At 46.0% G+C, this 57,671-nt stretch carries 55 protein-coding genes (2 of these 55 cut by a window edge); 11 read left to right on the top strand and 44 right to left on the bottom strand.

Going from position 1 to position 57,671, the window contains the following annotated elements; all coding sequences use genetic code 11:
* From fliQ to flgB, 17 genes are all read right to left on the bottom strand, one after another.
* Positions 1-144, bottom strand: partial view of a flagellar biosynthesis protein FliQ gene (gene fliQ, locus IGI77_RS00540; RefSeq protein ID WP_005226613.1) — the 5' portion only. 120 nt of this gene lie to the left of the window's left edge; 144 of the gene's 264 nt are visible here — the first part of the coding sequence; its start codon is at positions 142-144; the stop codon falls past the left edge of the window.
* 25 nt (positions 145-169) lie between these two features.
* Positions 170-934, bottom strand: a complete 765-nt coding sequence (gene fliP / locus IGI77_RS00535; protein ID WP_005232783.1) for a flagellar type III secretion system pore protein FliP — start codon at positions 932-934, stop codon at positions 170-172.
* A complete protein-coding gene (locus IGI77_RS00530; protein ID WP_015508734.1) occupies positions 931-1,296 on the bottom strand; it encodes a flagellar biosynthetic protein FliO in 366 nt (121 codons plus the stop codon). Before IGI77_RS00530 ends, fliP begins: the two co-directional genes overlap by 4 nt.
* A 14-nt stretch (positions 1,297-1,310) precedes the next feature.
* Positions 1,311-1,814 (bottom strand): flagellar basal body-associated FliL family protein, encoded by a 504-nt coding sequence (locus tag IGI77_RS00525; RefSeq protein WP_005472968.1) that lies wholly within the window; start codon positions 1,812-1,814, stop codon positions 1,311-1,313.
* A gap of 11 nt (positions 1,815-1,825) precedes the next feature.
* The gene (locus IGI77_RS00520) at positions 1,826-2,023 is read right to left on the bottom strand and encodes a flagellar FlbD family protein (protein WP_005226609.1); all 198 of its coding nucleotides are present in this window, start codon (positions 2,021-2,023) and stop codon (positions 1,826-1,828) included.
* Positions 2,024-2,058: 35 nt separating this feature from the next.
* A complete protein-coding gene (locus IGI77_RS00515; RefSeq protein ID WP_010748537.1) occupies positions 2,059-2,955 on the bottom strand; it encodes a flagellar hook-basal body complex protein in 897 nt (298 codons plus the stop codon).
* Positions 2,956-3,033: 78 nt separating this feature from the next.
* A complete protein-coding gene (locus IGI77_RS00510) occupies positions 3,034-3,396 on the bottom strand; it encodes a flagellar protein (RefSeq protein WP_015508733.1) in 363 nt (120 codons plus the stop codon).
* Positions 3,393-3,824 (bottom strand): flagellar hook capping FlgD N-terminal domain-containing protein, encoded by a 432-nt coding sequence (locus IGI77_RS00505; RefSeq protein ID WP_003129052.1) that lies wholly within the window; start codon positions 3,822-3,824, stop codon positions 3,393-3,395. The genes IGI77_RS00510 and IGI77_RS00505 overlap by 4 nt, the downstream gene beginning before the upstream one ends.
* A gap of 12 nt (positions 3,825-3,836) precedes the next feature.
* On the bottom strand, positions 3,837-5,210 hold the full coding sequence (locus IGI77_RS00500) for a flagellar hook-length control protein FliK (RefSeq protein WP_438769202.1): 1,374 nt from the start codon (positions 5,208-5,210) through the stop codon (positions 3,837-3,839).
* 65 nt (positions 5,211-5,275) lie between these two features.
* A complete protein-coding gene (gene fliJ / locus IGI77_RS00495) occupies positions 5,276-5,695 on the bottom strand; it encodes a flagellar export protein FliJ (protein WP_438769201.1) in 420 nt (139 codons plus the stop codon).
* Between the two features lie 22 nt (positions 5,696-5,717).
* Positions 5,718-7,070, bottom strand: coding sequence for a flagellar protein export ATPase FliI (gene fliI / locus IGI77_RS00490; RefSeq protein ID WP_005226590.1), 1,353 nt, complete (start codon positions 7,068-7,070; stop codon positions 5,718-5,720).
* Complete coding sequence (locus IGI77_RS00485; protein ID WP_438769199.1) at positions 7,067-7,825, bottom strand: hypothetical protein; 759 nt, start codon at positions 7,823-7,825, stop codon at positions 7,067-7,069. The genes fliI and IGI77_RS00485 overlap by 4 nt, the downstream gene beginning before the upstream one ends.
* Entirely contained in the window at positions 7,809-8,813 is a 1,005-nt protein-coding gene (gene fliG, locus IGI77_RS00480) for a flagellar motor switch protein FliG (RefSeq protein ID WP_005226586.1), read from the bottom strand. The genes IGI77_RS00485 and fliG overlap by 17 nt, the downstream gene beginning before the upstream one ends.
* Before the next feature lie 10 nt (positions 8,814-8,823).
* A complete protein-coding gene (gene fliF / locus IGI77_RS00475; protein ID WP_438770481.1) occupies positions 8,824-10,446 on the bottom strand; it encodes a flagellar basal-body MS-ring/collar protein FliF in 1,623 nt (540 codons plus the stop codon).
* A gap of 27 nt (positions 10,447-10,473) precedes the next feature.
* Positions 10,474-10,797 (bottom strand): flagellar hook-basal body complex protein FliE, encoded by a 324-nt coding sequence (gene fliE / locus IGI77_RS00470; protein ID WP_016608997.1) that lies wholly within the window; start codon positions 10,795-10,797, stop codon positions 10,474-10,476.
* A 7-nt stretch (positions 10,798-10,804) separates the two neighbouring features.
* Complete coding sequence (gene flgC / locus IGI77_RS00465; RefSeq protein ID WP_003129038.1) at positions 10,805-11,221, bottom strand: flagellar basal body rod protein FlgC; 417 nt, start codon at positions 11,219-11,221, stop codon at positions 10,805-10,807.
* A gap of 21 nt (positions 11,222-11,242) precedes the next feature.
* Positions 11,243-11,602 carry a flagellar basal body rod protein FlgB gene (gene flgB / locus IGI77_RS00460; protein ID WP_017144455.1) on the bottom strand — a complete coding sequence of 120 codons (360 nt, stop codon included), beginning with the start codon at positions 11,600-11,602 and terminating at the stop codon, positions 11,243-11,245.
* A 620-nt stretch (positions 11,603-12,222) separates the two neighbouring features.
* On the opposite strand from flgB, the gene motA reads away from it, so the two are divergent.
* Both motA and IGI77_RS00450 read left to right on the top strand, forming a co-directional pair.
* Positions 12,223-12,987, top strand: a complete 765-nt coding sequence (gene motA / locus IGI77_RS00455) for a flagellar motor stator protein MotA (protein WP_005232810.1) — start codon at positions 12,223-12,225, stop codon at positions 12,985-12,987.
* Positions 12,988-13,000: 13 nt separating this feature from the next.
* Positions 13,001-13,771, top strand: a complete 771-nt coding sequence (locus tag IGI77_RS00450; RefSeq protein ID WP_005226573.1) for an OmpA/MotB family protein — start codon at positions 13,001-13,003, stop codon at positions 13,769-13,771.
* Positions 13,772-13,804: 33 nt separating this feature from the next.
* On the opposite strand, the gene IGI77_RS00445 is transcribed toward IGI77_RS00450, so the two are convergent.
* The 3 genes from IGI77_RS00445 to IGI77_RS00435 all read right to left on the bottom strand — a co-directional run bounded on the left by IGI77_RS00445 (position 13,805) and on the right by IGI77_RS00435 (position 17,426).
* Positions 13,805-14,014, bottom strand: coding sequence for a hypothetical protein (locus tag IGI77_RS00445; protein ID WP_438769197.1), 210 nt, complete (start codon positions 14,012-14,014; stop codon positions 13,805-13,807).
* A gap of 271 nt (positions 14,015-14,285) precedes the next feature.
* Positions 14,286-16,331, bottom strand: coding sequence for a methyl-accepting chemotaxis protein (locus tag IGI77_RS00440; RefSeq protein ID WP_005226571.1), 2,046 nt, complete (start codon positions 16,329-16,331; stop codon positions 14,286-14,288).
* Between the two features lie 285 nt (positions 16,332-16,616).
* On the bottom strand, positions 16,617-17,426 hold the full coding sequence (locus IGI77_RS00435) for an aldo/keto reductase family protein (RefSeq protein WP_005226570.1): 810 nt from the start codon (positions 17,424-17,426) through the stop codon (positions 16,617-16,619).
* A 172-nt stretch (positions 17,427-17,598) separates the two neighbouring features.
* On the opposite strand from IGI77_RS00435, the gene IGI77_RS00430 reads away from it, so the two are divergent.
* Positions 17,599-17,991 (top strand): YbaN family protein, encoded by a 393-nt coding sequence (locus tag IGI77_RS00430; RefSeq protein ID WP_005226569.1) that lies wholly within the window; start codon positions 17,599-17,601, stop codon positions 17,989-17,991.
* Between the two features lie 81 nt (positions 17,992-18,072).
* Here the strand turns inward: IGI77_RS00430 and ppdK are convergent, their stop codons facing one another.
* Complete coding sequence (gene ppdK / locus IGI77_RS00425; RefSeq protein WP_438769195.1) at positions 18,073-20,706, bottom strand: pyruvate, phosphate dikinase; 2,634 nt, start codon at positions 20,704-20,706, stop codon at positions 18,073-18,075.
* A 190-nt stretch (positions 20,707-20,896) separates the two neighbouring features.
* Between ppdK and IGI77_RS00420 the strand changes: the two genes are divergently transcribed.
* From IGI77_RS00420 to IGI77_RS00410, 3 genes are read left to right on the top strand one after another with little or no spacing between them, the layout of a single operon-like run.
* Positions 20,897-21,532 carry a helix-turn-helix transcriptional regulator gene (locus IGI77_RS00420; RefSeq protein ID WP_005232817.1) on the top strand — a complete coding sequence of 212 codons (636 nt, stop codon included), beginning with the start codon at positions 20,897-20,899 and terminating at the stop codon, positions 21,530-21,532.
* Between the two features lie 12 nt (positions 21,533-21,544).
* The gene (locus IGI77_RS00415; RefSeq protein ID WP_005226564.1) at positions 21,545-22,363 is read left to right on the top strand and encodes a pyruvate, water dikinase regulatory protein; all 819 of its coding nucleotides are present in this window, start codon (positions 21,545-21,547) and stop codon (positions 22,361-22,363) included.
* A complete protein-coding gene (locus tag IGI77_RS00410) occupies positions 22,353-24,224 on the top strand; it encodes a fructose-1,6-bisphosphatase (protein WP_438769193.1) in 1,872 nt (623 codons plus the stop codon). The genes IGI77_RS00415 and IGI77_RS00410 overlap by 11 nt, the downstream gene beginning before the upstream one ends.
* Before the next feature lie 33 nt (positions 24,225-24,257).
* Here IGI77_RS00410 and IGI77_RS00405 read toward each other — a convergent pair whose 3' ends face one another.
* From IGI77_RS00405 to IGI77_RS00375, 7 genes are all read right to left on the bottom strand, one after another.
* Entirely contained in the window at positions 24,258-24,671 is a 414-nt protein-coding gene (locus IGI77_RS00405) for a phosphate-starvation-inducible PsiE family protein (RefSeq protein ID WP_010748527.1), read from the bottom strand.
* 290 nt (positions 24,672-24,961) lie between these two features.
* Positions 24,962-25,528 carry a hypothetical protein gene (locus tag IGI77_RS00400; protein ID WP_015508723.1) on the bottom strand — a complete coding sequence of 189 codons (567 nt, stop codon included), beginning with the start codon at positions 25,526-25,528 and terminating at the stop codon, positions 24,962-24,964.
* A 268-nt stretch (positions 25,529-25,796) separates the two neighbouring features.
* Positions 25,797-26,300 (bottom strand): general stress protein, encoded by a 504-nt coding sequence (locus IGI77_RS00395; protein ID WP_438769192.1) that lies wholly within the window; start codon positions 26,298-26,300, stop codon positions 25,797-25,799.
* Positions 26,301-26,541: 241 nt separating this feature from the next.
* Positions 26,542-28,644 carry an SH3 domain-containing protein gene (locus IGI77_RS00390; protein ID WP_438769191.1) on the bottom strand — a complete coding sequence of 701 codons (2,103 nt, stop codon included), beginning with the start codon at positions 28,642-28,644 and terminating at the stop codon, positions 26,542-26,544.
* A gap of 221 nt (positions 28,645-28,865) precedes the next feature.
* Complete coding sequence (locus IGI77_RS00385) at positions 28,866-30,095, bottom strand: L-lactate MFS transporter (RefSeq protein ID WP_010748523.1); 1,230 nt, start codon at positions 30,093-30,095, stop codon at positions 28,866-28,868.
* A 90-nt stretch (positions 30,096-30,185) separates the two neighbouring features.
* A complete protein-coding gene (locus IGI77_RS00380) occupies positions 30,186-32,612 on the bottom strand; it encodes a flavocytochrome c (protein ID WP_086338876.1) in 2,427 nt (808 codons plus the stop codon).
* Positions 32,613-32,630: 18 nt separating this feature from the next.
* Positions 32,631-33,236, bottom strand: coding sequence for an NADPH-dependent FMN reductase (locus IGI77_RS00375; RefSeq protein WP_194193646.1), 606 nt, complete (start codon positions 33,234-33,236; stop codon positions 32,631-32,633).
* Between the two features lie 263 nt (positions 33,237-33,499).
* On the opposite strand from IGI77_RS00375, the gene IGI77_RS00370 reads away from it, so the two are divergent.
* Positions 33,500-34,414 (top strand): LysR family transcriptional regulator, encoded by a 915-nt coding sequence (locus tag IGI77_RS00370; RefSeq protein WP_010748521.1) that lies wholly within the window; start codon positions 33,500-33,502, stop codon positions 34,412-34,414.
* Between the two features lie 62 nt (positions 34,415-34,476).
* Here IGI77_RS00370 and IGI77_RS00365 read toward each other — a convergent pair whose 3' ends face one another.
* From IGI77_RS00365 to IGI77_RS00355, 3 genes are all read right to left on the bottom strand, one after another.
* Positions 34,477-35,418, bottom strand: coding sequence for an FAD:protein FMN transferase (locus tag IGI77_RS00365; protein WP_081116678.1), 942 nt, complete (start codon positions 35,416-35,418; stop codon positions 34,477-34,479).
* A 136-nt stretch (positions 35,419-35,554) separates the two neighbouring features.
* Entirely contained in the window at positions 35,555-36,763 is a 1,209-nt protein-coding gene (locus IGI77_RS00360) for an NAD(P)/FAD-dependent oxidoreductase (protein WP_015508719.1), read from the bottom strand.
* Between the two features lie 31 nt (positions 36,764-36,794).
* Positions 36,795-37,697, bottom strand: coding sequence for a prenyltransferase (locus IGI77_RS00355; RefSeq protein ID WP_005226546.1), 903 nt, complete (start codon positions 37,695-37,697; stop codon positions 36,795-36,797).
* Positions 37,698-37,790: 93 nt separating this feature from the next.
* On the opposite strand from IGI77_RS00355, the gene IGI77_RS00350 reads away from it, so the two are divergent.
* Positions 37,791-38,771: a polyprenyl synthetase family protein gene (locus IGI77_RS00350; protein WP_005226544.1), complete on the top strand. Its 981-nt coding sequence runs from the start codon at positions 37,791-37,793 to the stop codon at positions 38,769-38,771.
* A 54-nt stretch (positions 38,772-38,825) separates the two neighbouring features.
* On the opposite strand, the gene cydC is transcribed toward IGI77_RS00350, so the two are convergent.
* The 5 genes from cydC to IGI77_RS00325 all read right to left on the bottom strand — a co-directional run bounded on the left by cydC (position 38,826) and on the right by IGI77_RS00325 (position 45,887).
* On the bottom strand, positions 38,826-40,583 hold the full coding sequence (gene cydC, locus IGI77_RS00345) for a thiol reductant ABC exporter subunit CydC (protein ID WP_010748518.1): 1,758 nt from the start codon (positions 40,581-40,583) through the stop codon (positions 38,826-38,828).
* Positions 40,576-42,297, bottom strand: a complete 1,722-nt coding sequence (gene cydD / locus IGI77_RS00340) for a thiol reductant ABC exporter subunit CydD (protein ID WP_015508716.1) — start codon at positions 42,295-42,297, stop codon at positions 40,576-40,578. Before cydD ends, cydC begins: the two co-directional genes overlap by 8 nt.
* Positions 42,294-43,313 (bottom strand): cytochrome d ubiquinol oxidase subunit II, encoded by a 1,020-nt coding sequence (gene cydB, locus IGI77_RS00335; RefSeq protein ID WP_005226530.1) that lies wholly within the window; start codon positions 43,311-43,313, stop codon positions 42,294-42,296. Before cydB ends, cydD begins: the two co-directional genes overlap by 4 nt.
* Complete coding sequence (locus IGI77_RS00330) at positions 43,310-44,740, bottom strand: cytochrome ubiquinol oxidase subunit I (RefSeq protein WP_015508715.1); 1,431 nt, start codon at positions 44,738-44,740, stop codon at positions 43,310-43,312. Before IGI77_RS00330 ends, cydB begins: the two co-directional genes overlap by 4 nt.
* Before the next feature lie 187 nt (positions 44,741-44,927).
* Positions 44,928-45,887 (bottom strand): helix-turn-helix domain-containing protein, encoded by a 960-nt coding sequence (locus IGI77_RS00325; RefSeq protein ID WP_438769189.1) that lies wholly within the window; start codon positions 45,885-45,887, stop codon positions 44,928-44,930.
* Positions 45,888-45,982: 95 nt separating this feature from the next.
* Here IGI77_RS00325 and IGI77_RS00320 point away from each other — a divergent pair, with 95 nt between their 5' ends.
* From IGI77_RS00320 to IGI77_RS00310, 3 genes are read left to right on the top strand one after another with little or no spacing between them, the layout of a single operon-like run.
* Positions 45,983-46,924, top strand: coding sequence for an ABC transporter ATP-binding protein (locus IGI77_RS00320; RefSeq protein ID WP_015508713.1), 942 nt, complete (start codon positions 45,983-45,985; stop codon positions 46,922-46,924).
* Complete coding sequence (locus IGI77_RS00315) at positions 46,921-47,673, top strand: ABC transporter permease (RefSeq protein ID WP_086338870.1); 753 nt, start codon at positions 46,921-46,923, stop codon at positions 47,671-47,673. The genes IGI77_RS00320 and IGI77_RS00315 overlap by 4 nt, the downstream gene beginning before the upstream one ends.
* A gap of 60 nt (positions 47,674-47,733) precedes the next feature.
* Positions 47,734-48,090 (top strand): MmcQ/YjbR family DNA-binding protein, encoded by a 357-nt coding sequence (locus IGI77_RS00310; protein ID WP_074934324.1) that lies wholly within the window; start codon positions 47,734-47,736, stop codon positions 48,088-48,090.
* Positions 48,091-48,197: 107 nt separating this feature from the next.
* Here the strand turns inward: IGI77_RS00310 and IGI77_RS00305 are convergent, their stop codons facing one another.
* The 8 genes from IGI77_RS00305 to IGI77_RS00270 form a co-directional block, all read right to left on the bottom strand.
* A complete protein-coding gene (locus tag IGI77_RS00305) occupies positions 48,198-49,640 on the bottom strand; it encodes a glycoside hydrolase family 1 protein (RefSeq protein WP_005226517.1) in 1,443 nt (480 codons plus the stop codon).
* 220 nt (positions 49,641-49,860) lie between these two features.
* Positions 49,861-51,174 carry a PTS sugar transporter subunit IIC gene (locus IGI77_RS00300; protein ID WP_074934325.1) on the bottom strand — a complete coding sequence of 438 codons (1,314 nt, stop codon included), beginning with the start codon at positions 51,172-51,174 and terminating at the stop codon, positions 49,861-49,863.
* A 7-nt stretch (positions 51,175-51,181) separates the two neighbouring features.
* Positions 51,182-52,462: an apiosidase-like domain-containing protein gene (locus IGI77_RS00295; protein ID WP_438769187.1), complete on the bottom strand. Its 1,281-nt coding sequence runs from the start codon at positions 52,460-52,462 to the stop codon at positions 51,182-51,184.
* A gap of 46 nt (positions 52,463-52,508) precedes the next feature.
* On the bottom strand, positions 52,509-53,366 hold the full coding sequence (locus IGI77_RS00290; RefSeq protein WP_428214643.1) for an alpha/beta hydrolase: 858 nt from the start codon (positions 53,364-53,366) through the stop codon (positions 52,509-52,511).
* Between the two features lie 12 nt (positions 53,367-53,378).
* Positions 53,379-54,827, bottom strand: coding sequence for an FGGY-family carbohydrate kinase (locus tag IGI77_RS00285; RefSeq protein ID WP_373192296.1), 1,449 nt, complete (start codon positions 54,825-54,827; stop codon positions 53,379-53,381).
* Between the two features lies 1 nt (position 54,828).
* Positions 54,829-55,770, bottom strand: coding sequence for a transketolase family protein (locus IGI77_RS00280; protein WP_123833481.1), 942 nt, complete (start codon positions 55,768-55,770; stop codon positions 54,829-54,831).
* Positions 55,757-56,593, bottom strand: coding sequence for a transketolase (locus tag IGI77_RS00275; RefSeq protein WP_008376701.1), 837 nt, complete (start codon positions 56,591-56,593; stop codon positions 55,757-55,759). Before IGI77_RS00275 ends, IGI77_RS00280 begins: the two co-directional genes overlap by 14 nt.
* On the bottom strand, positions 56,584-57,671 hold the 3' portion of the coding sequence (locus tag IGI77_RS00270) for an L-fucose/L-arabinose isomerase family protein (RefSeq protein WP_438769186.1). Its footprint extends 331 nt past the window's final position; 1,088 of the gene's 1,419 nt are visible here — the last part of the coding sequence; its start codon lies off the right edge, out of view; the stop codon is at positions 56,584-56,586. The genes IGI77_RS00275 and IGI77_RS00270 overlap by 10 nt, the downstream gene beginning before the upstream one ends.

Raw genomic sequence — 57,671 nt, 5'->3', positions numbered from 1 at the left:
CGTTTGTTCTTGGATTTGGGTAGTGGCTTGAAAAATACTGATCACCAATCCAACGAGCATGCCGACCAATAAGGCAGGGCCAGATATCGCTAAAATTCGAAGAAAGGCTTCCCTTAGCACATCAAGTACCATTTCTACTGTCATTTCCTCTTGGCTCCTTTCTTAGCGGCTATTGAAAGCTCTTGATCAGCGACTCCACGATCAGATACCAGCCATCCACTAAAACAAATAGTAAGATCTTGAAGGGCAGTGAGATCATGATCGGCGACAGCATCATCATCCCCATCGACATCAAGATACTGGAGACGACCAGATCAATGATCAAAAAGGGGATAAAAATCAAAAAGCCGATACTGAAAGCCGTTCGTAACTCACTGATAATAAACGCCGGTACCATAACGGTCAGAGGAACATCGTCAGAAGAATGATACTTTTCGGTCTCCCCATCAGCTTCCGCAAACAAGGCAATGTCTTTTTCCCGTGTCTGTACCATCATAAAGGCCTTGATCCGTTTTTCTGAGCGGTCAAAGGCTTCGGCTTGGCTGATCTCTTGTCGATCAAACGGTTCGATCGCTTGCTGATAGACGTCGGTATACACAGGTTTCATAATAAAAAATGTCAAGAATAAGGCCAACCCGATCAACACTTGATTGGGCGGGTTTTGCTGTGTACCTAACGAACTGCGCACAAAGGACAAGACCATGATGATACGAGTAAAAGAAGTCATCATGATCAGCAAGACTGGTAAAAGGGAAAGCAGCGTCAGCAACAAGAAGGTATTGATCGTATCACTTGAGCCATTCCCATTCGACAATAAATTGTTGATGGTGGAACTGACGTCTTCCGTGTCTAGCGCAAATGCCGTCTGCGGAAGCATCAGACTGCTGAAAAGGACCGCAGCCATGATCTTGATATCTCTGCCTTTGATTTTCATTTTTGCTTGCCTCGTTTTCCAGCAATTTCCGCCTTGGCTTTGTTGAGCCATTCAGAAAAGTCTTTACCAGCTTGCACTTGGGTGCTTTCTAGGCTTTGCTGTAAAAAAGTGGCCGTTTCTTCTGGCGTCAACTCTTTGATGATTTGGTTTTGCTGTTCAGAAAAGCTCATGACATAACATTTGTCCATGATTTGGACGATCCCGATCGAAGACGACTTGCTGACGGCGATTTTTTGCAAAATACGCAGCTGGTGATTGTGCTGGTTCGTGTAACGATTCAAATATTTCAAACTGATGTTGATCAAATAAAGAATAAGCAGCAAAAACCCAATCATTTTGACCAGCGATAAAAATGTTTCCATCAACATGCCTCTTTCTATTGGATCACTAAATCCGTCACATAAACATCCTTGGCGATTTCTGATCCGTATTCCTGATTAATTGTTTCTTTCAATGCTTTTTTTAAATTCGGTACACTTTCGGCGGAGCTCAAAATACCGCTGGCCTTTTGTTGGCGCAATAAATTTACGACGCTGTCACGAATGACGGCCACATTTTTCGTGGCTTCCGCGCTTTTTTCCTCATCTGCCACTAAAATCGATAAATTGACCTTCATGTATTGCTGCTCTTGGTTGTCTTCTTTGGCCAGATTGACTAAAAATTCATCCAATGCCACGATCGCTTCGTCTGAGGAGATTTTGCTGCTGTCTTTTGCTGTTTCAGCAGCTGCTGTTTTTTCCCCCGTCAAAAAGTGATTCGTCACTAAGGTCCCGCCGATACTGCCGCCGACTACCACGATCAAGAGGATCGGCAGTAAAACAACCATACTCAAGCCTTTTTTCTCTTTTTCTGCTTTTGGTGCTTTTTCTTCTTTTGCCATCTTTCCCACCCTTACGTTTTCACTTGGTTCGAATGGATCACCGTATGATACTCGATCACCCGCTGCGCAACTTCTTGCGCAGCTTCCGTCACCACTAATGTTTTGCCGTCTGTCAGTGTGATCAATGTATCCGGCATTTCTTCGATCCGATAAATCAATGTTGGATTTAAATAGAATGGCTTGCCATTCAATGCTGTCACTAGAATCATGGTCAAACTCCTCTCAATGATGAAGCGTCACGTTCTTAACGTTTTAGATTCAATAATTCTTGCAGCATTTCATCAGAAGTCGTAATACTTCTTGAATTTGCTTGATAGGCACGGCTCGCAATGATCATTTCGGTAAATTCTGTCGAAAGATCGACATTGGACATTTCCAAGGCACCTGCTTGCAGCGTTCCTGCGCCATTGTTGCCAGGTCCTGCAACGATCGGATTCCCTGAGTTGCTGGTTTGGATATAGTTGTTGCCGCCGACTTTTTCTAAGCCTTCTGGGTTATTGAAGGTTGCGACACCGACTTTTCCCATCACAAAGGTTTGATTGCCGTATTTTGCCAACACTAAGCCATTGGCATCGATCGCCATGGAGTTATAGGTCAAGGTTTCCCCATTGACGGTCAGTGTGCTTGGGATCGACAAGGGAGATACCGCATCTTGTCCGCTCAATGCCGTGTTTTCATCAAAGTTGTCATCATAGACAACTGGTTGACCGCCATTGACTGAACGACCTAGGACTTGCATCCCATCACTATTGGTCAAGGTTCCGTTGCTGTCGCGCACGAATGCGCCATCTCGTGTGTAATAGGTTTCGCCATTTGCTCCTGGTCCTTGTACCATAAAGTAGCCCTGTCCGCTGATATAAAAATCCATGCTGCGACCTGTCGATTGCGGGGCACCGACTGTATTGATAGTATCGATGGAGCCCGTCTGAACCCCTAAACCGATCTGCGTTGCGTTGATCCCGCCTAAGCCATTGCCTGGCGCAGTTGCGTTAGACATCGTTTGGCTCATCATGTCTTGGAAAAGTACTCGACTTGATTTGAATCCAACCGTATTGACGTTGGCGATATTATTGGAAACCACGTCCATTTTCGTTTGAAGATTTTTCATTCCACTAACACCTGAATATAATGATCGTAACATGCTTGTTTTCCTCCTTATGGTTGGCGTATTTTCCTCTGTCATTCAGAAAATACTTGCAGCCCCTTTTCAGTCCAGCTGCTATTTGATAAATGTGGCGCTGTCAATATTGGTGACGGTGTGAAGCTCATTCATCCCCATCGCCGTAATGATGGTTCGTGAATGGACATCGGCGATCAAGCCCATATCTTTGTACACGAGCAGTGATTCTTTGCTGCCTTTTTCCGCTAGCTCACTAAGCGCCGTTGAAAGGGATTGATAATCATCGTCTTGTAAGGTCAATTCTCTTGCGGTCAAACGCTTTTGCGCATGATGCGAGACTTTGATGTCGCTTTGTTTTTGTTCAAGCATTGCAGAAAAGGCTTGTTTGTCCACGCCTTTGCGGGGATGTTGATAAGGCTCCCCGGCAACTTTTTGCAGCCCCTGTTGAATCGTCAAACTCATTTTGCTTCGCCGCCAATCTCTTGGATCGCACTCATACTGTATTCTTTGCCATTTACGACGATCGTGGCGTAGCCATTGGCAAAGCGGACTTTTTCGATGGTTCCTGACAATGTTTCTGTGCCGTCCATCAGAGTGACTTGTTTATTGATCAAGCTAAAAGCTTGCTGCTGTTGCTGTAAAATCACCGAGGTCGTCAATGTTTCGCTCAATTCATTCAAGCTCTCTAAGGTCGTAAATTGAACCAGTTGCGAGATATAGTCGGTGCTACCACCACCAGAAGAATCGCTGCCTCCCATCGATGGGTTGCTCATAGATGCGGCTAAGATCTTCAAAAAATCATCCATGGAGATATCTGAAGATTTTTTTGTTTGCGTTAATGCCGATGTATTGGCAATACCGGCCGCAGCTGCTGTAATTTCATCTGCCATAGGTCTCCTCCTTTACACTAAAATACTGATCGCATGATCGATCGGTGCTAATTGCGGCTCTTCCTCAGCCGTATTGCTTTGATGAAATGGCTTTTTGCTTTGTCCTTTTTGAGCCTGTAAAAACCGCTGTTGGCTTAACTGACTGTCACTTGCCATCATACTGCCGGCAAAGGATTGATTTGCCAGCGGACTAGCCTGCTGGACAGAAGCTAACGTAGGTTCTTTGATCGCTAGGATCGGCTGCTCTTGCTTTTGCAAAACTTGCTCTAGCTCATGCTTGATGGACAGCAATAATTCTTTGGCTTGTGGCTGCTGAACGGTCAGTTCTAAGCGGCTGCCTTGGGCATTCGTTTCTAGGGAAAGCTGGATCGTGCCTAATTTTTCGGGAACGAATTGCAGCGTGATTTTTTTCTCGCTTGCCGTGCTGCTCGTTTGGACGAGTTGGGCAGTCGCTTTTGCTAAGGGCAGGACCGCTTGCTCCATACTCGCTTTTGTTGGCGTTAGTCCTTGCTTGGTCAAAAGGGGAGAAACATCAAGCAGCTGCAGTGCTAGTGCCGCTATTTCATTGTCGGTTGCTGCTGAAGAAGCAATGGCTTGTGCAGAAACAGCTTCCGCTTTTTTGGCGACTGTTTCATTCGTGCGTTGCAAGGTGCTAGTCGTATCCGTCGCTTGGTTGGTCACTGGCGACACTTGATTTAATGGTCCCGTTTGGCCCAATTGCGCGGTCCCTTCGGTGGACTGTTTCAGCTGTGTTTCTGTCGTTTGCGCAATCGCGGCTTGTGTTACTGAATCGACTTCCTTGATTTCCTTGAAAGGAGCGATTTCTTTTGCCGTGGTCTGCTCCTCGCCTACTAAGTCTTCTGGCAAAGGTGTTTCAAGCGTTGTTGCTGCGGCTTCACTTCTGTCATTTGTCATCAAAGCTAGACCTTCAAGCGCAGGCTCGGAGGGGTTGATGACTGTGGTGGCTACGTCTATTGGTGCTGGAAAAGCTGCTGAAACACTGTCGAGAGAAGCTGCTGTGGCGCTCGTTTGGTTCTGCTCCGTCGTTGCCATTGATGCCTGTGGCGCTTCTTGAACCAAGCCTGCAAAAGGTGCCTGGCTGATCTGGCTCATTCCTGGCGCTTGTGTCGTTGCAGGTTGTTCGACTGCTGGAGTGATTTCTGGCTCCTGCGGCAGATGTTCCATACTGCTGGCAATCCCCATTTCTGGTGCGGTGGCGGTTTGCTCCGTCATACCTGATGGTTCGAAGGATGCTGGCAGATTGCTTGCTGTCTGTTCTGTCAGCTGTTGCATCAGCAAACTGAAGACTTCTGGTGACGCCTCCGTCTTTTTTGATTTGCTACCGATAGGTACAGCGGTTGCGGCACTTGTTGTGATCTCTTTCATTGTTCACCTCCTCTCAGCTGATGCTTTGAAACCAAGGTCGTCTCATCACTAAAACCATTAGTGCTTTAAGAAAATAAGGCGCGATTGCCGAACTCATCCAATTGTTTTTGCTCTTCCAATTGCTTTTCATAGGTGTATTCAGCGAATTGTTTTTCTCGCAGCTTTTCCACGATCTTGCGTTCCTGCTGCGCTTCTACCACCACCGATAAAGACTCTGCCAATTCTTGCTTCACGTGAAACATTTTGTTCTGAACCTCATCGATGGTGGCATTCAACGCAAGCAAATAGCGTTGTTGCACTTGCATCCGCCCAATGGTCATCTCATTGACATCAAAAAGCTGGGCTTTTTCCTGTGTCAGCGTATTCAGGTGCTGTTCTTGCTGAATCAACAACTGTTGTTTTTGGGCGTAAGCGCGTTTGGCTTCTTGCTCAATGGTTTTTCGGTGATCCAATACTTTTTCTAAGGAAAAGTGAAATGCTTGCATAGCTGCTCCTTTACGATCTGTTTTACATGGTCGAACGCTGGCGCTCGATCAGTGCTTCTTCACTGAACAAATGCGCCAGTTCAAAAATCGTTTGTTCAAATGGGATCCGCTCATCCACTTTTTGCTGCAAAAACCGCAGGATGGGGTGATGCAACGCGATCGCTTGGTCGGTCAACGCATTGCTGCCGCTTTTGTAGGCACCGATATCGATCAAATCCTTGGCCTCTGCATAAACGGCCATGTTTTCTTTTAGTTCCCCCGCATGTTTATGCTGTTCCTCAGAAACAAGGGTCTTCATCAAGCGGCTGAGGCTGTTTTGAATATCGATGGCAGGATAATGATTTTGAGCGGCGATTTTTCGGGACAACAGAATATGGCCGTCAAGAATCCCCCGAACCGCATCAGCGATCGGTTCATTCATGTCATCCCCTTCTACCAAGACAGTATAAAAGGCCGTGATCGAGCCTTTGTCCGACATCCCACTGCGTTCTAACAACTTAGGTAAAGCTGTAAACACAGAAGGGGTATAACCTTTGGTCGTCGGCGGCTCGCCTGTCGATAGACCGATCTCCCGCTGTGCCATCGCAAAACGGGTCACCGAGTCCATCATCAATACGACTTTCTTGCCTTGATCGCGGTAATACTCAGCGATCGCTGTTGCCACATGAGCCCCTTTTAATCGTACGAGGGGCGGCATATCGGAGGTAGCACAGACAACGACCGACTTGCGGTAACCTTCTGGGCCTAGATCATTTTCAATAAATTCTTTGACTTCTCGTCCCCGCTCGCCGATCAAGCCGATCACGATGACATCGGCTTCGCAATAACGAGCCAACATCCCCAATAAAGTACTCTTACCGACCCCGCTGCCGGCAAAAATGCCGATCCGTTGGCCAAGGCCGACGGTCAAAAGACCATCGATCGCCCGGACACCTGTCGGCATGATCTCAGCGATTTTTTGACGGCGAAAGGGGTCAGGAGAATCTTGACTAACTGGATATTCTGGCGCACTTTCCAGCTCCAGCGCCATATCTAACGGTCGCCCTAGTCCATCTAAGGTGTGCCCTAGCAACGTATCATCGATTTTTACCGTCAATGATTTGCCAGTTGGCCGCACCAAACAGCCCGGTCCGATGCCTTCTAGCTGATCAAGGGGCATCAGGAGCACGGTTTTTTTCACAAAGCCTACGACTTCGGCTAAGGCTGTATGTGTCTTGTTTTGCAATGCGACTTCACAGATTTCCCCTATGAAAACCGCCAGCCCTTCGACTTTGATCAGCAGACCTACGACTTCGCTGACTTTGCCGTAGGTGGTAAAAAACGGCTGTGCTTGCGCCGTTTTGCGCAGCGCTGTGATCGGTAATTCAAACGTCATTCCTTCACACTGCTTTCTAGAAATTGGCTCAAAAAGCGAGCGATTTCTTTCCTCAATTCAAAAACCACCAAGGCATTTTCAGATTCGATACAAAAATCGTGTTCCGCCAAGGTGTCATCTGCCATGAGTAAATAGCGAAACCCGCTGATCGTCTGCTTTTTGGTTTCCAACAATTCTCGCACCCCTGCAAGATGCTGCTCTTGGCTGCGAACAGTCACAAATTGATCGGGTTGTTCAAATTGCCATAGCACAGACTCCACAAAAGGCAGGAAGCCTGCTTGCTCGTCTGTAAAACGTTGATTGATCAAGGCTTCAGCGATTGCCGTGCCATAAGCGATCATCTCTTGCTTTTTCTCTGAGCGAAAGGCGTTGATCTCAGAAACGGCTTCAGCGACATTGGCTTGGGCTTGTGCCATCAATGCTTGCGCGGCTTCTTTGCTGGCATTGAGTCCTTCTTGATAGCCTTGTTGAAAGCCGTCTGCTTGTCCTGCTTGAAAGCCTTCCGTTCTCGCTTCTGCTAGAATTTGCGCCGCTTGTTCTTGTGCATCGGTCAAAATCTGCTGCTTCAAGGCTTCCATTTGCTGCAGATGCCGTTCCTGCTCCAACTGGCGTGCACGTCTAGCCGCTTGCAGTTCTGGGTCTAAGCTTGGTTTCTCAATCGGCGCTTTGATGGTCGTATCCGTCAAAATACTGCGCGCAGCTTCGGTCGTTTTGACCGCCTGCTGCTTCAATAAACTGCTATTTGACCACTGCATCTTGGTCGCCCCTTCCGATGTAGATCTCACCGGTTTCATCTAGCCGTCGAATCACAGCCACCACACTTTGTTGGGCTTCTTCTACAGCAGACAAGCGGGTAGGACCCATAAATTGAATTTCTTCTTGCAGATTTTCCACCGCCCGTGATGAGAGGTTGGAGAAAATAAAGTTCTTGATGTCATCGGTCGTGCCTTTAAGCGCTAAGACTAAGACATCGTTTTGAACATCTCGTAAGACTTTTTGAACATCCAAGCGATCGAGGGTCACGATATCCTCGAAAGTAAACAAGCTGGATTTCACTTCGTTGGAGAGTTCTGGTTGCCGCTTTTCTAAGTCGTTCAAAATGTTCTTTTCGGTGCTGCGGCTGACTGAGTTCAAGATCTCAACCAGAGTATGCACACCACCGACATTTTCCGTATCGTTCTCAATGTAATTCGAGAATTTGTTCTCGATCACTTTTTCGATCCGTTCGATCACCAAAGGCGACGTACTGGAGATCGTCCCGATCCGTTCAGCGATCTCCACTTGCAAATGATCGGGAAACTGCGACAAGACGCTGGCCGCTTTGTCCGGCTGCATGTAGCACAAAATCAACGCTACCGTTTGCGGATGTTCACCGATCAACAGATTGGTCAACTGTTGAACATCGGCTTTGCGAGCGATATTAAAGGGCCGTTCCCGCAGCTGAATCTGAGTCAATACGTCAATGACTTCTTTGGCTTTTTGAGGGCCTAATGCTTGGTTCAGCAAATTTTTGGCATAATCGATCCCGCCGTCTAAGACATATTTGCGAGCCGTTGCGGTATGAGAAAATTCCTCCAACACTTGATCCCGCTCTTCGGGACTGACAAAGTCGATATTGGCGATCTCATAGCTCACCTTTTGTATAAATGATTCTGGCAGCAGCTTCATGATCTTTGCAGAGGTATCTGATCCTAGAGAGATCAGAAGAATCGCTGCTTTTTTTACCCCGTCTATTGTATCCATGGCTGCCCCCTTATTTTTCTTTCATCCAAGCTTTGATCAATTCCGCCGCTACTTCAGGATTGCTTTCGGCATAATTTCTAGCCGTTTGATCCAATGTTGGTTCTCCTGAATGTTCTGCTGCGGCTTCTTGTGTGGATGCTTCTGGCACCGCTGGTTTCGTTTCAGCAGACCGATTGCCGACACCGCCAAAAACGACTTCTTGTGCAACGGTCGGACTTGTACCAGTGCTAACTGCTGACGGTTGTGCAAAAGTGACCATTTCCTCCGTCACATCGACTTCCAGCTCGTCTTCTTTACGACGACGTCGGATCACGCCAACGATCATTAAAATCACTAAGAACAAGGTCAACACGATGCCGCCGATGATGGCATACTTGAGATAACCTTTGGCAGCTGCAATCGGTTCATTCCCTTGCGGATCAACGGCTGGATCAACCTCTGCTTGGGCAAAGTCAAATCCTTGGATCGCGATTTGATCACCACGGTCATTGTCATAGCCGACGGCACTAGCAATCAACTGCTGCAATTCTGCTTGATCCGCTTGCGAAAGGTTCGCATTGATCACGATCGAGCTGGTCATTCGTTCGATCATGCCAGGGGCCGTAATGGTCGTGGTGGTCTCGGTATCCAATTCGTTTTCCACCGAACGGCTATAGGAATTGTTTCCCTCTCCATCCGTACCCGTCACATTGGAGATATTGTCATCCACCGTCCCTGTTTGGGCTTCTTGGACGGTGCCTTGCGAACCAGCAGCCTGCACTGTCTCACTCTTGATCTCTGGGTCATCATAAGTGACTTTCTTCCGCTCGATCGAGTCAAAATTCAAGTCTAAATTGATCGACACTTGGAATTTGTCTGCACCATAGATCGGTGTCAGCAGCTTCGCTACTTTTTCTTCTAGCGTTTTTTCGTAGGAATCTTTGATGGCAATGTATTTATTGTTCAGGCCACTTAATTGACTGGCTTCATCTTCGGTTCTCGTCAAGGTATTGCCCGCACTATCAACGACTTTTACATTTTCTGGCTTCAGCTTTTCCACTGCCCCTGAAGTCAAGGTAACGATCCCTTGCACGGACTCGTCTGAGATCTGCTGATTTTTCAAGGTCAACACGATAGAAGCAGTTGGCGCACTTTCCTCAGAAGAAAAGACACTTTCTTCTGGCATCACGAGTAAAACTTTGGCGGATTTGACCGCATCGATCGACTCGATCGCCCGTTGCAGTTCGCCCGTTACTGCCCGCTGATACATGATCTTGCGGTCTTCGTCGGTTGTCATCATGTTGGCATCATCAAATAATTCAAAGCCTGTACTGGTATTTGGTAATTTATTGTCCACGGCAAGATTGATGCGGTATTCATCGACTTGGTCCTTGTCGATCAAAATAGTCGTCCCATTGTCGGCTAATTTGTAGGCGATCTGCTGTTCCTCCAAATCCTTGCTGATCGTTCCCGCATCGGCATCGCTTAGATCCGTAAACAAGATACCGTATTCAATTCGCGTATTTAAATAATACACAGCTGCTGTGATTCCGAGAACGCTGATAACGGAAAGAACAACAATCATTTTCTTTAAAGAGCTTTGCATTTGCCAACGGTCTTTGAGTTGTTCTGTCCATTCTTTCACTTTATCCATCATTTATCCTTATTCCCTCACCCACTGCTAAAACTGCATATTTTTCACGTCATTGTAAGCTTCCAAACACTTGTTTCGTACTTGAACGGCTGTTTGTAGCGCCAATTGCGCCTCCGTCATGCGAATCATCACATTCCCTAGATCGCTTTCATCGCCGGTGATCAAATTTACAGTATCTTGATCCATGACCGCCGTTTTTTGATTCAACTGATCGACCGCATGGGTCAAGTAAGAAGAAAACTGATTTTCCTCGGCGCCTGCAACACTGGTCTCGTTTGAAGCAGCCCCCGTGCCTAGTGTCCGCAAAACGTTTTGGTAGTCCGTTAATCCTGTCGTTAAAAGTCCATCCATTTTCTCGTTACCCCTTTGATATTTCTAATGCTTTTTTCAAGATCGTTTTATTCATTTCTGAAGCAGAAACATTGGCTTCGTACGTTCGAACCGCTTGCAACATTGCCACCATTTCATCGGCAATATCCACATTTGATTGACCGACATATCCCTCATCGTTGGCAGCGGGATTGGTAGGATCATAGGTCAGTTTTTCCGTTTCATCGGCAGCGATCCCCGTCACTTTGACACCGTATGTAGCCGGTGTTCCTTCGCGACTATTTTTTAAATTTTCTGAAAAAAGAATACTCTTTTTTTGATAAGCAGCGGTTGTTTGTGTTTGATTCGTATTTACATTTGCGATATTGCTGGAGATCGTATCTAGTTTTAACCGTTCCAATGCTAGGCCGCTGGCGTTGATCGTTAGTCCATTAAACATACCCATTTGTTTTTCCTGCGCTTTCTATCAATTACTCAATACAAGGTTCATCATTTGCAAGCGACCGTTGACTTGTGCGGTCAATGCACTGTAATATAACCCATTGGCTGCTTGATCCAACATCTCCACTTCAAGATCCACGTTATTGCCGTTGTCTTTGATGCTGGTAGTTGCATTTTCAGTGATTTTCGGTTTTACTTGAGAAACTGACGCTTCGGTTGCAGCGTCCGTCCCTGATGAAGCGAGTGCCTGCTTTAATTCGCTTTCAAACACGATGCGTTTGGCTTTGTACCCATCCGTGTTGACATTGGCGATATTAGACGAAATCAATTCTGCGCGTTGGGCAGAAACGTTCATGGCTGTTTTTAATAAATCATAGGTATCCAACAATAATTGCTCCTTCCACCTTCTGTACCAAACGTTTTTTTCAGCGATGGAACAGAAACAAATATATTTATTTATTTTTTTGTTATAGATTAAAAAAACAAGAAGACGTGATGTCATTATAGTAGAATTATTTTTATTTTACAATTTGATTTTTGCAACTTTACGGATATGACATTTAAGTTACAACCATGTTATGTTATTTGTTAAACACTGTTTCATCGCAATTTCGTCCCCAGTTATAAAAAGTAAACGATCGATATAAAGCGTTTTACAAGCATATCTATGCTTTTTGATCAAAAGATGATTTTTGATAAAAAAACAAGCATTATTCGAAAAATTGATTAAAACATTTTCATTTGTGCTGAATGACATGACAAACCCTGAGAAACGCTTCACGAAAAAAAACGGTACCATCTATAAATATTCACAAAAATTGCAAGCTGTACCATTTCAAAAATTTGCCGCCACTTGCCCAAAAAACAACAAAAAAAGAAGAAGCTGAAAATTTATTTTAGTTATTTTTAGGATTATTTTTTTTTGCTATTAAGAATGATTTTAATTCACCGATAAAATAAATGAGGGTTTAAAACCTGGAAATAGAATTTAGGAGGACGCAACAAATGGATTTTTTCTTGCTGATCGGTATTATTTTAGGATTGATATCTGTGGTGGTTGGGATGATTGTAAAAGGTGCCAATGTGGCCGTTTTGATCAATCCGGCAGCCGCGATCATCATTTTCGTTGGTGTGATCGCAGCCGTTATCAATTCATTTCCCAGCAGTGATATCAAAAAAATCCCGAAGATCTTCGGCGTTCTGCTGAAAAATAAAGAATACGACTTAAAAACAACCATCAATACCATCGTTGAATTAGCCAACCAAGCCCGGCGCGACGGTTTGCTATCTCTTGAAGGTGCCATCCAAAACTTAGAAGATCCTTTTTTAAAAAAGGGCTTGGAAATGGTGGTTGATGGCATCGCTGCCGAACAGATCCAAGAAATCATGGAGAATGAGATCTATGGGATCGAAGAACGGCATCGCATCGGCTCGGCTATTTTTAAAACCGCCGGCACGAGTTCCCCGACCTTAGGGGTGTTAGGAGCCGTGATCGGGCTGATTGGGGCGCTAGGTAATTTAGAGGATGTAGAAGCACTGGGGCACATGATCTCGGCGGCCTTCGTGGCGACCCTTTATGGTATTTTCTTCGGCTATGTCCTGTTCATTCCCTTTAGCTCACGCCTGACCTTGAAATCGGAGCAAGAGGTCCAAATGATGTCGATCATCGTGGAAGGGGTCTTAGCGATCCAAGCCGGGCAATCGCCGAAAAGCATTGAGAAAAAATTATACAGCTTGATCGATCCGAAAAAACGGCAAGAACAATTATAAAGGGTGAAGCGACATGAAGCGAAAAAAGAAACATGAAGAACATGTAGACGAAGCGTGGCTTTTGCCTTACTCGGATATGTTGACCTTGCTGCTGGCTTTGTTCATCGTCATGTTTGCCATGGCGAAAGTCGATGATGAGAAGTTCCAAGAAATCAAAAGCGAATTTGGCACCATCCTTTCCAGCCACCACAGCAATTCATCTGTGATTGGGTCGGTGATCGATATGGGCGAGACCACGCCGCGAAAAAAAGCCGCCACTTCTGCCGAAGCACAAGCGCAAGAAGCAGCGGTTCGGACCCAACTGGAAAATCAGCAACTAGAAAAAATCAGCGACCAGCTGTCACAAGAGCTGGCAGCTTCTGGCTTAAAAGAGCAGACAGAAGTCCGCTTGGAATCCGATGGCTTGCATATCACGCTTGCCAGCAGTATCTTGTTTGCCTCTGGCAGCGCCGAGATCACGGACACCACTCGTCAGTCACTGGATCTGCTATCGGACTCACTGAAAAAATTAAAAGCCAACAAAATCGTGATCGCTGGGCATACCGATAACGTACCTGAAAAAGGCAATGGCCGCTACCAATCTAACTGGGATCTTAGTTCCGCTCGGGCCATTACCGTTATGGAGTACTTCATCAGCAAAGGCGCCGTTTTAGAAAAAAATGCTGCCATCCAAGCCTTTGCCGATACCGAACCGAAAGCCGATAACAACACCCCCCAAGGCCGCTCGGAAAACCGCCGCGTGGAGATGATCATTCAGCGGACTGAAACGGCAGCTGCTCAATAAATAACCTTTTCCAATTAAAAAAACGATCCCCTTTCAAAGGCGATCGTTTTTTTTATCTGTAAATAAATTGTAGTAGCCGTAACAAATGATGACAATGCCCACCAATGTGGAACGGTCAATAAAAGGAACCTCAAAAACCATAAAAAGCAACCCTTTTAAGCCTAAAATGATGATACCCATAACTAGCATCAGCCAAGAGGCGAGACGAATCAATTGGTATTCTTTTCCAAAAATCTTCAGCAACCGTACCCCTCCTTTTCTCAACTTAAAGTGTACGCTTCTTAATGAGCAATCACAGTTCACCTGTCTGATGTTGCTGCTTGGCAAAAGTCGACAGCCATTGGTTGCTTCTTCTCATTATAACAGATGCTTCATGCCTCACCCTACGGTTTCCTAACTGACCTTCTTTTTTTGCAGTTGGACAATTCTGATTTAACCATACACATCAAAAAACCCCCATTACCAACGAATTTATTGGGAATGGGGGGATGATCAGCTTTCGCTAGTCAATCATTTATTTTTCCACTTCAAACCGATTGGTCAATCGCTTCAACTCTTCTGCAATGTCTCTGAGATCGGCCACATGGTTGGTAAATTCATCCATGGTTGCCAAGACTTCTTCTGCATTTGCGGAAACTTCTTGTGTACCAGCGGCATTTTCTTCCGTTGATGCGGAAATGTTTTCTAAGTTTTCCAGTACACTGTTTTGAATGTTTTCGATACGGGCACTGGCTGCTTCAATATGATGGATGCCTTCGATCATATAGCTGCTGCGTTGGAAAACTTCTTTTGAAGACGAGATTGCTTCTTTGATCAAGTTGGTTTGGCGAACGCCGCCTTTGACAGATGCCGACGTTTGTTTGACCATTTGACTAGACTGCTCACGAATTTCTTCAATGATCGCTTCGATCTCTTTGGTAGAAGCCTTGCTTTGTTCCGCCAATTTACGGATTTCAGCAGCCACGACGGCAAAGCCTTTGCCCGACTCACCTGCACTCGCGGCTTCGATCGATGCATTCAAGGCTAGCAAGTTGGTTTGGTAAGAAATATCGTTGATGACCCCAATGATCGAGTTGATGTTTTGGATACTATCATTCATTCCCGTCATGTTCGACATCAAACGCTCCATCTGTGCCAACTCTTGTCGCCAGCTGTCATCGACTTGATCCATGATCGTTAAGTTTTCTTGATTGATCTTCGTAGATTCTTGCGACTTGCTGCTCATGCCGCCAACATTTTCTCGTAATTCTTTCACGACCTGCGACAGATTTTGCATTTGGGACACGCTGTATTCTGTTTCTTGGGCTTGCGCACCGGTCACTTCAGCAATCCCCGTAATGGTTTGAGAGACTTCTTCTGTCGCAATATTGGTTTGTTTTGACAATTCTAATAAAGAATCCGACATTCCTGCGACACTGTTGCTTTCTTTTTGGACTTTTTGGATCAATGCACCCGTGCCTTCGATCATCACATTGTAATTGTCCGCCATTTGCTGGATCTCATTGCCTGCTTTGTCTGGATAAACAACTCGGCGTGCCAGTTGATCCCATGTCCATTTTTCGCCTTTGGCTCTTTTGGTTTTGCTCATCTTCTCTAGTTTGCCTTCACCGACTTTTCTAAAGTAACGATTGAAGCAATCGATGATCGCTGCGACTACTTTGATCGCGGCATAAGAAACCAGTCCTACAAAGAGCAGCATCAAGATCGTAACGATAATGGTGGTACGGACCAACGCTCCTAACTCTTTGTCTAGATCACTAGCTTTGACTTCGGAGTACGCCCAAACATTGGAATCAGCAGACTTGTCATACAACACATCGTTGACTTTATTCGAGTCGCCTAAGCCAACCATGCCTGTCGGGTTTTTAGCTTCTTTGATTTTTTGGAACACTTCTTCTTCTTTGATATTCTTACCGATTTGTTTGGTGTTTTTTGAGGTCACGATGACCCCAGATTCTGAAACTAAGGTGACATTCCCAGTCCGCCCTACGGTAAAGGAAGACAAGATGTTTTGAATGCTTTCATAGGAAACATCGACGCTTAAAACCCCCACTTGATTATGGGAATTTTTGACCCTGATCGAAGCCGACGTCACAAATTGATTCGACACTGTATCTAAATAAGGTGCTGTCCAATAGACTTCTCCTTCGGCTTTTACGGCCCCTTTGTACCATGGCCGAATCGTGGGCTTATAATCATCTGGTAAGGGATTGAAGGTCACATACTCATCATCTTCTGTTCCAAAAGTCACCGCTAAGAAGCTGTTGCTTCCAGCAATCGCTAAAGAAAGATCTGAACGGATGCGTCCCATGCTGAATTCTGTTTTCATCGCTGGCAGTTCAGCCATTGATTTCAATTTGCTTTCCGTCGATCGGCGCAAACTCTTTTCTTCCGCCAAGATCAAATTGACGGCACTTTCTTTGTTCAAATCATTTCGTTCAATCAATAAGTTCTTGGTGGTTAAATAGGAACTTGTCAGCATGACAATGATCGGGATCCCCGCAACCAGCATCAAGGTGATCATCACATAAATTCCTATCGTCTTTTTTCTTTTTTTCACAACTGTGCCACTCCTTCATTTCCAATTTCACACGATCCAATGAAGACTCGTCCGTAGACGACCCTTAGTAAGGATAATCGGTTATTTCTTTGAATGATTAAGAGGGTTCATTGGCAGAAACGGCTGCAAGCGCATTTTCTTTTTTTGCTAAGGCTTACGGTTGCTGATCTAACGAATAGAAAAGCTCCTCAGTCATCAAGGATCGTTGCGACTGCATAAAAATAGCCAGCACGGAAGTTTCCGCACTGGCTGTAGGGGCCCTTTAATGGGACTGCTTTTTATTGCCTATAATTCTTTGATGACGGCTTTTTCTTCCGCAGTCAAAGCGAAATCAAAGAGCGCTAAATTTTCGGCTTGATGTTTTTCTGAATGGGATTTCGGAATCACGATCACCCCACGCTCGATTTGGTAACGCAAGACCACTTGGCTCCAGGTTTTTTGATACGCTTCACCGATTTGGGTCAAGGTTTCCCGAGCCGCTTCTGAAATCCGTGAAAGTGGCCCCCAGGCTTCTGGAACTACCTGATTGGCTAAGGAATAGGCGATGATCGCATCGTTCCACTTGCCTGGATGCGATTCGATTTGATTGACCGCTGGTTTGATCCGACTGTTTGCCAATAAATAGCTAAGTTCTTCTTCTTGGAAATTGGACACCCCGATCGCTTTTAAGACTCCTTTATCGACATAAGCCTCAAGAACCGCCCAGACAGCGGCGATCTCTGCCAAGTTGTCCCACGGATGATGGATCAAATAAAGATCGATCGATTCCGTCTGCAAGGCTGCTAAACTCGCTTCGACAGACGCTTTCACGGCAGCTGCATCTTGCGTATGCTCTGGTTTGCCAGGAATCTTAGAAGTCAGGAAAAATTCGCTGCGGTCGATCCCGCTCTCCTTGATGGCTTTGCCTACCACGGCTTCGTTGCGGTAAGAAATCGCCGTATCAAAATGCCGATACCCAAGCTTGATAGCAGTCAACAGCTCTGTCGTATCATCATTGATCGCACCTTGGTATTCTCGATTTTCTTTCCCAAATGTATTCGTCCCACTGCCGATCACTGGAATCTGAATGCCGGTATTCAATTCAATCGTTTCCATGCTGCTTCCCCCTTTGTGTTGTTTCTAGTCTATCAAAAAAGCAGGAGTAAGGGGAAGAAAAACTCTTATTGCCGCTAAAAAACGGGGAAAAGCACAAAACGCATGTTCAAGCTGCCCCTCCTCCGTTATACTGAGGGTAAGACACGAAACACCCAAATAAGGAGGGTTACTTTTGAAAAAAACACTATTTTTTCTTTGTGGATCACTGACATTCGGTTTAGGTACTTTAGGAATATTTTTGCCTTTCTTACCTACAACGGTCTTTTACTTGCTGACGGCTTATTTCTGGCTGCGGAGTTCCGATACCTATTATCAACGCTTGGTTCAATCAGAAAATTATCAAAAATACATTGAAAAACCACTCGTACAAAAACAGCTGAGTACCAAGGGAATGGTTCGGATGTTTGCCATGATGCTGGTAGTCTTTGCAATTCCTGCACTATTGATCCCTAATCTGCTGGTACGTTTCGTCCTCGCTGCCATCTACCTCGCCCATGTTATTGGGATCACTTGGTATTTAAAAGGACGCAAACCCGCGATTCAAAAAACGGATCAGCCCCTGTAAGGTGAAGCTGCACGAACACACCGTAATCCACCAAGCAGGCGAGCCTTGCTAGTGGACTGCGGTGTATTTTTTTCTCCTATTTTAGCGGGAGCCCACTGACGCCTCTTCGATGATGGGGGCTGATTGGGCGATCGCTAACCAGGCAGCAGGGATTCGGTATGGGGAGCAAGAAACATAGTCGATGCCGATCTCTCGCAAAAATGCAATGGAATAGGGATCGCTGCCGACTTCGCCACAAACACCGATCGAGTGCTCTGGCTGACGATCTCTTACGCCAGTGATCGCTTGGCGCATCAACGTGCCAACACCCGCCTGATCTAAGTGCTGGTAAGGATCTTCTTGTAAGATCCCCGACTGCAAATAGGCTTGAATAAAGCTGCCTGCATCATCCCGCGAAAAGCCAAACGTCATTTGGGTCAAGTCATTGGTACCAAAACTAAAGAACGCAGCATCTTCAGCACACTCCCCAGCGATCAAGCACGCTCTAGGTGTCTCGATCATCATGCCGATCTCGATGTGCAATGGTTGCTGCAGGGTTGCTTCTGCTTGAGCGATCACCTGTGTCAACGTCGCTTTCAACACCTGCAGCTCTGCGGGCAAACTGATCAGGGGCAATAAGATCGCCGCCTCTACCTCGACTCCTTGCTGCCGCAATTCCACAGCCGCTTCACAAATCGCCGCTGTTTGCATTTCATAAATTTCTGGATAGCTCAGTCCTAAACGGCTGCCGCGATGCCCCATCATGGGATTGACCTCTTGCAGCTCATCAATTCGCCGCTCGATCACTGCCAATGATTTTTGACTACGGCGAGCCATTTCAAGGCGTTCATGCTCATGGGGCAAAAATTCATGAAGTGGTGGATCTAATAAACGAATCGTGCACTTCTTTCCTTGCGCGGCCTGCAGCATTTCTTGGAAATCGGCTTTTTGATAAGCCTTGATCTCAGCCAACGCCTTCAATCGTTCCGCCTTCGTTTCCGCCAAGATGACTTCCCGCATTTTCCACAAACGCTCTTCCCCAAAAAACATATGCTCCGTCCGTGCCAGACCGATGCCCGATGCCCCAAAGGCCAGCGCAGCCTCAATGTCATTTTTCGTTTCCGCATTTGCGTAAACCTTTAGATCTGCCTGGGCTTGTGCCCACGTCAAAAGCTGATCCAGCAAGACCCGCTCCTGGACACTGGTCATAGGCAGCTGCCCTTGATACAGTTTGCCAGTGCTGCCGTCTACCGAAAGCACGTCACCTTCTTCAATCAGCAGCTCGCCGCAGCGAGCCTGCTTCAAAAATACATCGACACTTAATGCCTCGCACCCTACCACACAGCAGACCCCCAGACCACGGGCGACCACCGCCGCATGCGAAGTCATCCCCCCACGAGCGGTAATGATCGCTTCACTCACTACCATGCCTTCAATATCTTCAGGTGAGGTTTCCTGCCGCAGCAGCAGGACTTTTTCTCCTGCGCGGCTGGCTTTTTCCGCCGCCTCTGCAGTGAAATAGACATGTCCTGAAGCTGCTCCTGGACTAGCCGGCAAGCCCTGCGCAAAGGCTTTGGCTTGCTGTAAGGCTTCGGGGGCAAATAACGGGTGCAGCAATTGATCGATCATTTCTGGTGTGATGCGATCTAGTGCTTGCCTGATAGTGATCCGACCTTCTGCGACCATATCCGTTGCGATTTGCGCTGCGGCAGCGGCGGTTCGTTTGCCGTTTCTTGTTTGCAAGACAAACAGCTGGCCGTCATCGATGGTAAACTCAATGTCTTGCATGTCTTGATAGTGATCCTCCAAACGCTCAGCCAGTTGCTTTAATTCCTGATAGATCATGGGATGCTGCTGTGCCAACGCTTGGATCGGTTGCGGTGTACGAATCCCTGCAACCACATCTTCCCCTTGGGCACACACTAAAAATTCGCCGAAAAGTCCCGGTTCCCCGGTTGCTGGATTGCGGGTGAAGGCGACACCCGTCCCGCTATTTATCCCGCTGTTACCAAAAACCATTTCTTGAATCGTTACGGCAGTCCCTAGATCGTCAGGGATGCGATGGAGAGATCGGTAGGTCTTTGCCCGTGGGTTGTTCCATGAGCGAAAAACCGCCGTGATGGCTGCCAACAATTGCTGAAACGGGTCTTGCGGAAACGCTTCTTGAGTATGTTCCATATAAATACTTTGAAACACGCGGCAGATTATTTGCCAATCATTGCCGGTCATCATTTGGTCTGACGCATAATTCTGCTGTTTCTTATAATCTGTCAAGTAGGCTTCAAAGTGCTCTTTTGCTACACCTTTCACCACATCCCCATACATCTGGATCAAACGGCGGTAACAATCATAAGCAAAAACGGGGTCCCCCGTCTGCTGAGCCAAGCCTTGGACGGTTTCATCATTCAACCCAAGGTTTAAGATCGTATCCATCATCCCTGGCATGGAAAACTTAGCCCCACTGCGGACAGAAACCAACAACGGCGACTGCAGTCCGCCAAATGTTTTGTTCCTGCGGACTGCCAATTCTTCGATGGCAGCTTTGACTTGCTTGATGATCGCCTCAGGAAGAACCTGTTCTTCTAAATAGGTCAGGCAAATAGTCGCAGGGACGATAAATCCCTGGGGAACAGGCAAACCCAAATTGGTCATCTCCGCAAGATTTGCCCCTTTCCCGCCTAATAGTGCTTTTTGCTCTTTTGTGCCTTCTGAAAACCATACGACTGCTTTTTCCATCATGTTCCTCCTTTTAAATGTTATATACTATTTCGATTAATTAGCAGTATATAGTATGACACATTTAATCGTCAAGCTGAAAAAAGAAAACTTTTAAGGGATTTATCCTTTTTAAAAGAGAAGGATTGCCTTTTTATTCGGAAAATCATATAATCAATAGCATAGCACATAAAAGAAAGAAGGTGACACATTGGAATTAAGCCAAAGACAAATGAAAATCATTGAGATCGTCAAAGAGCATCAGCCGATCAGTGGGGAGACCATTGCGAAGCAGTTGGGCTTGAGCCGCGCAACCTTGCGGAATGACTTATCGATTTTGACCATGACCGGTTTATTAGACGCCCGACCGAAAGTCGGCTATTTCTATACAGGACAAACCGTTGAGCCTTTGCTTTTCGAAAAACTCTATCATACCAAAGTTGCAGAAGTCATGATCCCGCCGTTGCTGATCTCACAAACGGTCTCCGTTTATGAAGCGGTCACGACTTTGTTTATGTACGATGTCGGTTCCCTCTATGTCAAAAATGACCAAGACGAGCTGATTGGGGTCCTCTCCCGCAAAGACCTACTGCGCTTTGCGATCAGCAATGCCGCACCAGAAAAAACACCTGTAGCGATGATCATGACTCGCATGCCAAACATCGTGACCATCACACCCGAAGAAACGATTTTGACGGCTGGTACGTTGTTAGGGCGACATGAAGTCGATACCTTGCCTGTGGTCGATCCGCAGGAACCAAAAAAAGTCATCGGCAAAATCACGAAGACACGGCTGATGAATTACTTTATTCAAGCAGGCAATGACAGTGACAACACACACTTTTAGGGGGCAAAAACAATGAAGAACGTTCGAATATATTTGATTTCAGATTCCGTAGGCGAAACGGCACAAAAGCTGATCGCAGCCGTTTCCGCGCAGTTTCCCACGATCGACCTTTCAGACATCCAGCTCTTTCCCTTTACTAATGATGAAGAGAGCTTAGGCGAGATCCTCAAAGATGCCTTGCTAGACAAATCGATCGTCGTTACCACCTTAGTCAATAAAGAGTTAGTCGCCTTTGTTGATGCCTTTGCCAAGCGGACTGGTTTGCAGTATGTCGACTTTATGTCGCCCTTGACCACGATGCTGGAAAAAACATTCGGTGTAGAAGCCGTCCAAGAGCCTGGTGCCTTGCATCGCTTGAACCAAGCATATTTCAGCCGGGTGGCAGCGATGGAATTTGCGGTGAAATACGACGACGGCAAAGACCCACGGGGATTTCTCGATGCTGACTTTGTCCTCTTAGGGGTTTCGCGAACCTCGAAGACACCATTGAGTTTATACATGGCAAACCGCGGCTACAAAGTGGCAAATCTGCCTTTGATTCCTGAAGTTGCTTTGCCAGCCGAAGTGCACCAAGTCGACCCGCGGAAAATGGTCGGTTTGACCACGAATCCAGAATCCCTTACCGAGATTCGGCGATCCCGAATGCATTCATTGGGCTTAAAAGAAGAGACCCATTACACCAATTGTGAACGAATCGAAGCAGAATTAGCTTACGCGAATGAATGGTTCAAAAAGCTGAACATTCCGGTGATCGATGTCAGCAAACGTTCCATTGAAGAAAGCGCGATGCTGATTGAAGAACAAGCCAAAGAACAGGCCCATGTTCAATAAAGACGCCTTGGCAAACCTGACCGAGATCATCAACTTGGAAGCCATCCAGCAGCTGCCGAAAGCCACCGAGCACTTTGTCAGCGATCTGCATGGTGAATACGATGCCTTTGACCATATTTTGCGGAATGGTTCTGGCAGTATCCGAGAAAAAGTCGAGATTTTGTTTACTGACGTCTTGACGAAAGAAGAACAGACCGAACTTTGTTTTGTCATTTATTATCCAGAGGAGCTATTACAAGAACAGGCATGGACCCCTGCCGATTGGCGCTTAAAGATGGCACAGCTAGTGAAAGTTGCCCGCTTTACTTCCAGTAAATACACACGCTCCAAGGTACGCAAAGCACTGCCGTCTTCTTTTGCTTATATCTTAGAAGAACTGTTGTACCAATATGATGCTGACTTCAATAAAGAAGCTTACTATCGGGCGATTTTTGATAAGATCATTGAATTAGAGGCAGCCCCGCTTTTTTGCCAAGAACTGGCGTACTTGATTCAGCGCTTCGTAGTGGATCATCTCCACGTCTTAGGCGATATTTATGATCGCGGACCAGCGCCAGACAAAATCGTCGATCGCTTGATGACTTTGCCCTCACTGGATATTCAGCTAGGCAACCATGATATTTTGTGGATCGGCAGCTTTTGCGGCTCGCTGCCCTGTTTGGCCAATACGATCCGCATCGCTGCTCGCTACGGCAATCTGGCATTATTACAAGATGGTTATGGCATCGATCTATCAAAAGCACTGGCTTTTAGCCAAAAATATTACACAGAAAATGAAGGCTTTTATCCGCAAAAAACAGTGGACCCTTTATCAAGCCAGCAAAAAAAAGCAGCCATGCTTTTGCAACAGGCGTTTGCCATCATCCAATTCAAAGTCGAAGCAGCCGTGATCCAGCGGCGACCAGCATTTGCGATGGCAGAGCGCTGCTTGTTGCATCGCTTGTCTCAAGATCGGCAACAAATCCAGCTAGACCAGACCTATCCTTTGATCAACGGCTGTTTTCAACTAGTAGCTCCCGATGATCCTTACCGTTTGACAGCAGAAGAACATGAGGTACTGCAAGATTTGCTGAGCCAATTTCAACGCTCGCCCCGCTTAGCTGCGCATATGCGCTTTTTAGTTGAGCATGGCACATTGTACCAGCGCTTCAACGACAACCTGCTGTATCACGGCTGCCTGCCTTGTCAGGAAAACGGCGATTTCCTGGCCTTTACTTTCCAGCAGCAGCCCTTAGCAGGCAAAGCGTTGATGGACTTTTTTCAGCAATGTTTGCAGGAAAGCTTTGCCCAACCAGAAAAGCAAACAGACCTTGCCACCGATATGATCTGGTATCTTTGGTGCGGCGAAGGCTCTTCCCTCTTCGGCAAAAAAGCCATGAAAACCTTTGAGCGCTACTTTATAGCAGATCGCAACACCCATACGGAACAAAAAAATGCCTATTATTCTTTAAGGGAAAACGAAGACTTCTGCTGCCGTGTCCTAGCTGCCTTCGGTCTGCCGCCGACAGGCCACATCATCAATGGCCATACCCCTGTCAAAGTGCGTAAAGGCGAGACGCCCATCAAGGCAAATGGTCGTTTATTGGTGATCGATGGGGGACTCTCTCGCTCCTATCAATCCGTCACAGGCATTGCTGGTTACACGCTGTTGTCAAATTCCTTCGGCATGACCTTAGCAGCCCATCAACCCTTTACAGATCGCCAGCAAGCCATCCAGCAGCGACGTGACATCGTCACTCAGAAAAAAATCGTCGTGCGGCAAACGGAAAGAACAACGGTAGGGCAAACAGATATCGGCAAGCGGCTGCAGCAAGAAAGCCGAGTGCTTTTTGAAGAATTAAAAAATCATCCGATCCCTTGACGAGTCATTCGTCAACCAATCGGATGATTTTTTTTACAGTCCTTTAGAACTATGAAAGGCTTTGAGTTTTTCCAACGCCTGCAGCACAATGATCAAGACCAAGATCGCTAAGGCCAAAAAGAGCGTTTCTAACCCTTTTCCTTGTGCCAAAAGCAGCTCTCTTAAAATTGCTGTAATACTGATCAAAATCAAGTAACGCACCGGAATATGGTGACCTTCTTTTACGTAACGCAATAACATCAAAATAATTTCCAGTAAAATAAACAATGTCGCGATCTCTTCGATCAATAAGGAAAGATCACTGACTTCATGCAGCGGGATCACATGGACAACGATTTTGTAGATCGCTTCCGCCATCACCACCAAAACCAACAGAACCAACAGTCCTAACATAATATCAACAATCACACTAATCATTTTTTCGAAGTGCTTAAAATACTTTCCCATAACACCCCTCCTCGCACTTATTATAGCGAAACTGTTCAAAATCACTTTACGATATGCTTGCAAGTGCAGCTTTTTTTAGGAAGGAAGGAAATAAACACGCAGGACTGAGGGTAGTCGCTTTTTTCACTAGTCAAAAGGGATAGCTGCTTTATGGGGACGCAGCCACGAAAAAGCCTGTTTATGGCAATGGCCGGGCGTGACTCCTTCACACAAGCAAATAAAAAAGCTAGGCATAAAGCCTAGCTGAAATGGTGCCTTTGGATTGGACTGGTTTTCCTTATAAACTGGGATCAGTTGACCCCTTCGACTGTTAGATCAACGTTTTCACTCGTATCTTCCGCAGCTTCGTCATCGCTATTGGAGGTTTCCGAAGACGGTTCAGTCGTTTCACTGCTGGAGCTGCTTGTTGTAGTACTGGTCGAACTCGTAGACGAAGAGCTTGAAGAACTGCTGCTAGCGCTACTGCTGGAGGTATCGCTGGTGGTCGTTGAGCCGCCACTCGGCGCGGTACTCGAACTGCTTTCGCTACTTGCAGAAGTACTGACGCTAGGCTCTGTCTCTACTTCGCTTACAGAAACAGACGTGCCTTCATTTGTCGACGCTTCGATCGAGCGACTAGTCGTTGAAGACGGTGTATACGAACTAACACTGGCTTCATAAAAAATCTGACTGGAATCAGAGGTTTCTTCGATACTGCTGCTTGCGGTCTGGTAAGGTGGCTCGGAGGAACTACTGGAAGAATCTCGAACAAAGGGCGCGGCAACAAAGGCATTGGCATCTTGATTGATCGCCACACTCAAAAAAACCGCAACAAAACAACTGACTAATGCCGACTGCATATTGAACTTGAATTTCATCGCACTCCCCATCCTTTCCCAAAAATATGGTTGGACCTTCCGTCAATGATCTATCTCATTCTTATATTATACAAAAAAAAGCAATCGTCAACAAATTAAGTTTTATTTTCAAAGATGACAAAGACATGAATGCCCGTTGCGCAACAAAAAAAGCCCGAGGGCGACGGTCGATCACCTGCGGGCCCATCCCTTCACTAAGGGTTGGCAGGTGCGACAGATGCTCGTTCCTCTGGCTTTAATAGTTCCTTTACTTAAGAAATTCTTTTACTTATAAGTTTCGCAGATGATTCGGGTCATGGATCGGTGCTTCAATCTCACTGTCTCCCATGCGCGGTGTTGGATGAACGGACTCATCGGGCATCGCTGTTTCACCTGGTAACGGTTGATCGATGATTGGCCCAGTATCTGCATCACGATCCGTTATTTTGTCCATCGGCTGATAATCGTAGACGCCGACAACGAGTTTGTCTCGTTCGATGTCATCTCGGTAGCCGTATAATGGATCATGTTCATCGTCTCTGTGATCTGAATCGCCAAAAGAAAACGCATCTTTGATTTTTTCCCAAAGCGAACGATCTTCGTCTTCACTAGCAGCATGCTCCACTTCCACATCATCGATGGATTCTAACCCAAATTGATCGATGACTGTTTGATTCGCATACAGCACGATATCGTCTTTGCCATAGCCTTCGTTTGTCAATTGCTCAATAACCGGTAATACTTCTGTTCGAGTGTCGTAACTGCCAATAATCGTTAGGTTTCTGTTGTGCATGTGAAATCCTCCTTATTTTGTGTACGCTTCGATTGTTCTGGTTCTGAAGCAATTCTTTTAAAACTAGCAATTTCTATTGCTTCTTTCATTCTAACGCAGGGTTCTATGATTGACCAAATAGTTTGATTGCGCTTACGAAAAACAAGTAGTTTCTTGATAAACCGCTAGCAGCTTAGTGAACGCTTGATCCAGCATAAAAAACCGCGTGAGCCAATGGCATACACGCGGTTGCTTTTGCTTATTATTTGGAAACGATCAACTTTTGCCCGACATAGATCGTATAGCTGCTGTTGATCTTGTTCCATGATGCGATTTGGCTGATGCTGGTATTGTATTTTTGTGCCAGTGACCATAGGCTGTCACCTGATTTCACCGTGTGCGTCTTCGTTGAACTACTGCTGGTATTCGTATTAGAAGACCCACTGCTAGCAGCTGTCAAGTAGGCACCGCTGACCCAGCCTTTGCCAGAAACATAATACCATTTGTTCGTGCCATTGACGGTCGTCCCGGTTTTTGTTGCGGTAACCGTGACGGTTGCCCCTTTACTTAAAGAACCAGTAATACTGCTGCTGGTAGAAGCATCGGAACGAACATTTAAAATCTCGGTGGTTCTCATTTTCTGATTTGTCGTCGTTGAACCGCTGTTATTGGAAGAGCTGCTGGTTGTTGTCAAGTAGGCACCACTGACCCAACCTTTGCCAGAAACGTAGTACCACGTTTTATTGCCTTCCACTGAAGTACCGTTCTTTTTCGCTGTCACGGTAACGGTCACCCCTTGACCAAGCGTCGTCACGACACGGCTGCTGGTAGAAGCATCCGAGCGGACATTCAATGCGGCCGTCGTCTTCATTTTTTGATTGATGCTTGAACTGTTGTCTTCTTTTTCTGCTTCAGAAGCATTATTGTTGGTCACTTCAGTAAGGTAGGCACCGCTGACCCAACCTTTGCCAGAGACATAGTACCAATTTTTGTTGCCGTTGACTGATGTGCCGGTTTTCATAGAAGTGGCTGTAAAGGTCGTGCCTTTGCTAAGTGATCCTACCACTGATCCGCTAGTAGAAGCGCTGGAACGAATATTCATCGCTTCCGTCGTCTTCATTTTTTTGTTGATCGTCGTGCCAGAATTGCTATTGTCAGAACCGGTGTTGCCTGATCCGCTATTGTTATTTGAATCATCGGTCGAAACCTTCGTCAAATATGCACCACTGACCCAGCCTTTGCCAGAAATTTTATACCACGTGGTGTTGCCGTTGACGCTGGTGCCCGTTTTGGTCGCCGTTGCCGTAAACGTCGTATTGGCTGCTAACGAACCAGTAATAGAGGCACTGGTGGAGGCATCCGAACGAATATTCATGGATGACGTGGTTTTCATTTGCTGATTGATCGCTGTTTCATCACTGACGATCGTTTCATTGCTATTGCCGCCGCCTGCATTTGAGCTGCCAGTGTCATATTGCGTTAAATTATACGTACTGATCAAATTGTTTAATTTGCTGGCATAAGAAGTATCGGTTGCATACCGCCCTTGCAGCCAAGCGGTCGCTTGCGTGTAAGAGGTCGTATTGCTTTTCCATGCACCGCTGTAATAGTAGTTGCCGCTAGAAAAACTCGTGTTGCGCAACACATACGCATTGTCTTCAAAAGACTCTTTTAATGATGGGTATTTCCGAAACTTGGCGCTGATCAAATAATAATTGCCTGAACCATCATCTTCATACGTATCCATTGTCACGTATTGGCCATTATAGCTACCTTTGATCCCAAACATATTGTTGGCCGTGGTCGTCAAAGTTGATGCGCCCCAGCCAGATTCCAAAATCGCTTGTGCCATCATAACAGAGGCATACAGATCGTTTGCTGCCGCTACTTCCGTTGCATAGCCGCAAATCTGACTGATAAAGGCAGCCGGATCGATCGTTGCCCGTGAAAATAATGCCCGACTGGTCAAATCCGAAAGGGCTGATGGTACTTCATCTGCTTCTAAGACTTCATCACTAGCGACTGTTGTGCTTTCTGTCGTCGCTGTTTCTGATCCCTCAGTGACTGCTTTAGTCCCTGACTCCTCCGTCGTTTCCGAAGTTTCTTCGGTCACAACAGGTGCTGTCGTCGATGCTGTCGTTTCCTCAACCGGTGTGCTGTCGGTTTCTGGTGTAGTGTTTGTTGTTTGTTCAACGACCTTGAGGTCATTGCTAGTTTCTGTCGTTGCCGTTTCAGCCGCATGCCCTAAGGTCGGGATAAACGTTGATCCCGCTACTAAAGTAGTAGCCATCGTAATACTTTTTTGGGTATATTGTGTGCGCTTCAAGCGCTTTTCTAAGCGGCGTCGTTCTTTACGAATTGTCATTTAATCCCTCCGTCGTATTAGCCTTTTTTTATTGTAACACGATTTATTAAAAAATGGGGGGTTAAGATGAAAAAACAGTGAAATCAACGAGATAATTTCTTGCTATGAAACAGTTTTCTCTTTTGCTTCATCCGCCAATCCTCTGTTTTAAAAAAAGAAAAAAGAGTGGTTTTGGCACCAAAAAAGCAGCCTTTATCAAAAAGACTGCTTTGGTCGAATTGTTATTTAATAACAGGTGCGGGCTTCTTGGCTTTTTTCAGCATCGCATAGCCAATGTTGAGAACGAGCCCAAAAACCGCCAAGAAAATTGCCGTATAAAAGGCTTTTGTATAATTTCCTTGGTTACTTTCAGCGATTGCTGCTGCCACTCTGGGACCAAAGAATGCCGCCGTAGAATAACCAATAAAGACGATTCCATAGTTGACTCCTTGATTGATCGGTCCGTAATTTTCCATAACGATCGATGGGAAAACCCCCATCACGCCCCCGAAGCACAGTCCTAAACCGATGATCCCGACAGTGAAGATCACGGTTGTTTGACCAAGCGTTAATAAGAATAAGGACAATGCCACCACGCCATAGATGATCATCAACGTATTCGTCCGACCAATTTTATCAGAAACGGTGCCCCAAAGGACACGACCAAAACAGTTGCTCAATGAGTACAAGCTGACATAAAAGGCAGCGGCGGCTGCCGTCAAACCGAACATACTTTGCCCGATCACTGATGCGTTAGAAGCAATCATCAAACCTGAGAAAGCCCCTGCTCCTAACATAACGATAATCAAGTAGAAGGTTGGTGTCTTTAGCATGTCCAACCAATTCAGATTGATTTGTGGGCCATTTTTTCCTTGCGCCGCTGGTTGCCAACCTGCTGGGCGATAATCTTCTGGTGCCTTGCGAATAAACAGACTAGCCACTAAGACGATCACGATATAGGCGATCCCTAAAATCCGAAACGCTGCTAGTACATCTTGTGATTCGATCAAACGATTCGCAATCGGTGCGGCAATAATCGCTGCCCCACCCATACCTGCTGTGATCAAGCCAGAAGCCAGTCCCCGTTTATCCGGGAATAGCCTAATCGTATTGCTTAAACAAGCCGAATAGGCAAAGCCTTGCCCTAAACCAGCAAAGACTCCATAAGTCAGGTAAAGCATGGCGGGTGAGTTGACCAATCCCGTCAGGAAGAAGCCCGCTCCGAACAACACGCCTCCACCAGCGATGACCCATCTAGCGGCTCCTCGGTCTGTCAGCAAACCACCCAAAATCATGGTAATCGGGCCAACTGCGGCATTGATGGTAAAGGCTAACATGATCTCTTCCATGGACCAGCCTTTTAATTGACTAAGAGGTCCTGCAAAAACACTAAAGGCGTAAACGGCGCCCGTACACAGCAATACCGCGGTCGAAGCGATCAGAATCAGCCAGCGATTGATTTTTGTTTCCATTTTTTCTCTCCTTTGCTTTAAGCATGTTACATTATTCACATGTTTTTTCAAAAGCTAGCGCGCGTGTCGAGACACAACGCGCAAGGCTTTTTATTCGAGATGTTCTGCGACTGCTGTTTTTCCAGCAATTCGGCCAAAAGTAAAGATGTCTGTCAACGAGTTGCCGCCTAAGCGATTGCCAGCATGGATCCCCCCAGCAACTTCCCCTGCTGCATACAGCCCTTCAATGATTTGATCTTCCTTCGTCAACACATGGGTTTGCGGATCGATCTTCAATCCCCCCATCGTGTGGTGAACCGCTGGTTTTCTTGGTGTGGCATAGAAAGGCGCTTTTTCCACTTTCAAGTCGAAGACATCTTTGCCAAACTCTGGGTCCTTCCCAGCATCCACATAGCTGTTGTATTTCGCAACGGTCGCCTCTAAGACGGCTGGATCAACATTGATCTGCTCTGCCAGGCCAGCCAAGGTCTCACTGCGGAACAGCGTACCAGCAGCTACTTGCTTATCGATTTTTTCTTGGCTCGTGTTATAAGCGGTTTTCTTGATCTCTTCATCCGCGATCAAATAGAACAATCCGCCATTATCGATCGCCGCTTGGGTCAATACATCGCGGCTTTCGTATTCATTGACAAAGCGTTCACCCTTTTGATTGACCATCACAAAGTTAGCAGGTGGCACTTGCAGGCCACTGAACAAAGCCCCTGTGTTTGGATCAGATACGGGCATCATTTGCGAAAAGCCCATGCCAACAAGGTCCGCGCCAGCACTTTCCCCTAGTTTGATCCCGTCACCAGTGATCGCTGGTGAATTTGACGTTTTGATATCGTCTTCGATCTCTGTCCAATAGGTATTGTATTGTTTCAACATTTTCGTATTCGCTCCGAACCCACCAGAAGCTAAAATCACTGCTTTGGCATGGATCGTGACTTTTTGACCGTTACGGCCTTCCCCGATGATTCCAGTAACCTTGCCATCTTCGATCAATAATTCTTTGACAGGCGTATCGGTTAAGATCGTTCCCCCATGTTCTTTCACGAATTGATGCAAAGCAGAGACAAAGGCATACCCTTCGTTTTTGACTGGTTTATGTCCTCGGCGCCATTTCGCTCCTACTGGCATATCGACATTGTTCATATCAAATTCTACGCCGATTTCTTCTAGCCATTTCACTGAGTCCAATGCTTGATCCGTCAAGATCTTCACTAGCTCGTATTTCCCATAGATCGGTTGACCATTCAAATCTTTGCGTTTTCCGCCTAAATAGGTTTGAATTCGATGCCACAAAGCAGAATCAAACAAGTATTCTTTTTCTGGCGTCGTTTCTGAAAGATACGCAGTGATTTGTGCCTTCAAAGCTTTGAAGTCTGGCAAGTATTCTGCATCGATCTCTTGCTCATCGATCGTCAGCACTTCTTCTAAAGCACTGCGTTCGCCAGGCAATGCGGAAAAGCCGTTTTGCCATTTTGGATCTGCGGCATTCATCGGTCCGCCAGTACGTACGGTATTGCCGCCGATCGCTGGGAATTTTTCTACTAAGATCACGTCTTTATTGGCTTGCAGCACACTGGCAGCCGCACTCAGACCCGCGCCGCCGCCACCTACGACAACGACATCGGTGGTATACGTTTCATCTTCTGTTTGCAAAGCACTGGCGGCTTTTGGCCGTTTGCGCAAGACATCTGGGTTCGCACCAGCCATTTTCACGGCTTTTGCTACGCCATCAACGACACCGTTACTAGTAACCGAAGCACCAGAGATCGCATCGACATTTAAGGTTTGCCCTTCAATGATCTCTTGAGGAATCCGTACGAAAACGACATCAGCGATCCCTTCGGATTCACCAGAAGTATCGATATCGATAGCTTCGATCCGTTCTTCACTCAATTTGACGACCATTGGTAGATCCCCGTTATGTCCTGGTGCTGTGACGGTGTATTCGCCAGGCTCATAAACGACTTCTTCTGGTACGTTCAACAAATTAGCGACTTCCGTAAACCGAACAAACTTGCGGAAACAGCTTTCCAAAAAATCGACCGTTCGTTGATCTTTTAAATTGCCTTGTTCATCAAAGGCTTGATGCGCACGTCCCAACAAGAACTCATTTCCTGGCATGACTGTCGCATTGACACCCGGTGCATCAAGGATTTGGCGCAAATGAAGCTGTGCTCGCGAAGAGCCTTGAACATCGTAGGATGCACCGACGATCATCACTGGTTTGCCATCAAAGGGATGGAGATTGAAGGAGAGCCATTCCAAGACGCTTTTCAATGCGGAAGGAATCGAATGGTTATGCTCTGGTGTCGCAATGATCACCCCATCGGCTGCTAAAATCTTGCTATTTAACCGTTGAATCACTTCACTATTGGTTTGATCTTGTGTTTCATTGAACATTGGAACATCCTTGATTTCCAGTAGTTCAATTTCTGCTAGGGCAGCAAATTCTCGCTGCATAAACGCCACTAATTGGCGATTGGTGGATTTTTTGGCGTTCGTTCCGATTAGGCCGACAAATTTCATGACTGGTTCCTCTCTTTCTTATGCTTGTTCCCACGAAAATTTCTTTGCTCGTTCTTTAGCCGTTGAATATTCACTGACTAGACGGTTCGTGATTTCGACAAACAAGACAAATTCATTGAAACAATCTTCTAGTTCGGCAACTTTTTCGCTATCGATCAAGTTTCCTTGTTCATCGAAGGCTTGCATGGAGTGCCCTAATAAAAATTCCGCACTCGGCATGATTCGAGCTTTTACTTCTGGTGCATCTAAGATCTGACGCAAATGGGCTTGGGCTCTCGATGAACCTAATGCACCAAGAGAAGCACCCGTGATCATCACTGGTTTATCGATCAAAGGCCGCGTCGTATAAGAAAGCCATTCAATCATGCTTTTTAGCACCGCTGGGATCGAGTGATCGTATTCTGGTGTACTGATGATCACCCCATCGGCTGCTTCGATCTTCTCTGACAAGGCTTGAACTGCCGCTGGTGCCGTCCGATCTTCTGGTTCATTAAATGCTGGCAGATCACTGATTTCGCAAAGTTCGATCTCCGCTTGGTCACTAAAATGGTTTTGAATAAATTGCAGTAAGCGACGGTTGGTCGAACGCGTCGAGTTGGTTCCTACGATTCCAATCAATTTCATTATCATCTCTCCTAATTGTGAATAATTTAACATTTAACAATAAATAAAAAGTTTTTGACCATTGGCTTTGATTTCTTTTTTCAATCGTTTCTCAAGTTGGTTTTTAAGACCTACTGAGATGAAAGGCTTCTTCCTAAACAAAAAAATCTTCCCCAAGTACCCATTTAGTGTACGACTGAATTCTTTATTTGTGAAATATTTATTTAATTATCCATCGATAACAAATTTGTTATAATAAGAAAAATGACTAGGAGGACCACGCAATGGCACTTAAAGATTCCCATCTGATGCTGCAATACCTCGATACCTTGCTAAAACATAGCAACTATACCAAAGCCGCCAAAGACCTCTACATCTCACAGCCTTACTTGACACAAACCGTGAAACGTGCCGAACAAGAGCTAGGGACCCCCATCATCAATCGGCAGCCGGGTCATTTTCAACTGACGGAAGCTGGTAAAATCTATTATCAATATCTGGAAACCTTGGAAACAGAGTCTGCCAAATTGAAAAGTCGGCTGTCTTGGTATACCGCGACCGAGAAGCGTTCTTTGCGCTTAGGCATCTTGCCCAGCCTTGGTTCCTATCTGCTGCCACTCTTTTTGCCTGCATATTATGAACACTATCCCAACGTACACTTTTTCTTACGGGAAGACCTGCCGAAGCACAATGAAAAACGACTGTTGAATGGGCAGCTGGACTTTTTTATCGGACAAAATCCTGAGACGATCGCACCGAATCTAACGGTCCACAGTACCAATCAAGAACGGTATCTAGCGATCATTCCGCCTTGTTCTCCCCTGTATCAACCAGAGAAGCGGTATTTAGCACCTGATTCATTGGCCGTCAAAGACTTGCTGCAAAGTCCGTTGATTTTGACCGCTAGCGGCTCGGCGATTCGGCGTCAAATCGATCAATTGCTGCAAAAATACAAAGTAGAGGCGACCGTGCTCATAGAAAGCAGCAATATTTATACAGCAGCAGCATTGGCAGAAAACAACCTTGGGATTGCGATCGTACCCGAAAGCGTGCTGCAAGCAGCGACTGCGACCCCTTTTAATCTTTATCCGATGCCAGAGGAACTCTTGTCCCTCACCTATTTTATTGCCCATCAAGCCGAACGGGCATTGTCAAACAGCGAAGCCGACTTGATCGAGACCTTTTTGCAACACGTCTAGCTTTCTTTTTACAAAAAAACAAGCAGCCACCACCTATATTCCTAGGTGATCGCTGCTTGTTTTCATTCTGCTGTTGGCGTTTCGATCAAACGGGCTAATTCTTGCGGATAGATCAGCTCTCCTTGTTTTGTAATGACTAATCCAGTGATCCCTTCTAACGGCGCCAGCTCCTGCAAGATGGCTTGTGGCTCTTTGCCAAACAAGCGGGTCGTCCAAATCTCTCCATCAACCGATTGGTCGGAGAGAATCGTGACACTGGCAATGGCTGACTCTAACGGATAGCCCGTATCTCGATCAAAAATATGATGATAGGTCTTGCCCGCTACCTGATAGGTTCGTTCATAGATCCCTGATGTAACGACTGATTGATTACGAACCTTCAACGCTGCGACAAAATTCCCTCTTGGTAGGAAAGGGTTTTGGATCCCGATCCGCCAATAGCCATCTTGATGGCTCGGGGCATCGCCGTAAGTCACCACATTGCCTCCAAGATCGATCAAAGCGGCTGTGACACCAACCTGTTTGAAATAGGTCATCAACAAATCAGCAAAATATCCTTTTGCCACAGCCCCTAGATCAAGCTTCATGCCAGCAGCTAACCCGACGGTCTGCAGCGTTTCATCCAAAATGATCTTGGCAGGATCAGTCTTTGGCAGCAGCTCCGCGATTTTCTCAGGCGTTGGTAGATGAGCATCTTGGAACCCGATCCGCCATTCCTGCACCAAAGGACCGATGGCAATATTTAAGTAGCTATCTTTGGGTACGCTATGGGCTTTCCCTAGTGCGATCAATTCAAACAATTCCTGTGTGGCAGCGATCGCTCCTTGTCCTGCCTGCTGATTGATCTGCATCAACTCAGACGTCGGGTCATTGGCACTAAAACGCTGTTCAAAGGCCGCAGCTCTTTTGGCTGCTTCCTCTAAGATCACTTCTGGGGTTTCATGCTGCACCCAAATCGTGATCACCGTTCCCATTCCCTGTAACACTCGTTGGCCTTCTGGCATTGTCCTTGCTCCTTTGTTCTGTTCTTTTGGCTATCATAGCAGTTTCTGGGAGAAAAAAGTAGTCTGCGGGATACCACTGCTGCTTTTTTTGAAAAAAAACTGCGAGGTCACCCTCGCAGTCTCCTGTTTCTATTGCTCAATGATAAAAGTCGAAGCGGCCTTTCGCCAATACTTCTTTGACCCCACCGGTTTGGTACAAGGAACGGTCCATAATGGCTTTTTTCACCACGGAAGCGGGATAGCCTTTGATGCCCATTTTCCCTACTAAGCCAAAGGCATGGGTATTGCCGATCGATGCCACTGAACCTAATGATTCAAAGTGGAAATCTGCTGGTTTTTCCCCGTTCATTTGACGTAAGATGTTTTTACCCGCATGCTGCCCCATCTTCAAAGCGATTTGAGCCGTTGTTGGATACGGGCGATTGGTCGCTGGGTCCATGACTGCTGAAACATCACCGACAACATAGACGTTACTATGATCAGGGTCTGTTAGGTCTTGATTGACCATCACGCGACCACGACGAGCAGAAAAGTCTGATTCAGCCATCACATGGCTGCCGCTGACGCCTGTGGTCCAAACGATGGTTTTGGCTGATAATTCTGCTGTTGCTCCTGTATCGGCATCATTTTGATAGACAACGACACCTGGTTTGATTGCTTTGATGGGTTTACCAGTCAGGAAGTTTACGCCCCATTTAACGAGATTTTTGATCCCGTAATCCGATAGTTTTTCATCAAACATCGGTAATAAACGAGTCACTGCTTCGACACAGTACAGTTTGATGTCTTCTGGTTTGACACCTGCTGCTTTCGCGAAGGTTTTACGGTTTTCCACCAATGAACCTAGCAATTCGATTCCAGTGAAACCAGCACCGCAGACAACGATTTTTAGGTAGTCAGGATTTTGTGTTTCTTTGTATGCCTTCATTTGTTTCAACAAATGATGATAGATGTTTTCTGCGGAGTCGACATCCACCATTTCCAACGCATGCTCCTCGACACCAGGGATCCCAAATGATTCTGATTCAAAGCCTAATGCCACGATCAAATAATCATACGTGCACGTGGATTGATCTTTAAAAACGATCACTTGCTGGTTACGATCGATCGACGCCACTTCCTTTTGAACAAAGCTCGTCTTTTGGGGACGAACGACATCATTGATGGGATAGCAAATGCGGTCTCTTGGTTGCGTACCGGCCGCAACTTCATGAAGATCGGTTGCCTCATAATGATAATCGTTTTTGTCGATCAATGTGATGTGAAACGCTTCTTTTGCTCCTTGCAATACGTGCAATGCTCGCAATCCAGCATACCCTGCTCCTAAAATGACAACTTCCTTCATGTTTCCTTACTTCCTTTCTTTGCTGTAAAAATTATAAAATCAAACCAATCGCAAAACTCAGCACTTGTACGCATGCTCCGACCGCAAGGATCCGAACGGCACAAATGAAGGTCTCTCTTTTGATTTGTTTTTGCATAAATCGTTTTGTCTGTTGCCAGACAAAGGGCGCCGCGAAAAAGGTCAGAACCAGTGACCAAGGCGCAATGTTGAGGGCAACTGAGGCAATGATCGCAACAAACGCCAAGACGTTCATCGTGATAAATAATTTCAACGCACGGGCTTTACCAAGGTAATGCACCAGCGTATAGCGCTCATTTTTTTCATCCTCTTCCAGATCACAAATGTTGTTTGCCAGCATCAAGTTGGCGATCCATAATGTGTTGGGTAATGAGATCAAGAAAATACTGCCAATCGTGGCAATGTTCCATTCAAAGGTTTGATAGGCATTAAGGTAGACACAGATCAATGAGATCATAAAGCCCATCGTAAAGCCAGAAAAGAACTCGCCTAAAGGCAAACTAGAAAGCGGCCGTGGACCAGAGGAATAAAAGATCCCGACTAGGTAACAATACAGTCCCATCCAAAAGAGCGGCCAACCAACCACCATTGCCAAGGCGATTCCCATGGCGGCGGAAACGATGATCATGGAGACCATCAACCAAAAAACCAATTTGACAGACAACTGTTCCCGACCAATGATATTGGTCTTTTCTTTGTAATCATGCCCTTCTGTGGCATGATGGTAATCGTTGTAGTTATCTAAAATATCCACCGCCATATTGAAGATCAGCATGGCAATGAAATACAATAGGACATAGCCAAGATGAATCGTTTGATAATTGTACCAGCTGTAGCAGACACCAATGAAAAATGGCAAAATACTGGCGGTTTTTGCTTTAAATTCGACAAGTTCTAAAAATACAGGTAGCGTCACAACTTCACCTCCTTTAGTGAGTGCATTAAACTAGTCAATCACGCCCCTTTACGCTAGAATAAGGGCTGAATGACTGTTAGAAAGGGTTATACTATGTTTGACTTTTGGATCGATTATCCGACGATCGAACAACGATTGAAAACCGTATGTTCCATCATTGAAGAACACGTTACTGTTCGTAACAAAGAGATACAAGATGTTTTGATCGACTTTACTTATTCAGGTGGAAAAATGCTGCGGCCAGCGCTCTTTTTTTTGTTTGCTGACTTAGGCGATCCCCATTATAAAAAAACCGACCAATTAACAAAAATTGCTGCTTCTCTAGAAATTTTACACATGGCCACTTTGATCCACGACGACATCATTGACGATTCGCCGCTGCGGCGCAGTCAAGTCACTGTTCAAGCCAAATACGGCAAGGATATCGCGGTCTACACGGGTGATCTTTTGTTCACCCAATTTTTTGAGCTTTTGATCGAAAGTATGAATGGCTCCCCGTTTTTAAAAACCAACGCACAAGCCATGAAACGACTCCTTTTAGGTGAACTTGATCAAATGCACACTCGCTACAACATCCATGAATCGATTGACGACTATCTGCAAAGCATCAACGGCAAAACCGCTGAACTGTTTTGGCTCGCTTGTCTCGAAGGCGCTCATTTTGGCGGCCTCGACACAGAAAACCAAGAGCGGGCGGGTGAGATCGGTCGCAACATCGGGATCGCCTTTCAAGTATTCGACGATATTCTCGACTACACCTCTGATAGCGGCACTTTGAAAAAACCGATTCTAGAAGATTTGGCACAAGGAGTCTATACCTTACCGCTGCTATTTGCCAAAGAACAGGCACCTGCAGCATTCGCTCCTTATTTGAATAAAAAAGCAGCACTCTCCTTGGCAGAAGCCCAAGAAGTTGCGGATCTTGTCGTCCGTTACGGCGGTGTTGAAAAAGCGCGCGCTTTCGCGGTCACCTACACGCAAAAAGCCTTAGACGACATCGATCTGCTGCCCGAAGCACCTAGCAAAGCCAAAATTCGTTCATTAACTGAACTGCTCTTGCAGCGCAATTACTGACCCATAGAGCAATGAGAAGAAAAGCGTCCATCACTGATTGATGGACGCTCTTTTTTATCGTCGTCCTTGGTCAATGGCCAATAAGTGTTGAAAATGTTTGTTTTCTGCTGCCAATTCGGCAGGTGTTCCGCTCATGGTCAACTGACCATCTTCAATAAAGAGCACACGGTCCATCATCGAAATTCCTTGCAAGTGGTGGGTGATCCAAATGATCGTTTTGTTCTCCAGCACTTGGAAAAAGGTTTCGAGCACGCCTTGCTCCGTGATCGGGTCTAAGCCGACGGTTGGCTCATCCAATAAGATGATCGGAGTATCTTTTAGCAAGATCCGCGCCAAGGCCAAACGATGGCGTTCTCCACCAGAAAAACGCAAGCCGGCTTCATCCACCATCGTCGCCAAGCCGTTAGGCAAAGCTGCCACCATTTCTTTCAACCCGACTTGCTCCAGTACGCGCCAGACTTCTTCTTCCGAAGCCGACTCATTGCCTAGCCGAATATTATTCAAGACGGTCGTATGGAAAAGATAGGGACTTTGATTGATGACACCGATCAAGTCACTGATCGACTCACTCAATGCCGTCACAGGCACGTCGTTTAAGGTGATCGACCCTTGCGTCGGTTGCAGATCGCCTCGCAACAAGGAGGCAAATGTACTTTTCCCAGAACCGCTGCGACCAAGGATCGCTAGTTTTTGATGCGCAGGAATCGTTAGATCCAACCCATGAAGCACTTCTTTGCCTTCAGGATACTGAAAATGCAAGTCCTTGACTGTGATCGACACGAGGCCCGTCACTTCAGGTACTGACGGTTGCTCCATGGAGACTTGGCGATTTTCTTCTGGCAGTGCATTGAAGCGATCGATGGAGTCTTTGTAGCGATTGGTTTCTTGAGCAGCTGACGGTAATGGCGCAAATGCATCAACTAAAGGAAAGACACACAGGACAAAGGCAGCGATCCAGTTGGCTGCTCCTCCGTGGTTACCTGGAAAGCGAATGCTGGTCCAAAGCAGCAATGCGACAGCGATCACTCCAAAGATGCTTTGTAAAAGAAAATCACGCCGGCGATCAAAGGACAGCATCTGTTCATCCACCGCCCGCAACTGTGTTTCCAGTTCCTTATGGGCAGCCACGTACTCGCTGCCTCTTTGAGAGAAGACCCAATCAGAAACCCCTAATACATTATCCGTCAGTGTCGTATACAAGTTGTTTTTCATGTGTTTTTGCTTTTCTTGCCGCGCGCCGTTGATGATCACCGACCAAAGCGGCAAGACAAAGACAATGATTCCTAATAGCAGCAGCATCACCAAAGCAAACCACCAAGAAAAATAGCCGAGTCCAATGATCAAGAACGCATACAAGATCCAAGCGATCACGGTAGGAAAGATCGTCCGCAAATACAGGTTTTGAATATGGTTGATATCTTCTGCCAATAAGCCCAAGATATCCCCCGTGCGATGCGCTTGCTTAAAGAATATCGCATCTTTTTCTACTACGTTGTACAATTTCAATCGCAAATTAGAGGTCATGCGCAAGACCCAGCTATGACTGGTCAACCGTTCCAAATAGCGAAAGACTGGACGGCCGATCCCAAACGCTCGGGTCAGTACGATGGGGATGTAAACCAATAGAATGTTTTCTGGGATCGATGCCGAGCGGCTGATCAGGTACCCAGAATTAAACATCAGTGCCCCACCACAGAAAAAGGTCAAGAAGCCTAGGAATAAGGCCAGCGCCAAAACGTTTTTGTATTTTGACAAGAAAGGCTTGACCCACGTATCAGTTTTCAATGAGCGCAATAAGCCGATTTTATTCAAGCTGTTCCCTCCTCATTCCATTGACTAGTTCTGTAAAAGCACCTTGCTTTTGCTGCAGTTGTGCCAAGGTTCCTTGTTCCACGATTCTTCCTTGATCCATCACGATGATTTCATCCATTTCTTCCATCCAGTGCAAGCGATGGGTTGCAAAAAAGACTAAACGGTTTTCCATCAGCGGTAGCATCCGTTCCTTTAAAGCAACTTCGGTTTCAATATCCAAATGAGCCGTTGGTTCATCAAACAAAAGAATCTTTCGTTGCTGGTCTAAAAAGGCACGGGCTAGAGCGATCCGTTGGGCTTGTCCGCCACTTAGATGCCGTTCCCCTTCTCCTAACATCGTGTCCAACCCTTGCGGCAGCTCTGCTAAAAGCTCAGTCAAGCCTGCCACTTCAATGGCTTTCAGTACGGCTTCTTTGGTAGCTGTCGGCTGATAAAACGCGACATTTTCCTGCAAGGTCAACCGATAGATATAAGGATTTTGCGGAATATAGATCAGCTGTTCTTGCCAGCTTGCTTGGCGAAAGGCCGTGGTCTTCGCCCCTCCAAGAGAAATCTCGCCACTGTCTGGCACGAGAAAGCCACTCAAGGTATTGATCAAGGTAGACTTGCCAGAACCGCTCAAACCGATGATCCCGATCTTTTTGAAGCCAGTCACGTTCAAGTTGATATCCGTCAAAGCCGCTTTTTCCTCGTAGGAAAACGCCAGCTGATCGATCGTTAACTGGGCGTCTTCCTGCCAACGAGGCACCGTTACTGCCGGTACTTGGGCTTCGGGCTGATGCAAGATCTCCGTCACCGCAGTCATCGCATTTTTTCCGTCTAAGGTTGCATGGTAATCACTGGAAAAGTCGCGGATCGGCAAGAAGTATTCTGGTGCTAAAATCAAGATGGTTAACGCTGGAAACAGCAAGATTCCTTCATTGATCAGCCGCAAGCCTAGCAAGACTGCCACGACGGCAATCGATAAGGTCGTGAAAAAGTCTAAGGCGAAGGTCGATAAAATCCCGACTTTTAATGAAGCCATCGTCGCTTTCCGAAACCGTTCGCTGGAAGCAAAGATACTCTTGCCATATTTTTTACTGACCCCAAACAATTTCAGCGTGTCGATCCCTCGAAGGGAGTCGATGAAATGATTGGACAGTAATTGAAACGTTCGGTATTGTTTTTCCGCTTTGCTTTGCGCGGCATAGCCCAAGATGATCATAAAAATGATGATCAAGGGGAACACCAACAGCAAGACCAAGCCCGACTCCCAATCCAGATAAAAAACGAGTGCCAAAATGACCCAAGGAATGATCGACATATTCATGATTTTGGCAAGAATCAATTTCAAGTAGTTTTCGACTTGGTTGATCCCTTCCAAGACCATCGTTGTTACATTCCCCGTCCCTTGCTGTTGTGCGATCTGAGGACCGACCCGAAACAATTTCTCCAACAATTGATCCCGCAGATCGGCGGCTTGCTGGTAACTGTAATCATCAAGTCTTTTGGAACGGAAATAGATAACGGCTTGTCGGGCGATAAACGAACAAAAGAACAGCAGAATCCAGCCCCACTGTTCCTCTAATGGTCGTCCTTCCCATAAGCCAGTGATGGCACGTGCCAATCCATACGCCTGCCCAATAATGAAGAGCGCCTGCAGGAAAGAAAGTCCCGCAAGCAGCCCTAAAAGTTGTTTCATTCCTGGGAGCTTCATGATTTGTTTATCAATCATTTATACCCCTCCAACGCCTCCGTATGACTGATCCGTTTACGGAAGATATAGTAACTCCAAGCCGTATAGGCCAAGACGAAAGGCAAGATCGTCAGTGAAAGATAACTCATGATCTTCAATGTGTAGCGGCTTGAAGACGCATCAGCGATCAACAGGTCATAGCTTGAATCGATCGAACTGATCAAGACTCTTGGGAATAACCCTGTGAAGATCAATGCCACCAAAGCGATCAACGTCAAGCCGCTCGCAATGAAAGCCATCATTTCTTTGCCTTTAAAGACGCCGATATTTGCAATCAGTGTCAGTACAACGATCACGAGCAACAAACCAAGCGTTGTCGCAAAATGATTCTCGAAGAAATCCGTTTGGAAGTAAAGCATCACAGCAAAGACGACTAAGCCTGCATATAAGATGCCATAAAAAATACTTGCATAGTTGCGTGCCCGTGCCCGAATCGGACCTTCCGTTTTCAAAGCGATATAGTTTAATCCGTGCAAGTAGCACAACAAGGTCAACGCGATCCCGCCAACGATTGAAAAGGGATTGACGTAATCCGTAAAGGTTGCCGTCATGTTGCCATCTTCACCCAAAGGCATTCCTTGGATCATGCTGACAAACATCAGACCGAAGAAAAACGGTACGATCGTACTGCCGATCGTCAACGTCCAGTTCCAAATGTTTTTGTGTTCTTTCGGGAAGTTTGCTCGAAACTCAAAGGAAACACCGCGAATGATCAACCCGACTAAGATCAATAACAAAATCAAATAAAAACCGCTGAACAAAGAAGCATACCAGTATGGAAACGAGGCGAACATTGCTCCGCCAGCGGTCAATAGCCACACTTCATTGCCATCCCAGACAGGCCCGATCGTTTTAACGATCTGGTCTTTTTCCTCTTCATTGTGGGCCAATGTCTGCACAGACATCCCCACACCAAAGTCAAACCCTTCTAAGAAGAAGAAGCCAGAAAATAAAAGCCCAATCAACGTGAACCATAGTAATTGCAGACCGGTCATCCTTCAAACGCCTCCTTATCAAATGGGTCTTCGTACCCTTCTTGGTTGTCTCCTTGGCTGATTTCGCCGAAGGCTTCTTTTTCAGGTCCATGATCCATTTCCCGTTTCACCAGATAGACCATCGTTCCGCCTAAGCCAGAGAACAAGAGGAAGTAAACGATGTTTGAGATCAAGAGTGAGGTCACGGAAACGTTTGGTGACACACTATCTTCGATCGTAAACAAGCCGTAAACCGTCCATGGGTAACGTCCTAACTCCGTGATCAGCCAACCAGCTGTATTGGCAATAAATGGGGTGAACAAAGTGATCGCCACTACCCAAAGCAGCCAGCGTTTTTCAAAGAGCCACGGTTTCTTCTTACGCGTAAAATACAACCCCAGACCAGAAACCAACAGCATCAAGGCACCAAAACCAGCCATGATCCGGAAGCTCCAAAAGAGTGTGTTGACCGGCGGGTAGTAATTACGATCGCCGTAGGTTTCAATCAATTGCTGATTGACCGTATCCATCCCGTCGATGGAGCCGAAGGGTTCATTGAAGGCTAAGATACTCAACATATAGGGAATCGAAACACCGAAGACTTGGTGATGTTCTGCTTCATTCGCCCAAGCAACGACGGTCCAAGCCGCAGGACTCCCAGTATCTTCATACGCCCCTTCCATTGCGGCAAATTTCATTGGTTGTTCTTCAACCAAGTATTTCATTTGTTCATCCCCAGCTAGCAAGACGGTGAATGAACCGAACAATGCCACCGCAAAACCGATCCGCATTGATTTTTTGAAGAAATCACGTTCAATGTCTTTGTCTTTCTTCAATAGACGAAAGGCAGATAAACCAGCAACAATGATCCCACCCATCGTGATGGCAGCGGTGATCACGTGTAAAAACTCATACCACACCTGTGGATTTGCCAATAATGCACCGAAGTCAGTCATTTCTGCCCGGCCATTGTTCAAGGTATACCCCACTGGATGCTGCATAAAACTATTGGCAGCTAAGATCCAAAACGCCGATAGCATCGAACCCAGCGTCACCAACCAGAAAAAGGTGGCGTGCAGCTTGGGACTGACCCGATCCCATGTAAAGATCCACAGTCCTAAGAACGTCGATTCTAAGAAGAACGCCAACAAAGCTTCTAAAGCCAAGGGCGCACCAAAAATATCCCCGACAAAACGAGAATAGTCTGACCAGTTCATCCCAAATTGAAATTCTTGAATGATCCCTGTCACGACCCCGACAGCAAAACTCAATAGAAAAATATTCCCCCAAAACTTCGTCATCCGGCGATATTTTTCATCTTTTTTGATCACATAAAGTGTCTCCATAATTGCAACGACGACACCAGTTCCGATCGAAAACGGTACAAAGAAAAAGTGAAAAATCGTCGTCATCGCAAACTGGATTCGCGCTAGTGTCACAATATCCATCCTACATCCTCCTATTTCATAAAAAGTACATTAAAATAATTCTAAATAAAGAAAAATTCCAACTTCGAATATACTCCTCTAATCAGTAAAAAAGAAGCAAATTGCTTGCATTTACTGTTTTTTAATCACTTCCTCTCCGATTCTTAAACATAAGGCGCTTTCATCGGCGGAATACAGCTTATTCTAGCTAGTCCCAGCCAAAACGGGTTCCTTCAGAAAGCAATGGATCACTCAATAAAATCCCTGGAAACTCTTCTTTCAATACAGATGTGCTTAATAATTGATACATAGCAAACGTGTTCTTCATCCCTAATCTTTCCAGCTGATCTAACGTTTGCTGCATCAAGTCCGCTGCTTGTGCCTTATTTTGTTTTAATAGATGCGTCCAGCCTTCAAAAAACGGCATAAAGATCGCTTGTTCAATGTGCTCTTTTTCATAAACATGATCTCGCCATAAATGAAAGGTCTTTTCCGCATAATTCGCCTCGTCGAAAACAGCAAAGACAGAAAATACCGTCTCAAACGTGTTGTACAAAATATCTTCATTGCCAGGAATTTTTGCAAAGCGCTGACTCTTTTTGATGGCGATCGTCAAGCAGCGCCAAAGCAAAGCTGGCTCCATCGAAATTGCTACGCGGGCAAACAGCCGCAGCTCATAAACACCCCATGTATCGGTATTCAGCAAGTAATGCTTGGCAGAGTCCAAACAGTAATTGTGTTTCAGGTAAGCCTCCTCGATGGGCACCCCTTTAAAAAGCTCCTCTTTCATCAAGTAGTCAAAACGGATCAGTTGTAAGAAGTGGTCCAGCTCCAAGGAGTAATGCTGTTGAAAGTACGTGGTCAGCTTTTGATATTTCTTTTTTAATTTAGGTACTTCATCAATGGATTCGATCCCCATCGAACGGACATAGTCAACCATTAGCTTTTGAGCCTCCGAATGATGCTCCCCCGTATGTAGCAGCTGAAATTCGGCAAAACTAACTTCTAGTTTATCTAGCAAACGATGAAATCGTTCGCAGGAAATCGTCGTTTTGCCATTTTCAAATTGCGATAACAAAGACATCGACAATTGTTCATCCACTAATTCCTTCAACAGCAAGCCTTTGCTTTTGCGAAGCTCTTTCACTGTCGCACCATAATCGTTCATTTTTTCACCTTCTTTTTCAATATATTGAAATAAGCAGTTGCTTTTCCCAAAGAGCCTTTATAGTTGAATTATCTTATAGAAACGAGGGAAAAGCTATGGATACCCATATAAAAAAGAAAATGCTTCACGTGAAACATTTACAAAAAAGCTTCAAAGACAAAACCGTTTTGAAAGAGGTCACTTTTGACGTCACTCCTGGCGAAGTATTTGTCTTACTAGGATCAAACGGCGCTGGAAAAACCACTTTAGTCAAAATTTTGTCCACTATCCTACCTTTTGACCAAGGAACCGCGCTGATCGATGGGATCGACTTGACCAAAGATCCAGCAGCGATTCGCGAAAAAATCAGTCTGACAGGGCAATTTTCCGCCGTCGATCAAGAACTGACCGGACGAGAAAACTTGCTGATGATTGCTGCCTTGCGCCATGTCAAAAACAAACAGTTTATCGTCCAACATTTGTTAGAGCGTTTTGATTTGGTGGATGCCAGCAACCGACTAGTCAAAAATTATTCTGGTGGCATGCGACGACGCTTAGACATCGCCATGAGTTTTATCGGCGAACCTGACCTGCTCTTTTTGGATGAACCAACGACCGGGTTAGACCCGCAAAACCGCTTAGCCACATGGCACATGATCAAAGAGATCGCCGCTCAAGGACGAACGATTTTCCTGACGACTCAATACCTCGAAGAAGCTGAATTTTTAGCAGACCAAGTCGCCATCTTGCATGAAGGGAAAATCATCTTGCAAGGAACACCAACGGAAGTCAAAGCACTGCATCCTTCACAAACGATGGAAATCAGCGTATTGACGAAAGAACACTTGCAGACCGTGCGTCAGCATCTGTCTGATTTTCCGCTGCAAGTCAATGAGTCCAGTCTCTCTCTGGCATTTCCCGTCAGTCAAGACTTCCAGCATTCCTTCACGCTGTTGCAGGAACTCAATCAACTACCGATCACCATCACCAGTTTTAATCAAAAGAATGCTTCGTTAGAAGATATTTTTCTAACACTTGTCCAAGGAGGAAACCAATGAAAGCAATTATAGAAACCAACACCTTATTCAAACGCAATCTCTTGCTATCGATTCGCAGTATGGAGACTTTGCTAAGTGGGATTTTGACCCCAGCGATTTTAATGATCCTCTTCGTCTATGTTTTCGGGGGAGCCATGAACGTCGGCGATACCTCTTATGTCGATTTTGTCGTTCCTGGTGTTCTCGTCCAATGTATCGCCCAAAGCGCCTCCTCCGTTGGGGTAACGGTGACGGAAGATTTGAAATCCGGCATGGTGGAACGGCTGATGACCTTGAACATCTCTAACTCAGCCTTTTTAAACGGGCATGTCTTCGCCGCGACCCTTCGGAGCTTGATCAGCACCTTGGTCGTGTTGATCGTCGCCATGATCATCGGTTTTCGCCCCCAAGCCACAGTTACTGGCTGGGGACTCGCCTTCCTATTGATCTTTTGCTTCACCTTCGCCTTTACTTGGGTCTCCGTTCTGGTTGGTCTCATCGCCAAAAGCCCCGAGACAGCGACCTTGTTTACTGTCTTGATCACCCTGTTGCCCTACTTAAGCTCTGGTTTCGTCCCTACGGAAACCATGCCGCGCCCATTAGCCATTTTTGCTGAATACCAACCAATGTCGCCGATCATCCATTCTTTGCGCGGGCTTTTGTTAAACTTAAAAGATACCACCTTGATCAGTGCCTTTAGCTGGTGCGGCGGTATCGTAGTGGTGAGCTGGTTCTTGGCACGAATGCTTTATCAGAAACGGTTACGCTAGGTAAAAGGAATCAGTGGTATAATATAAGTAGTTTTTTATTATAAAAAGGCAGGGATACCCATGGATCTTAAAAACCGTCTGATCGCCTTCGCTCAGACCTTCAATGATGTTCAGGTCGACCATCCATTTGCAAAGTTTCCCGAGTACCAAGTCTTGCGGCATCGTAAAAGCGGCAAATGGTTTGGCTTGCTGATGACTGTAGAAAAGCAAAAATTAGGCTTGGAAGGAACGGAAATGATCGAAATTTTAGATGTCAAAGCAGCGCCCGAAATGGTTTCGATCATCAATCAAAGTCGCGGCTATTTACCCGCTTATCACATGAATAAAAACCATTGGCTCACCGCATTACTAGATGGCTCTGTATCAGAAAAACAACTCCAATCTTTGTTACGAGACAGCTATGAACGTACCCGTTAAAACCAAATATCAAAAAAAACCGATCAACGATGCGCCTATATAGGAGCACCGTTGATCGGTTTTCTTTTATAACGGATCCTGTGTCATCCGTGAGTCTAACGAAACACTTAGGCCAACTCTTCTCCGTTTGTTGCAATGACTTGTTTGTACCAATCGAAGGATTTTTTCTTGGAACGATCCATCGTGCCGTTGCCTTCGTCATCAAAGTCAACATAGATAAAGCCATAGCGTTTGCTCATTTCGCCTGTTGAAGCACTGACAAGGTCGATACAGCCCCATGGTGTGTAACCGATCAAGTCTACGCCATCAGCGATCGCTTCCCCCATTGCTTCAATGTGGCGGCGCAAGTAATCGATACGATAGTCATCTTCGATCTTACCTTCTTCGTTAAAGGTATCAATGGCTCCTAAGCCGTTTTCCACGATAAACAACGGTTTTTGGTAACGATCATATAGTTCATTCAACGCGATGCGCAGCCCTTCTGGGTCGATTTGCCAGCCCCATTCACTTGCTTCTAAGAATGGATTGCGGACGCCGCCCAACAAGTTTCCTTGCACTTCATCGGCTTCTTCTGTGGTGATATCCACGGCAGAAGACATATAATAGCTGAAGCCAACATAGTCAACAGTATGTTCAGCGATCAAGGCTAAGTCTTCTTCGGTAATCTCAAGATCCTCTTTATTGACGCCGTGTTCTTTGTACAAACGATCCGTAAAGGATGGGTATTTTCCACGTACTTGCACGTCGGCACAGTAGTAGTTGAAGGCTTGATTATGAATCATCGTCGCCACTTGGTTGACTGGGTTCGCATCAATGCTGTAAGTCGTTGCATAAATGATCATACAACCGATCTGTAACTCTGGGTTTAATTCATGGCCGATTTTGACAGCTTTACTGCTGGCAACAAATTGGTTGTGCCACGCTTGGATCACGTTTGTAAAGTCGCTGGCACCCGTGCTGTTGACCATTCCTTGACTCAATGCGGAGAAATGGAAAGCAGAGTTGATCTCATTGAAGGTCATCCAGTATTTGACTTTGCTGTGGAACCGTTCCAAGACAACTTTTGCAAAACGTTCATAGAAATCGATCAATGCTCGATTTTTCCAGCCACCGTATTCTTTGGCTAAATGCAAAGGCATTTCATAGTGAGAGATCGTAACCACTGGCTCGATCCCGTATTTCAAACATTCATCGATCAGCGCATCGTAAAATGCTAGCCCAGCTTCGTTTGGTGTCGTTTCATCGCCTTTTGGAAAAATACGTGTCCATGCGATGGAAAAACGATAGCTCTTGAAGCCCATTTCTGCAAACAACGCAATGTCTTCTTTGAAACGGTCATAATGGTCGATCCCGCGATGATTTGGGTAGGTGTATTTGTCCTCATCGATCGTCCAATCAAACGTATCACTGCCTAAAATCGCTAAACGCTGTTTGCCGCCAGGCATTGCATCCGCCACTGACAAGCCTTTGCCATCGCGATCGAACGCCCCTTCTAATTGATTCGCTGCGGTCGCGCCGCCCCATAAGAAATTTTCTGGAAATTTTGCCATTTGCTCGTTCTCCTTTTGTTTTCTTTTGATAAACCTACCTAGCTGGTTACTGAAAAATCCCCGATAAAAACAAAAAACCTAAATAAGAGCCGCTGCTAAAACGAGAAGAGCGCTTTCTTATTTAGGTCTTGCCTGATCGAGTCAGTAACAATCCACGTGGGTTTTCTTTCTTTAACTATAGCACTAACTCATTGGCTTGTCACCATAAAATCGGTTTCTTTTAAACCGTTTCCCCCGTTGCATCGATACTTTCAGTTTGAACCTCCGCTTGCGCTGCTTCTGCTTCTGTTTTTAATTTTCCTTTATCTAAGACTTTAACAAAAGGAATGTACAGCAAGCAGCCTGCCAAAACGCAAACAACTTGTAGAACTGCAATTTGCCAACCACCAGCGATAAAGCCGTTTAAAAAGATCGGTGTACCAAAAGGAACTTGTACGCCACTAAGTCGTGGAACGATACCACTCCAAATGGCTAGATAAGCAACTAGGGTTTGTACCAGTGGTGTTAAAATAAATGGAATCGCCATGATCGGATTTAAAATCAACGGCAATCCAAAAATAATTGGTTCATTGATCGTAAATAAACTAGGGACAGCACTTAAATTCGCTACTGTTCTGGATTGCTTGGATTTTGCTAATAAAAGCAAAACGATTACTAATGATAATGTTCCTCCGGCACCACCAATACCAGAAAATAAGTTATAGAAGGACTGACTCAAAATATTCGGCAACTCGGAACGAGCAACGCCGCTAGCCAAAGCATCCATATTTTCCACATCCATTGGTAAGTACAAAGCGGTGACAAAGCTACCCACCACCAACGAACCATGGATACCGAAGAACCATAGCACCATTTGGATCAGTACAATAAATAACAACGAACCTACACTAGAAGACAAGCTTTGCAGCGGCATTGCCAAGATTTGATAGATGAAATCTGAGAATGAGCCATAAGAAGTAAAACTGAATGCCCAGCTAATGACGATCGCGGTAAACCCAGAAATAATTGCTGGAATCAAACCGGCGAAGGTATCCGTCACAAATTGCGGCACGCCTGCTGGCATTTTGATGGCGATATTTTTTTCTAAAATAAAGCAGTACAAACGAGCAAAGACTAAGCCACAGATCATAGCGGTAAACAAGCCTTGAGCACCGAGTTTGCTCATGTCGAGGGTCGTTGTTTCCTCTAAGGTAACCATTGGCGTCATCATCAAAAAGGCAAACAGTGAAACGATGCCGGCAGGAACCGCCGATTGCTTAAATTCTGTCGCTAAACGGTGACCGACCAGAAAGGAAGCGTACACTGAGATAACCCCGACGGTCATACTGTAACCGACGGAAAAATAGCCGCCAATATTGATCGAATTGATAAAGTCTGTCCATCCTTGAATCGGCAAAACTGCTAACAATAAGGCGATCGAACCAATAATGTTGATCGGCAGCGTCGCCATCAACCCGTTTGAAATTGCCTTTAAATACCGATTGTTGGAGATTTTATCTGCAAATACTAACACCTTATCCATATACTTATCCATTTTCTTTTCACTCCTTTATTTGGATGACAAACAATACATCTTCATGACAATTGTGGGGATGGAAAACAGTGATACCATCGGTAACTGTCAGTTTTGGTTTCAAGAAACGATTGGTATTCAAATCGATCAATGTGACGGTCGCTGTAAAAAGATCTCCTTGCAGACGAACTATTGTATTGCTTGGCAAGTAAAGCAACGCATCCTTCGATCCTGCGATGGCTGCCATACGAATCTGTTCATCTGCATCGATCAAGCGCTCTTGGCAAGGCACAAGCTCCTGAATATTTAATAATTCGAATAATTGCTTGATAAAGCCATAGTCATCTGCCCCAGGAAAAGATAAAGCTTCTGGCCAAATCATCGGACGATCAAACGCTTCCCCGATTTCTTCCGCAAAAGTCGCCGTCGGGGTTTGCCAACTCCAGATGCCGTGGGCACCGTACGTGATCCCAGCCGCGCCGCCGGCTAACAGTGATTGCCATGCCGCTTTGCGGACATCCTTTTGACCAAATCGGCCGTATACGTGACGGGCATAGCCCATTTGTTCATAGCAAGGTTCTGAGTTGATGATCGGCAGCTGCGGTTGTCTTTGATAAAAACGCTCTGCCAAATAATAAGGCATATTCAAAAAGGCGCTGTTATGACCTGATTGGTATAAAAATAAGTCCAAATGTTCGACGATCGTTGCGGGAATCTCTTCAAAACGTCCCTTGATATGAATCGTTTTCAGGGTATTGGGCGAATGCTTTTCAAAGAAAGCAAAGGCTTCTAGATACGTATCGATGGTTGGCTGTGTCGGGAAATCCGTATCGCCACCAATAAAGTAGATCGGATGGAAGGCATCAAAAGTCGCAATCACTTTTTGATAGTAGGCCTGGCGGCAATCCTCCGGCAACACGTTGCGTTCTTTGTCCAACTGGCTAGCCCACGTGCCTGCGACATAGTTTGACCACAAGACGACCAACGCTAAAGTAAAGCCTTTCTCATCGGCAATTTTACAAAGACGCTGAGCCCGTTCGAAATAGGCATCCTCCCAAACAGTAAAATCAAAGACGCCCGCATCAAGAGGAAACGGCAAGCAGTCAAATTGACCACGGCTGCGGTCCCATTGTGGTAACACATTGATTTGAAGGGTATTGAAGCCCTGCTCTTTGCGTTTGTCTAAGTAGGTGATCCAGTCATTTTCTTGAATACTAGTAAAGGCACTCCAGCAAGTATCGGCTAAATAAAAGAAATGCTGTCCGTCTCGCAATAAGGTGCGTTTGTTTTGGCTTACGGTGATTTTCACAGTGGTGCTCTCCTTTCATCGGCACAAGTTGTGCACCGACGGTTTTTTAATCAATATAACTACTGAGCCAGCCTTCGCACAGCTCAAACCATTTAGCGACATGGGCATTGTGGTGACTTGGCTTGCGTGCCGTTGTTCGATCCGCTAATGCCAGTCCGTGTTCGCCTTTTTCAAAAATATGCAGTTCGAATGGAATCTCGGCTTCTCTTAATTTGACCGCCAGCTTCAACGAGTGCGCCACATCGACTAAGACGTCTTCCGTCGTATGCCAGAGAAACATCGGAGGTGTCCACTGATCGACATGATGCAAAATGTTCATGGATTGAATGGCTTCTTCCGTCGGTTGTTTACTCCCAAAAAAGCGTTCGTTGGCAGTTAAAGGTGTTTCGATCAGACTAGCAGCAAAGCCTAGCTCATCGATTGGGAAGGCATGCTCTTGATAAACCAATGGGTAGCCGGCGATCGCCAAATTCACTTTCAGTAAGTCACTGCTAACGCCCAACGCTTCTGCCAGCTCAGCATCGTGCCAGCGCGTCGCTAACTGCAACGCTAGATGTCCGCCTGCTGAAAAACCGCAAACGATGATTTGCTCCTCATCCACCAACCATTCTTGAGCATGCGCACGAATGATTTTGACGGTTTGGGCGGCTTCCATCAAGGCATTATGGGGAACGTTTTTCACTTGGTCACCGGTGGTGTACCATAAAACAACACTATTTAGCCCGATACTATTGAATTTCAAGGCAATGACTTCCGCCTCTCGATCACTGGTAAATGCGTAGCCGCCGCCTGGACAGACGATCACTAGCGGTCGTTTCTTGCCGACATTGTACTCTTTGGATTGGTGCAATAAATAGGTATCCACGTAAGCCGTTTGATTCAATTGGATTCGTTGGGTCTCCATATTGTTCCTCCTTTATCCTTCACTAAAAGCAGCTGATTTCTCAATGAACCGTTTCCATTTTTCATATTTCAAACGGATCACGGCCTGTTCGGCTTGCGGAACGATCGTGGTTTGCTGAATAGCTGGTTCATTCATGGTTGGATTGGCAACAAGCATTGTGCCGATGGCTGAAAATTCTTCGACTTCGCTGACGATGACGGGTTTATTGATCAAAGTCGCCAATAAGCTCATCAAGGCGCGGTTTTTCGAAACACCGCCATCGATCATTACCTGATTGATCAGTCGTTCAGCGACTTCTTCCATCACATCGATCACTGCTTTGATTTGAAAAATGATGCTTTCTAAAACGGCTTTCAACAGCTCATGAGTCGTCGTCGTGCGTTTCATGCCGACAAAGCTGGCAGTCATCGTATTATCCCAAAAAGGGGCACCCATTCCTTGCAATGCTGGGATAAAATAGATGTCTTCTTGACTGTCATTGGTCAGCACTTCTTGACAAATCTCAGCTACATCTGGCAGCGGAGCCACTTGCTCACTGAACCAGTTGATGGCGTCACCACAGGAACGGATGATGCCTTCTAGCGCAAACGCTGTTTCCTGGCTAGTTTGCCAGCCGACCGTCGTCAAAATGCGGCGATCTCGCAACGTCTGCTCCTGCTGCACTTGCATCATGATCGAACAACCGGTACCCATCGTGATTTTTACATCCCCAAGGCTTTGACAACCTTCCCCGAATAATGCTGCTTGTGAATCGGCTAAGATTCCTTTGATAGGGATTCCGTGATAGTTACCGAAAACCGTATCAGCAGGTTTGATCGCTGGCAAGTCTGCTAAATGGATGCCAAAAAGTTTGACGAGTTCTGCATCCCAACGGCCCTCTTCAATATTGTAAAACAATGTTCGGCAAGCGTTGCTGGCTTCGGTCGCAAATACTGTCCCTTGCGTTAAATTCCACAACAGCCAGCTGTCCATCGTACCGATCGCCAACTCGCCAGTTCCCGACTTTTCCTTGATGGCCGATAATTCTTGTGCCAGCCATTTCACTTTGGTGCCAGAAAAATACGGGTCTAAGCGTAAACCGGTCTTTTGATTGATCGTCCTTTCCCAGCCTTGTGCCGTCAATTCTTCACAAATCGCGGCGCTGCGGTTGCATTGCCACACGATCGCATTGTACAGGGGATTGCCAGTCAATCGGTCCCATGCAACGATCGTTTCTCGCTGATTGGTCAATGACAAGGAAACGATTTGATCTGCAGTGATCGCTTGTTCTTGAAACACTTGTGCCAGCAATTCTTGGACATTTTGCCAAATCTCGAGGGGATCATGTTCGACCCACCCGACTTTTGGATAAATTTGGCGGTGTTTTTTATCGTAACGTTGCAGGATTTTCCCTTCTTGAAACAGTAAGAGCTTGGTACCGGATGTACTCTGATCTAAAACCAGCTGATAGGTCTTGTCCATCTTAAGCTCCTAGAAACGCAACCGCTGTTTTCGCTATGGAGGCACCGTCTAAGCCATAATGGGCAAACAGTTCTGACGAAGAACCAGTAATCAAGGCTTCATCCGGAAAAGCAATGATTTTTTGTCGAATGTCCGTTTCTTCTGTCAGTGTTTCCGCCACGGCAGCTCCTAAGCCGTTGTATTGGCTGTGTTCTTCCACAGTGATCACGGTGCCTGTTTCTTTCGCCACTCGTTTGACCGTTTCTGAATCAAAGGGCTTCAAGGAATGAACATTTAAAACGGTAGCAGTGATACCTTGTTTTTCCAATAGCTCCGCAGCATCCAACGCTTGGCGCACGGTTTCGCCGGTGGCGATCAATGCGACATCTTGGCCGCTTCTCAGCTCAATGGCTTTGCCGATCTCAAAAGGATAATCTGCAGAATCATAACAATCTTCAACAGGATTGCGACCGAGACGGATATAGGCTGGTTCATTTGATGCCGCTAAGGCTTTAAACATTTGGATCGTTTCAAAGCGATCTGCTGGCAACAGCACTTGCAAATTAGGGATCGCTCGTGCCACTGCGATGTCTTGCAAGGAATGATGACTCATGCCTAATGCCCCATAACTGACACCACCGCTGATGCCTACGAGTTTGACATTCTTATTCGAATACGCGACATCGACTTTGATCTGCTCGATACTGCGCATGCTGAGAAAACAAGCTGGAGAGGCAACGAAAGGGCGTTTGCCCATATGGGCTAAGCCAGCCGCAATACTGACGATGTTTTGCTCTGCGATCCCTACTTCCACCAATTGTGTCGGTAATTCCTTGGCAAAAGGTGCTAACGAAGCGGAACCACGAGAATCACTGGTCAACACCGTGATCGCAGGATTCTTTTTTCCTTCTTCAATCAATACGTCGCACATTGCTTGGCGATTGGCAATATTATTTTTTCCCATGAGTCAAAACCTCCATTTGCTGATCAAGTTCGGCAATGGCTTGTGCAAGCTCTTCTGCCGTTGGCACTTTATGATGCCATTGCGCTTGATTTTCGGCTGCAGAATAGCCTTTGCCTTTGATGGTTTTGGCAATGATCAGCTTCGGTTGATTGGGCTGATGCGGTTTTTCTAATGCAGCCACCAAGGCAGCCATATCATTGCCATCAACGATATGCACATCCCAACCAAAGGCACGCCATTTTTCATCTAGCGGCTCCACTGCCATCACATCTTCCGAGGCGCCCGTGATCTGCAAGCCGTTGCGATCAATGATGGCGGTCAAATTGTCCAGCTGGTAGTTGGCAGCCGCCATGGCTCCTTCCCATACCGATCCTTCTGCTAATTCGCCATCTCCCAACAACGTATAGGTTTGATACGTGCGGTGATCCAGTTTGCCTGCCAAGGCGATCCCTACTGCGACAGGTAAGCCGTGGCCTAGCGAACCAGTATTCATCTCAACACCAGCTACTTTATTGTTTGGATGACCGATCAGTCGTGAACCAAATTGTGAAAAGGTGGCTAATTCTTCTTTCGGCAAAAAACCTTTGTCCGCTAAAACGGCCCATAGTACTTCTGCCGCATGTCCTTTACTTTGGATATACTGGTCACGATCTTGCTTTTGAGGATCTTTCGCATCGACATTCATTATCTGATAATACAAGGCCACTAAAATATCGGTACAAGAAAGATCCGAACCAGTATGACCCGTTTTTGCTTGATAGATCAGCTCTAACACGGATTTTCGAATCGTTAAAGCCTTCATCTCCAGCTCGTTTATTTCCATGATTGATCCCCTCTCAAGTATGCTTTGACGTCTTCTTCGATTGGATCATAAAAATCTGGCTGCACGCCGATGTATTTGCACGCTTCGTACAAGATCGGCACCACATTTTTTCTGACCGCCGCAACATGATGAATATAAGGGCCCTCAACGAGTTTGAATTCCAAGCGATTCAAATTCGCAAATTCCAGATAGAGATAGGTCCCTTGATTGTATGGGCCATCGATCCCTTTACCAGTACCCATCAGCAGTGAGTACTCGCCGTTGTCCCCATCAAAGCGACACAGCGTATACTCGTCTTTGATTGCCCGAAAAGCGACTGATCCTGGATAGTCAAAAACAAAATGTCGTTGCGGCAAGATCGGTTTGGTCTCTGCGGTGGAATAAGCAAAAACTCCTAAGTGCTGCAGCAATTCGCCATTCTCGTTTTCTGGATGGCGGCAGTTGACATCCGCAAAGATCGCACGGTGTTCCCCCAACGAAGCGGCTTCGACCAACAGTTCCGAGATCGCCCCATGGACATCCGTCTCACAGACAAAAGGTAAGCCTTCTTCTTGTAGCAGCGACAAGGAGGCATACGGTAAAATACCGATTTCGTCTTGTAAGGCCGTCCAACACTGGATGACTCCTGCATTGCAGCCGTAGCTTTCACATAAGTTTTGCAAAGCCACTTTGAGGGCTGCCACCATCTCCAAATCTTTCGTCGAAATTTGGACTTCCGTATTGGTTTCGAAATAATCAATGACTGCTTGCACTTTATCTGGCTGCTGTTCTTTGACTTTTTTGATTTCTTGCACCACTTCTTGGATCGGTACTGGTGATAGCGAAATATTGAAACGCTCCAATAGTTCGCCTTCGTTGCAGATCACGGTCCAAAAATCAAAGGGGCGTGGGCCAACTTGCAAGATTCGTGTTTGTTTGAAGGTCTTGACGACATTGCAGACTTTGATAAAGTCTTGCAAGCCGCGGGCAAATTCTGGTGAATCAATATCAGAATTTTTGACATAGGTGAAAGGTACCTTGAAACGGCGCAAGACTTTCCCAATAGCGAAAAGACCGCATTGCGTATCCCGCAAACGTG

This window comes from Enterococcus sp. DIV0213h (assembly GCF_051711285.1).
Taxonomy (GTDB): domain Bacteria; phylum Bacillota; class Bacilli; order Lactobacillales; family Enterococcaceae; genus Enterococcus_D; species Enterococcus_D casseliflavus.
This window is presented reverse-complemented; position numbering and strand designations above follow the sequence as displayed.

What these genes read in the sequence shown, in the direction of transcription:
- fliP (WP_005232783.1), bottom strand. Translation starts at nt 934, where the DNA reads ATGAAAATCAAAGGCAGAGATATCAAGATCATGGCTGCGGTCCTTTTC.
- IGI77_RS00530 (WP_015508734.1), bottom strand. Translation starts at nt 1,296, where the DNA reads ATGGAAACATTTTTATCGCTGGTCAAAATGATTGGGTTTTTGCTGCTT.
- IGI77_RS00525 (WP_005472968.1), bottom strand. Translation starts at nt 1,814, where the DNA reads ATGGCAAAAGAAGAAAAAGCACCAAAAGCAGAAAAAGAGAAAAAAGGC.
- IGI77_RS00520 (WP_005226609.1), bottom strand. Translation starts at nt 2,023, where the DNA reads ATGATTCTAGTGACAGCATTGAATGGCAAGCCATTCTATTTAAATCCA.
- IGI77_RS00515 (WP_010748537.1), bottom strand. Translation starts at nt 2,955, where the DNA reads ATGTTACGATCATTATATTCAGGTGTTAGTGGAATGAAAAATCTTCAA.
- IGI77_RS00510 (WP_015508733.1), bottom strand. Translation starts at nt 3,396, where the DNA reads ATGAGTTTGACGATTCAACAGGGGCTGCAAAAAGTTGCCGGGGAGCCT.
- IGI77_RS00505 (WP_003129052.1), bottom strand. Translation starts at nt 3,824, where the DNA reads ATGGCAGATGAAATTACAGCAGCTGCGGCCGGTATTGCCAATACATCG.
- IGI77_RS00500 (WP_438769202.1), bottom strand. Translation starts at nt 5,210, where the DNA reads ATGAAAGAGATCACAACAAGTGCCGCAACCGCTGTACCTATCGGTAGC.
- fliJ (WP_438769201.1), bottom strand. Translation starts at nt 5,695, where the DNA reads ATGCAAGCATTTCACTTTTCCTTAGAAAAAGTATTGGATCACCGAAAA.
- fliI (WP_005226590.1), bottom strand. Translation starts at nt 7,070, where the DNA reads ATGACGTTTGAATTACCGATCACAGCGCTGCGCAAAACGGCGCAAGCA.
- IGI77_RS00485 (WP_438769199.1), bottom strand. Translation starts at nt 7,825, where the DNA reads ATGCAGTGGTCAAATAGCAGTTTATTGAAGCAGCAGGCGGTCAAAACG.
- fliG (WP_005226586.1), bottom strand. Translation starts at nt 8,813, where the DNA reads ATGGATACAATAGACGGGGTAAAAAAAGCAGCGATTCTTCTGATCTCT.
- fliF (WP_438770481.1), bottom strand. Translation starts at nt 10,446, where the DNA reads ATGGATAAAGTGAAAGAATGGACAGAACAACTCAAAGACCGTTGGCAA.
- fliE (WP_016608997.1), bottom strand. Translation starts at nt 10,797, where the DNA reads ATGGATGGACTTTTAACGACAGGATTAACGGACTACCAAAACGTTTTG.
- flgC (WP_003129038.1), bottom strand. Translation starts at nt 11,221, where the DNA reads ATGGGTATGTTTAATGGACTAACGATCAACGCCAGCGGCCTAGCATTG.
- motA (WP_005232810.1), top strand. Translation starts at nt 12,223, where the DNA reads ATGGATTTTTTCTTGCTGATCGGTATTATTTTAGGATTGATATCTGTG.
- IGI77_RS00450 (WP_005226573.1), top strand. Translation starts at nt 13,001, where the DNA reads ATGAAGCGAAAAAAGAAACATGAAGAACATGTAGACGAAGCGTGGCTT.
- IGI77_RS00435 (WP_005226570.1), bottom strand. Translation starts at nt 17,426, where the DNA reads ATGGAAACGATTGAATTGAATACCGGCATTCAGATTCCAGTGATCGGC.
- ppdK (WP_438769195.1), bottom strand. Translation starts at nt 20,706, where the DNA reads ATGGAAAAAGCAGTCGTATGGTTTTCAGAAGGCACAAAAGAGCAAAAA.
- IGI77_RS00415 (WP_005226564.1), top strand. Translation starts at nt 21,545, where the DNA reads ATGAAGAACGTTCGAATATATTTGATTTCAGATTCCGTAGGCGAAACG.
- IGI77_RS00410 (WP_438769193.1), top strand. Translation starts at nt 22,353, where the DNA reads ATGTTCAATAAAGACGCCTTGGCAAACCTGACCGAGATCATCAACTTG.
- IGI77_RS00405 (WP_010748527.1), bottom strand. Translation starts at nt 24,671, where the DNA reads ATGGGAAAGTATTTTAAGCACTTCGAAAAAATGATTAGTGTGATTGTT.
- IGI77_RS00400 (WP_015508723.1), bottom strand. Translation starts at nt 25,528, where the DNA reads ATGAAATTCAAGTTCAATATGCAGTCGGCATTAGTCAGTTGTTTTGTT.
- IGI77_RS00395 (WP_438769192.1), bottom strand. Translation starts at nt 26,300, where the DNA reads ATGCACAACAGAAACCTAACGATTATTGGCAGTTACGACACTCGAACA.
- IGI77_RS00390 (WP_438769191.1), bottom strand. Translation starts at nt 28,644, where the DNA reads ATGACAATTCGTAAAGAACGACGCCGCTTAGAAAAGCGCTTGAAGCGC.
- IGI77_RS00385 (WP_010748523.1), bottom strand. Translation starts at nt 30,095, where the DNA reads ATGGAAACAAAAATCAATCGCTGGCTGATTCTGATCGCTTCGACCGCG.
- IGI77_RS00380 (WP_086338876.1), bottom strand. Translation starts at nt 32,612, where the DNA reads ATGAAATTTGTCGGCCTAATCGGAACGAACGCCAAAAAATCCACCAAT.
- IGI77_RS00375 (WP_194193646.1), bottom strand. Translation starts at nt 33,236, where the DNA reads ATGAAATTGATTGGAATCGTAGGAACCAACTCGACGCGTTCGACCAAC.
- IGI77_RS00370 (WP_010748521.1), top strand. Translation starts at nt 33,500, where the DNA reads ATGGCACTTAAAGATTCCCATCTGATGCTGCAATACCTCGATACCTTG.
- IGI77_RS00365 (WP_081116678.1), bottom strand. Translation starts at nt 35,418, where the DNA reads ATGCCAGAAGGCCAACGAGTGTTACAGGGAATGGGAACGGTGATCACG.
- IGI77_RS00360 (WP_015508719.1), bottom strand. Translation starts at nt 36,763, where the DNA reads ATGAAGGAAGTTGTCATTTTAGGAGCAGGGTATGCTGGATTGCGAGCA.
- IGI77_RS00350 (WP_005226544.1), top strand. Translation starts at nt 37,791, where the DNA reads ATGTTTGACTTTTGGATCGATTATCCGACGATCGAACAACGATTGAAA.
- cydD (WP_015508716.1), bottom strand. Translation starts at nt 42,297, where the DNA reads ATGATTGATAAACAAATCATGAAGCTCCCAGGAATGAAACAACTTTTA.
- cydB (WP_005226530.1), bottom strand. Translation starts at nt 43,313, where the DNA reads ATGACCGGTCTGCAATTACTATGGTTCACGTTGATTGGGCTTTTATTT.
- IGI77_RS00330 (WP_015508715.1), bottom strand. Translation starts at nt 44,740, where the DNA reads ATGGATATTGTGACACTAGCGCGAATCCAGTTTGCGATGACGACGATT.
- IGI77_RS00325 (WP_438769189.1), bottom strand. Translation starts at nt 45,887, where the DNA reads ATGAACGATTATGGTGCGACAGTGAAAGAGCTTCGCAAAAGCAAAGGC.
- IGI77_RS00320 (WP_015508713.1), top strand. Translation starts at nt 45,983, where the DNA reads ATGGATACCCATATAAAAAAGAAAATGCTTCACGTGAAACATTTACAA.
- IGI77_RS00315 (WP_086338870.1), top strand. Translation starts at nt 46,921, where the DNA reads ATGAAAGCAATTATAGAAACCAACACCTTATTCAAACGCAATCTCTTG.
- IGI77_RS00310 (WP_074934324.1), top strand. Translation starts at nt 47,734, where the DNA reads ATGGATCTTAAAAACCGTCTGATCGCCTTCGCTCAGACCTTCAATGAT.
- IGI77_RS00305 (WP_005226517.1), bottom strand. Translation starts at nt 49,640, where the DNA reads ATGGCAAAATTTCCAGAAAATTTCTTATGGGGCGGCGCGACCGCAGCG.
- IGI77_RS00300 (WP_074934325.1), bottom strand. Translation starts at nt 51,174, where the DNA reads ATGGATAAGTATATGGATAAGGTGTTAGTATTTGCAGATAAAATCTCC.
- IGI77_RS00290 (WP_428214643.1), bottom strand. Translation starts at nt 53,366, where the DNA reads ATGGAGACCCAACGAATCCAATTGAATCAAACGGCTTACGTGGATACC.
- IGI77_RS00285 (WP_373192296.1), bottom strand. Translation starts at nt 54,827, where the DNA reads ATGGACAAGACCTATCAGCTGGTTTTAGATCAGAGTACATCCGGTACC.
- IGI77_RS00280 (WP_123833481.1), bottom strand. Translation starts at nt 55,770, where the DNA reads ATGGGAAAAAATAATATTGCCAATCGCCAAGCAATGTGCGACGTATTG.
- IGI77_RS00275 (WP_008376701.1), bottom strand. Translation starts at nt 56,593, where the DNA reads ATGGAAATAAACGAGCTGGAGATGAAGGCTTTAACGATTCGAAAATCC.